Raw genomic sequence first — 44390 nt, forward strand, 5'->3', positions numbered from 1 at the left:
GTGAATGAGGGTGATGAGATCCGCCTTGCCATCCGGCAGGAAATCTCCTCCATCGCGGGGCCGATCAACAGTCAATCGACCGACCTCATTACCAACAAGCGCGAGATACAAACAACCGTTCGGGTGAAAGATGGTGAAATTGTCGTGTTGGGTGGCCTTATCCAGCAGAATGAAACCACGTCGGTCGACAAAGTACCGTTCCTTGGCGATATCCCGCTTCTTGGGCGTGCCTTCCGCTCAGACAGCAAAAGCACGCAAAAGACCAACCTGATGATCTTCCTGCGCCCCACCATCCTGCGCGGCAGTGAGGACATGAGCGCGGTAACCGCCCGTAAATATGACTATATCCGCGCCAAACAGGCGGGGGTGAAATCGCAGATGCCGATTGACGAACTGGTCCGCGACGTGATGGGGCGTGGCGCCCTGCCGGTTGAAGCAGCAACGGACGGAAGCCCGGATTAAGACCATGGCGGCTGACACAAACATGAGCGCACAAACATGAGCGAACGGGCAGACCCCATTTTGAAATACAGCTTCGCGCGCGAACATGGGTTTGCCCTGGTGGAAGCGCGCGCGGATGATGCCACGGTTATGATGCGCGATGGCGCGAATGCCCTCGTGCTTCGGGAAGTGCGCCGTGCTATTGGCCTGCCGCTTGTGGTGCAGCGCGAAAACGCCCGGGATTTTGATGCGCATCTCTCCAACCTCTATGCCGCGGATGGCATTGGCGCACATGTGGACACGGACGTGCCGGTTGAAAGCCTCGACAGCGCGCTTGAGGGCATGCCCAAGGCGGCCGACCTTCTCGCCAACGATGACGACGCACCGGTCATCAGGCTGATCAATGGCATGATGGCAGAGGCGGTGAAAACCAAGGCGTCGGACGTGCACCTTGAACCGTTCGAGAACAAGCTGTCGGTGCGCCTGCGCACGGACGGCGTGCTGGCTGAGGTAGCCAGCCTGTCCGCTCGGTTGGCGCCCTATATTGTGTCGCGTATCAAGGTCATGGCGCGGCTGGATATTGCCGAAAAACGTATCCCGCAGGATGGCCGCCTGTCACTGACCCTGGGGGACCGCACCTTTGATGTGCGGGTCTCCACGCTGCCGTCCCGGCATGGCGAACGGGTGGTGCTCAGACTTCTCGATACCTCACAGGCGCACCTCAGCCTCGAAGACCTGGGTATGCAGAAACGGGTGCATAACGGTATTCTTGATGCCCTTGCTGAACCCAACGGGATTATCCTTGTGACCGGCCCCACGGGCTCGGGCAAGACCACCACGCTTTACGCGGGGCTTTCGCTCCTTAATGACCAGTCGCGCAATATCATGACGGTCGAGGACCCGGTGGAATATGCGCTTGAGGGCGTCAGCCAGACACAGGTCAATGCCAAGGTGGGAATGACGTTTGCAAACGGCCTGCGTGCCATCTTGCGTCAGGACCCGGACGTGGTGATGGTGGGCGAAATCCGCGATATGGAAACGGCGGAGATGGCCATCCAGGCATCGCTGACAGGGCACCTTGTGCTTTCAACCGTGCACACCAACAGTGCGGTGGCAGCGGTCACCCGCCTGCGCGACATGGGAGTTGAGCCCTTCCTGCTGTCGTCCACGGTCAAGGCGATCCTTGCTCAGCGTCTTGTGCGCCGCTTGTGTCCATCCTGCAAGAAACCGGCGGAAGACGAAAAGCGCATCCGCAAACAACTGGATGTAAGGAAGGATGAGGGCGCCACCTTCTACGAGCCCGTCGGCTGTCCGGACTGTGCTGGCAAGGGCTACAAGGGTCGAATTGGCATCTATGAGCTGGTGAAGATTGATGACAAGCTGCGCCGCATGGTGCAGGAAGGCGCGCCGGAGCAGGACATGGAGGTCTATGCCTTCAAGGCAGCCAAAACACTGGCGCAAAGTGGCACGGATCTTGTGCTGCGTGGCCTGACCACAGCGGAAGAAGTGCTGCGGGTCTCCAAGGTGCAGGGAGCGGCTGATGCTGGCGTTTGAATACGAAGCGCTGGATGGTCGCGGCCGTACAAAAAGTGGCATCATTTCGGCTGAGAGCGAACGCGACGCGCGCGAACGCTTGAAAGCCAATGCGCTGTTTGCAACGGCGCTGTCGCCCGCGTCACAGAAAAAGGCACGCAGAAAAACCAGCTTTTTCAAGCGCGACGATGTGATTGCGCCAAAAGAATTGGCACTTGTCACCCGCCAGCTTGCCACCATGCTGGGGGCGGCAGCTACGGTCGAGGAAGCCTTGGGTGCCATCGCAGCACAGGCGGAAAAACCCGGCCCGCGCAGGGTGCTGACCCGTGTGCGCACCAGCGTGATGGAAGGCTTGCGCCTCAGTCAGGCGATGGCGGAGGAGCCAAAAAGTTTTGATCCGCTTTACCGGTCCATGGTGGCGGCGGGGGAAGCCTCGGGCGACCTTGCCCGTGTACTTGGCAGCGTGGCGGAACACCGCGAGAAATCGCAGGACACCAAAAATAAGGTCCAGTCGGCGCTCATTTACCCCATCGTGCTTGCTGTTGTGGCGGTCGCGGTGGTGACAGCGCTGATGATTTTTGTAGTCCCCAAGGTGGTGGGGCAATTCGAAAACTTCGGCTCTGAACTGCCGGTCCTGACCCGGATTGTGGTGGGCGTGTCTGACTTTCTGGTGGCATATGGTGTGTGGCTTTTTCTGGCGATGGGACTTGCGGCCTTCGGCTTTATTACCGCCATGCGCGCGCCCGCCTTTCGCTTCAGGGTGCATTCTGGCCTGTTGCGCCTGCCGGTCATTGGCAAGCTGATCCGCGCAGTGAATGCAGCACGGTTTGCCCGCGCGCTGGGCACGCTTGTGGAAGGCGGCAGCCCGGTGCTTGAGGGCCTGATGGCGGCGCGGGAGACGGTCAGGAATGATCGCATGCGGCAGGCACTTGATACCGCTATCGGTCAGATCCGCGAAGGCAAGGGCACCAGCGCGGCGCTGAGGCAGGCAAGCGAATTTCCCCCCATGCTGGGCTATATGGCTGCGGCGGGGGAGAAAAGCGGCCAGCTTGCCGCCATGCTGCACCGCGTGGCGGACTATCTGGACAGTGAATTTGACGGCTTCACCAAAACGGCGCTCAGCCTTCTGGAGCCGATGATCGTGATTTTGATGGGCGGGATTGTGGGGGCGATCGTGTTGTCGATCATGCTGCCGATCCTCAAGCTCAACAGCCTTGTACTCGGGTAATGGAGAATGACCATGATACGTTTGAAAAAGCTTCTGAAAACGCTCGCGCAGGAAAGCCGCCGCGATGAAGGCTTCTCGCTCATTGAGCTGATGGTTGTGATTGTGATCATCGGTCTTCTGACCACTGTTGTGGTGATCAACGTGCTGCCAAGCCAGGATCGCGCCATGCTGGAAAAAGCCCGTGCCGACGTCAAGCTTCTGGAACAGGCGGTTGAGATGTACCGTATGGATACCTTGAAGTACCCAAGCCTGGAGGAGGGCATCGAGGTGCTGGCCAACCCGCCCAAGGGCGCGAGGTTCCGCAAGGAAGGCTACATCAAAAGCCTGCCCATGGACCCCTGGGGCAACCCTTACCAGTATCTCTATCCCGGTGAGCACGGGGCCTTCGATGTCTATTCCTTCGGGGCCGATGGCCGCCTGGGCGGGGAAGACATGAACGCCGATATCGGCAACTGGAAAAGCGAATAAGAGGGCAGTAAGGACCCATGCGCGCGCTGAGGAAAGATGACGGTTTTTCGCTGGTGGAGATCATGGTGGTGATGGCCATCATGGGGCTCATGGCAAGTGCTGTTGTGCTTTCCATGCCGTCAGGCGATGACCGGCTTGAGCGCGCGCTGGATGGCACGCGGACCTATATGTCGGCGCTGTCGCGTACGTCCGTCAGTACCGGGCGGGTGCTGGGCCTCAGGTTCGATGAGCATGGGTATACACCGCTTGTGCTTGAGGCGGGCACATGGAAGCCCGACGGCGCGCTTGTGGGGCGTGGCAAGGCCTGGGCCGATACAACACTTGTCAGCGTGGAGCTTGACGGCGCCCGTATTGACACGGCGCAGAAAAAAGGTGAGGCGCTCAGGCCCCATATATGGTTCCTGCCCACGGGTGAAGTGGCGGCATTCAAGCTCTCGCTGATGGTGGACGACCGGCTGGGGACAGTGGTCAGCGTGGGCGGGCATGATTTCAAGGTGGTGGCCGATGAGAGCTAGCAGCCCCCTTATGGTCGAGGACGGCTTTTCACTGCTGGAACTGCTGGTCGCGGTGGCGGTGCTGTCGCTTGCGGCGGTGACCCTGCTGGAACATCAGGGCCAGGGTGCGCGCTTGACCGCCATGGTTCAGGAACAGGCACTCGCGGCCACCGTGGCGGAAAACCGGTTTGCGCTCCTGTCCACACAGGAAGATGCTCCCCGTGTGGGCAGCCGCAGCGGGGTTGAGGAACAACTGGGCGTGACCTACCACTGGCTTGAGCACGTGCGTGCCATACCGGGCAGCGAACTGATGTCGCTGGAGGTGACGGTGACGGCTGAGGGCGGTGACCAGCAACTCGCGCGCCTGACCGGGTTCCGGAGGGCGGCGCCATGACGCGCGGTGATGCAGGTTTTTCCCTTGTTGAGACCATGGTGGCGATGCTGATTTTCGCCTTTGTGTCCGCCTCCGGTGTGGCGCTTCTGGTCAGCTTCAATGCGGGCGAGCGTGCGATGGCGGTCGCAGATGATTTCATGGCGGATATCCAGACCACCAAAAGCCTGATGCGCAGCGATCTGGCGCACGCCTTGCCGCGCACCACGCGGGATGCAGCGGGTGGTGTGCTGCCGGTTTTCACCGGTGGTATGCCGGCAGCGCGGCTTGTGGCTGGCGCGGGTGATATCAGCGAACCGTTTCTCCGCTTTGTGCGGGGCGGCCATCTGGCTGCACTGGTTAGTGAAAACGCGCCTGCGGTGCAGCGTGTTGAATATATTTTTGAGGGTGGCAGCCTCATCCGGCGCAGCTTTGCCCGGCCTGACGTAACGCCGGACACACCGGCGACACACCAGGTTTTGCTCTCGGATGTCGATAAAATCCGGGTACGATTCCGCATGGGCGATGTGTGGGTACTGGACTGGCAAGGCAAAGCTGGCGAGCGCGGCAGCATGCCAAAGTTGGTTGAGCTTGAGTGTGACATCACGGGGCGCGGCACGCTTCGGATGCTACTGCCTGTGGGCGCACAGATATGACACACATCCCGCACAGATTTTTGCACAGGTTTGCGGATGACCGCGGCGCAGCGCTCGTGACCATCTTGTTGCTGGTGGCCATCATGAGCGTGGGAGCAGCGCTTGCTTTTGAGCGGATCGGCTTTTCCGTCAAGCGCGCCACGGCGGTAAAAACCCATGACCAGGCAAGGCTTTATGCCCTTGGCGGGGAGGCCATGGCGCTTGCCGCGGCGGAAGAACTGTATAAAGCCAACGCAAAACTCGTGGCGCTTACCGGCGCGGGGGAAGGGCAGCGCGTTTCCTATCAGCTGGACGGGGGTGCAATCAACGGTTTGCTGTCGGATGCTACGAACTGCTTCAATATCAATAGCCTGGTGGTGCCGCAACACAACGTCTATATCGCTGATCAGGCTGCCATGCAGCGCTTCGCCCACCTTGCACACGCCCTTGGCCTGTCTGATTTTGAAGGTGAAAAGCTTGCCGCGGGCCTCGCCGACTGGCTTGATAGTGACAGCAGGTCCCTGCCTTCTGGCGCGGAAGATTATGATTATGCGGCGCTTTCGCCGCCCTACCGCGCGGCCAACACCTTGATGGTGGATATCAGCGAGTTACGCCTTGTGCGCGGCTTCACCCCTGAAATCCGGAGCCTTCTTGAGCCGCAACTTTGTGTGCGCCATAAGGCGGAGCCAGTGAAGCTGAACGCCAACACGCTCAAGGTTGTTGACGCGCCGCTACTAGTGGCGCTTGTGGGCAAGGGGCTGGATCTTGAAGCGGCGCAGCGTGCCCTCGCTGAGCGGCCGGCAGGAGGTTATGCCGATAACGCGGCTTTCTGGCGTCACAGGGTTTTCGCCGGCCTGACGCTTGAGCAGGCCGTTCGGTCGCGGGTGACGGTCAAACCGCAGGCGTTTGATGCAAAAATTTCTGTTACATATCATGATGCGACGGTGGAGCTTGTGTCCACACTCGCGCTGGGCGATGACGGCAGGGCCGAGGTCATCGCGCGAAGGTTTGGGGCAATCTATTGAACGACTATCTTGTTATAATTCTTGATGAAACCGGAGGATTTGCCACCGGCGCCGGGTTGATTAACAAGGCCGGGCAGTGGCAAAAGGCTGTCCCGGTCAGCGATATCAGTTCTGTGGGGGTAGAGCAGGCTATTGCTGTCCTTTCGGGGGCTGGGGTGGCGGTATGGCGGGAAAGCCTGCCCAAGTTGCCGCAAGCCAAGCTGCAAAAAATTATACCGGGCATGATGGAAGACCGTCTGGCCGACGGGTCGGGCAATATGCATTTTGCGGTGTGGCCCTTGGGCGAGAAGAATGAGCAGTTGGTTGCCGCCGTGGCACAAGACGTGATGGACCGGGCGCTAGCCACCATGCGCAGGCTGGGCGTTGAACCCACCAGCGTGGTGCCGGACTTTATGCTGCTGGCCACAGGCGAGAGTGCGCAGGTGTTAACCGGGCCCGAAGGTCTTTGTCAGGTTCGCCTACCGGACGGCACAGGCTTTACCGCGGAAGAAAGCCTCGCCGAGACGATGCTGGTGGAGGCCGCGGCGCAACCATCTGGCACAAGCTGGCATCATATGCTTGGCGCGGCGGTTGAAAGCTCCTTTAACCTGCAGCAAGGCCGCTATGCTGGCCGCACGGATATCACTGCATGGCTATTGTGGTTTCGCCGCGCGGGGCTGCTTGCAGTCGCCGCCCTCCTGTTGTGGGTGGCGATGGTCAGCCTTGAGACCTCCCGCCTTCAGGATGAGGCAGATGCTACATATGCGGAAGCAGAGGCATTGTTCCGTGCAAGCTTCCCGGATGTGAAGCGCATCGCCAACCTGCGCGCGCAGGCGCGGCAGGAAGTGATGAAACTGCGTCAGCAAAGCGGCGGCGAGTTTCTGAAGCTGTCGAATCTGCTGTTTGAACAAACAAGTGCGCAGGAGGGCAGTTTGCTTGAGGGCCTACGTTTTGACAATGCGCGCGGCGAGCTTGCCGCGACCATCTCCTTCACATCCTTCGCGGACGGTGAAGCGTTCAAGAAAAGCCTGACACAAAATGGCGTCATGGTGCTTGAGGGCGGCAGCCGACAGGAAGGCGCCCGCGTGGTGACGGACCTGACCTTAAGGAGCCCATCATGAAGGATTACTGGAATGGCCTGACAGCGCGCGAGCGGGGCTTGTTGATATCGCTTGGATGCCTGATCCTTATTGTGACGTTGTGGCTGGGAGTTGTGCGCCCGCTTGAGGCTGCACGAGCCAGTGCGGCGCGAGAGCACGTTGCGGCGCGAGAACTGTACGAGACAGTGGCTGGAGCGGCTGCGGAAGCCCGCGCGCTCCATGCTGCAGGTCGCGACGCCAGGGCGAAAGCCAGCGATCAGCCGCTCCGCGTTGTTATAGCTGTCAGTGCACGTGGTGCTGGCGTTTCCATCAGCCGCATCCAGCCCGGCGAGGATGGTACCCTGACCTTATGGGCGGATGACGTGGGTTCCGCACCATTTTATCGTTGGCTGACAAGTCTGGCGGAAGACCAGCAGATAACACCGGTGAAAGTCTCGCTGCAGAAGGCAGGGAATGGGCCTCGCCTGAGGGCACAGGTCCAGTTTGAGGAGGCGCGCTGATGCTTTCTCGGGCTCATCTTCTTGGCCTGTTCGTTGTGGCCTTTCTTGTTATCTTCATTGCGACGATGCCAGCCCGGCTTGCGGTTCGCTGGATGGAGCTAGGCTCCGCTGTGACATACAGCGGCGTGGAAGGCAGTTTGTTCAACCCACGGCTGTCGGGTGTTTCTTACCGGAAGATGCCCATTGGTGATGTGGGGGTCGAGCCCGCACTTTCGGCGTTTGTCCTTGGCTCTTTCCACGGCAAGGTTACCATGCGCGGCAATGTCAGCGGACAGTTTGAGGTTGTTGAATATTCCGATACCGAAATTATTATCAAGGACGCACACCTTGCAGTGCCGGTGGATTTCACCACAAAAGGCTGGCCGCTGTCTGGCGCTGTGTCTCTCAACAGCTCGTCCATCGCACTTGACAGCAGGGCCGGATGCAGCGAGGGCAGCTTCACCTTGCGGACAGATATGTTCGCGCCCGCGCTTAAGGCTTTTGGGGGGGATGATATCATCCTCGCGGGGGATGGCCGTTGCGAAGGTGGGCAACTTGAGGCCACGCTCGTCGGCGAAAACAGGAGGCTCGCGGTTACGGTGAACACGGCATGGCGCAAGGGCGAGAACCTTGTGGCGGATATTACACTGGCCCCCAAAGGCGCCGCGCCGCCAAGCGAAGCCGTGCAAATGATGCTTGATTTTGCTGGTCTACGCCGTGAGGGTAAGGCTTGGTACGGGCAGCTTTCGCTGCCGGTCGATCTGTAAGATAAGGGACTTGGGCGGTGAAGAATTTTCTGTTGATGGCGGCGATGTTAGCGCTGGTGGCCTGTGCTGGTAGCAACCAGGGGCCTGACGCACGCGCCAGGCAAGCGGGAAGCATGCCGCGGCTTGGTTCTGATGAAGTGTTATCGCGCTTTAGCGCGTTGCCGGCACAAACGCTGGCTAAAGGGGAATGCGGCCTTTTCCTGTGGCTCAAGCGCGATGACGCGCCATTGGTGTTTTTCCAGCGCTCTGGCAGCCTTGCGGCAGAGATGATCGTGGACGGGTCGTTGCGCGCCCTCACCCGTGACGGGGCGGAGCGCCCGATCGGCATGTCCTTTTTTGAGAAGCAGAATTTTGTTGACGATGACCTGCGGGTGAACCTGCGCATTCAGGTGGAGGCAGACCGCTCGCTGCAGAAAGGCCTGAAGGTGCCAGCGGGCATGGTCTCGATCGATACTGCTGAAGGTTGGTCAGCGGCACTCCCCGTCGCAGGTGCCATCGGCTGTAAATAGGCCTTTTGCCAAATGTTCTTGATGGATGCAACTTTGCTTGCCCCCGTGAGGGGGAGGGGCTAAAGGGGATCATTGAGCATTTGAGCGGAGCCCGCGGCCATGAACGAGCTTGTGCCTGATCCAGTGACCGATGTGGTCGACCTGCCAACCATTGCGTTTATTGGCGGGGGTAATATGGCGTCTGCCATTATCGGGGGCCTTGTGGCGCAGGACTTTGCCGCCGGTGATATCATCGTTGCCAATCCGGGCCTTGGGCGGCGCCTGCATCTTGCTGAAAAATTTGGTGTACGCACGACCGATAGCATCGCCGAGGCCGTTGCGTCCGCCCCCGTTGTGGTGCTGGCAGTGAAGCCTGACGTGCTGGGGTCTGTGCTGGCGGATATCGCGGCCGGCGGGCGCATCAAGGGGCGACTTTTCATCTCCATCGTTGCTGGCAAGCCGGTGAAGGTGATGGAAAAGGCGTTGGGGGCGGAGGCCGCAATTATCCGCACCATGCCGAACACGCCTGTGCTTGTGGGCGCCGGCGCGACCGGTATTTATGCCAACAGGAACGTAAGCGAAGACCAGCTTAATACTGCGATCGCGCTGATGTCGGCGGTGGGTATTTGTGTGCCGCTTGATGATGAAACGCATCTTGATACGGTGACCGCGCTTTCAGGCACCGGCCCGGCTTATTTTTTCCTGCTGATGGAGGAAATGATCAAAGCCGGGAAGCTGCTGGGCCTAGACCACGATACCGCGCGGGCGCTGACCTTGCAGACCGCGCTTGGCGCGGCAGAGCTTGCCGCGTCGTCGGATGAAAGCCCCGCCGCGCTGCGCGGGCGCGTCACCTCCCCAAGCGGTACGACGGAACAGGCGGTTGGCAGCTTGACATCAAGCGGCTTCGGCCCGTTGATTGAGCAGGCGATCCGCAAGGCCAGACGCCGCGCGGCGGAGCTTGCTGGCTCCTGATACCCGCTTGGTCTTTAGTGGAAATCCCGGCTTTTGGGCACAAGGCCCTTCACGTTGCGTGGGTGCCCGGCTGGCCTATAGGTGGGCAGGCGGGTATCCCCTGCGGTGGGGCGCAGGGCTTCATCAGCCGCTGTGACGGGAAGTTTGAGTTTATCGTCCGACAGGCGCAATAGTTCCACCGAACGGTCAGCCACATCGCCCGCCACGATATGGGTCACGCCGTCCTGCCGCTGCAATCGCCCGCGCACAAAAGCCAGGCGGCTGCCCATGACGGCGGCGCGCACACCCTCAAATACCTTCTTCCAGACGATGATGTTGGCAACGCCGGTTTCATCCTCAAGCGTCATGAATATCACGCCCTTGGCGCTACCCGGACGCTGGCGCACCAGCACAAGGCCCGCGATGGCCAGCTTCTGCCCATCTTTCATATTATGGAGGTCAAAGGCCCGCACTGCACCTTCACTTTCAAAAAGCGGGCGCAGGAAAGAAAGTGGGTGGGCTTTGAGGGACAGCCGCAGGGTCTGATAGTCGTTCACTACATGCTCCGCGAGGGGCATTTCAGGCAGGCTCACGCGCGGGTCCGCACCGCGTTCATTTGTTTCCGCGTGGGTGAAAAGCGGCAGGTTTGGCGTGTTGCCAAGCGCGCGAATCTGCCAAAGGGCGGCGCGCCGGTCCAGTGCGCAGGAACGGAAGGCGTCAGCTTCCGCCAGCTTTTCAAGTTGCGCTACCGGCAGGCGCGTGCGGGCATGCAGGTCCTCCACATCCAGATAGGGCCGCAGGCGGGCGGCCTCGATTGCTTTCGCGCAGTCCTCGCGGACCCCTTTTATCTGCCGAATGCCAAGGCGCATGGCGTAACCCCATTTGTTATCCGGCGCGGGCTCAAGCGTGCTGTCCCAGTCGCTTTTGTTGATGTCCACCTCACGTATCTCAACGCCGTGTTCGCGCGCATCGCGCACAATCTGAGCCGGGGCATAAAAGCCCATGGGCTGGGAGTTCAGCAGCGCACAGGCAAACACATGGGGATAATGGCACTTCAGCCATGAAGACGCGTAGGCCAGCATGGCAAAGGCGGCAGCGTGGCTTTCGGGGAAACCATAGTCGGAGAAGCCTTTGATCTGGTTGAAGCAGCGCTCCACATATTCGGGCGCATACCCTTTCGCCAGCATGCCGGTTGTGAACTTCTCGGTGAAGCGCGTGATGGTACCCTGATTGCGGAAGGACGCCATGGCGCGGCGGAACTGGTCAGCCTCTACTGGCGTAAAACCCGCCGCAATGATGGCAACCTTCATCGCCTGCTCCTGAAAGAGCGGTACGCCGTATGTTTTTTTGAGGATGTCCTCAAGCTCATCCGGCTTGCCCTTGCCAGCGGCGGGGCGGGGGTAGTCAATAGGCTCGAGTTTTTGTCGTCGCCTAAGATAAGGATGCACCATATTGCCCTGAATGGGGCCGGGGCGCACGATGGCAACCTGCACCACAAGGTCATAAAACACGTTGGGTTTGAGGCGCGGTAGCATGCTCATCTGCGCGCGGCTTTCGATCTGGAAGACACCGATGGTGTCCGCTCTGTGGGTCATCTCATAGGTCGCGCGGTCATCCTTCGGGATGTCATGCAGGGTGAGCGCCACACCGTGGTGGGTATGGAGAAGCTCAAAGGACTTTTTCAGGCACGTCAGCATGCCAAGCGACAGCACATCCACCTTGAGGATATTCAGCGCATCAAGGTCGTCCTTGTTCCATTCAATCACTGTGCGGTTTTCCATTGCCGCGTTCTGGATCGGCACAATTTCATGCAAGGGGCTTTCCGTCAGCACAAAGCCGCCCACATGCTGCGACAGGTGGCGCGGGAAACCGACAAGCTCATGCGCGATCTCCAGCGTTTGCCTGAGCCGGATATCTTCAGGGTTGAAGCCTGCCTCTGCCACGCGCTCATTGCTGATCTCGCGGCCATAGGACCCCCACACGGTACCCGAAAGCGCGGTGATGGTGTCTTCCGACAGGCCCATCACCTTGCCCACGTCACGCACGGCGCTGCGCATGCGGTAGGTGATGGTGGTGGCTGCGAGCCCGGCGCGGTGGCGCCCGTAACGCTTGTAGATATACTGGATCACTTCCTCGCGGCGTTCATGCTCAAAGTCCACATCGATGTCTGGTGGCTCTTCCCGCGCGTCGGAGACAAAACGCTCGAACAGCAGATCGATTTCCAGAGGGTCCACATCGGTGATGTGAAGCGCATAACAGATCAGCGAATTGGCGGCTGAGCCCCGGCCTTGGCACAGGATGTCGTTTGCGCGGGCATAGTGAACAATATCATGCACGGTCAGGAAATAGGGCGCGTAGTTTTTCTCGCCCACAAGGGCCAGTTCGCGCTCAAGCGTTGCGGCTTCGCGTGCGGGCACGCCCTCTGGGAAGCGGCTATCAAGCCCGGCGCGGGCAAGATTTGCGAGATGCGCCTGCGGGTCTATGCCGTCGGGCGTTTGTTCGCGCGGGTAATTGTAGCGCAGCTCATCGAGCGAGAAGGTGCAGCTGTCCGCGAGTTCAAGCGTATGCTCGGCCGCATGCTCAAAGCCTTCGAACAGACGCAGTATCTCCGTGGGCGGCTTGAGGAAACGTTCTGCATTCTGCGCCGCGAGATACCCGGCGCGGTCAATGTTTGTATGTTCGCGCACGCAGGCCAGCACATCGGCCATCACCCGGCGCGCGGGCGCATGATAAAGCACATCATTGGTGGCCAGGAGCTTCGCGCCCGTGTGCCGGGCGATATGGTCGAGCCAGTGGATGCGCTGCCGATCCTGCCCCTGATAGCGGTGGGTAGCCGTGAGATAGATGGTTTTGCCAAGTGTGTCCTGCAGGTGCGGGATGAAAGTGGTTAGATCACCGGAGACGGCCTCAGGCAGCAGCGCGAACTGTATGCCATCAGTAAAGGCCGCTACATCTTCAAGCCATAGCTGGCAGTGGCCCTTGGCGGCGCGGCGGTTGCCGGTGGTGAGAAGCGTGGTCAGCCGGGCATAGGCCGCGCGGTCCGTGGGGTAGACGAGCAGGGAAATGCCGTCCGGCCTTGCGTCGGCGTCTACCTCCCGCATCTCCCCTGCCATCAGGTCCAGCCGCACGGCGGGGATGAATTTGAGGCTGTGTTCCTTCGCCGCCGCATGGCCGCGCACGATGCCTGCAAGCGTGTTGCGGTCAGTGATCGCCATGGCCTTGATGCCGTGCATTTTAGCGTAGATCACCAGCTCATCGGCGTGGGAAGCGCCGCGAAGGAAGCTGAAATTGCTGCTGACCTGAAGTTCCGCGTACATGGCTGTCCCTCAGGCAAAAAAGCCGTGCAGGAACCAGTCCGGCAGTTCGCTTTCACCCGGGCGTACGCCGGGCACCGGATAAAGCCCGCGCCGGAACAGCCAGAAGCGGCTGCCGCCTGTCACCTCCACCCGGTAATAGTCGCGCGAGCGGTCGTCCGCGCTGGTCCACCATTCGTTGGCGATACGCTCCGGCCCTTCGGCGCGCACCACCCGGTGTTCAACCCGGCGCCAGCGAAAACTGCGCGGTGCGCCTTCCGGTACGGCGGACAGAACATCCACCGGTTCCGGGCGCGGCAGCAGACGCAAGGGGCGCGGTGCGGTGGTGGTGGGGCAGTTGTCCCAGCCAAGCCCCCTCGCGCCCAAAGTCCGGCTGCCTTGGGTGGTGACCGTCTGCGCACGTTCCGGCAGGTGGCTGGCGTTATGCCTGAGGCGCAGCACCGCGCCGGGGCCAAGCCGCGCCGCCAACCGGTCCATCAGAAGCGCGGTGGAATGCGCTTCCTCCTGCCGTAGGTCGCCCACCTGCGCGGGCATCAGGCGTTCGCTCTCGAGCGCCGATAGGGTGAGGAGGTCGAAGCCGAACCCGGCATCAAGGCCCGAGAGCTTCTCATTGAACAGGCGCAGCATATGTGCCTTGTCCCGGCTCGGGCGGGTGAGGCCGACGAGCAGGCTTTGCACCGTGCCGTCCACCCGGTAGGCATCCAGCCGCAGGCGCCGTGCGCCGCGCTCGCCTTCCGCCAGCACGAGGCACAGGTCATCCACGAGGGACGCGAGCGCATGATCTACCTGCTCAAGGTGCTGGGCGGGTTCCATGAAGGCTTGTTTGACTTGCCATTCGGGCAGTGGGGTGAGCGGGCTGATGGGTTCATCGCGCCGCCCGAGGGTCTGGTCCAGCCGCTCCAGCAGTTCCGTCACTGCCTTTGCCGGATTGCCGCGAAAGCGTCGGGCGAGTGCAGCGCGGGGCAATTCGGTGATGCTGCCGATGGTCTTGAGGCCAAGGCGGTTCAGCATGAGGGAGGTGGCGTCATCGAGCCTCAGCGCCCGCATGGGTAGGGGGGTGATGGCATCAAGGCTGGTGCCCTTATTCACAATGCTGCCCGCCTTGTAGCGCGCCAGCGCCCAGGCAGCGCCCACGGTTTCAGCCATGGCGGCGCAGGCGGTGATACCCGCGCGGGCAAGGCGGTTCTTGATATCCGCGAGCATGGCTTGTTCGCCGCCGAACAGATGCGGGCAGCCGGTGACATCCATCAGGATACCGTCGCGGCCATCAAGCGCCACAAGGGGGCTATAACGCACCAGATAGCGCGCGAGCGCTTCAAGTGCGTTGGCATCCGCTGCCGGGTTGGCGGTGTCGGTGATGATTGCGGGATGGATGGCGCGGGCTTCGGCAAGTGTCATGCCTGCGGTAAGGCCAAGCGCACGGGCCGCTGGCCCCACGGCATAGAGGCGCTGGGTCTGCTGTGCGGTTTCCGTGAGCGCGAAGACAGTCTCAGCCTGCAGCGTGTTGTTGCTCGCGCGGCTGTAGCGGTCGATCGGCCATTGGGGCAGCCACAGGGAAACTATCCGGCGCATGGGTCCACTCCAGAACATGATCATGGGGGCGCTGGCCGCCCCGGTGTTTGACAAGATTTGCGTGCGCGCGGCTTTCCCCCGGGGCATGGACGGCAAAAGGTGGTGGTTCGCTTGTGTGCGCCCGCAGCGCCACCCGGCTGTAGGACGCGCTTGAGGGGGCCTTCTCATTACGCAAAATGAGGATGCAGCGCGTCATGCGCTCCCGCGTGGTGAGCGACAGGCGGCGGCTTTCCGTGAGGTCAATGCCTTCCACTTCCCCCACCACGGCGGCAAGCTTCTGTGACTTCAGCCCTTCCTCGACCGCCCAAAGGGCATCGAGCCGGCTCCCGGCCCGCACGATGACAAGCCGGGCGGGGTCAATGCCGAAACGCTTGAGGCCGGGGCCATAGGGCAGGCCATGTTCCTGCACCATGCGCGGGCTGGTGACCCACAATATGGTGCCGTCGCTGGCCCCGAGGCCCGCCAGCGCAAAGGCCATGGCGGGGGTGAAATCATCGGGCTTTTCCGCCCATACTTCATGCGCCCAGCCAGCGGGGAAATCGGGGCGTTCGGTCGTAACTTCCTGATGTTTCTCTTTTTTATCTACTTCAGGCAGGGCGTAAGCGTCTGGCCGGGCCTCGAGTTTGCTCACCGTCTGGCGGAGCGTTTGCAGCAGTGCCGCTTTTGGATTGTTGCTTCCGTGCGTTTTTGCCGCCTTTTGGGCGATTGGCAGATTATCGTTTTGCGCCAGATTGTGCACGGTTTTGCCTCAGATACTGTCGTGACTCGGGATGTATTTTGTTCTCTATTTGTTCTCACAATTGGAGCAAAGAGTCAAGACGAGTGGAACAGAAGGCACGACAACTTCACCAAGCCTTGATCATAATCTGCTTGACCCCGGACCATGGTCAAACCTTATAGTGGCGGCCATGAACCGCGTGAAATATATGCTGGGCCTTGCGCTGATTGTTGTTGCCTTCCTTGGGCAAGGCATTGCCGCGTCTGCCGATCAGGCCGGGTGCTGCGCCCCTGAAATGCGCGCAGCCATGCAGGAAGCCATGATCGCGGGCATGGACATGCCGTGCCACAGCGATATCATGGATGACGCGAGCGACGTGAAGGCGGACAACTGCTGCAAGGACATGGCAAGCGGCCCTGTGATGGCCGACCTTGGGAGTATTGAAGCCCTCACCACTTTCACGGAAAACCAGCCGCGCAGCTTTGAGGCTGTCACCGCTGAAGGCCGCACGCCGGACTATATCCCCCCACCACCCAACGCCTGACCTTCTGTTCGCGCAGGTCACACATGTGCCTGCTTGGTTCAAGACGGTTAGGTGATACAAAATGAAATTCATGCAAGGCCTCGCAACCGGGGCAATTCTCACCATTGTTGGTGTTGGTGCGCTTTATATGAGCGGCGCGCTTGATGGTGTGCTGACGGATAATGGCGCGGCTTCCGAGCGCGCGGATACCGCCACGTCGGAGAAAGAAATCCTCTACTGGGTCGCGCCAATGGACCCGAGCTACCGGCGCGATGGCCCCGGCAAATCCCCCATGGGGATGGACCTTATTCCGGTTTACAAGGGCGAGGAACAAAGCGGTTATGACGGTGTGGAAATTGACCCCCGTCTTGCCGCCAGCATTGGGGTGAAAACCGCGCCTGTCATGCGCGAAACCCTGACCCCCGAGATTTCGACCATTGGCCAGTTCACCTATGACGAGCGGCGTATGGAACATGTGCATGTGCGCGCCGCCGGTTGGGTGGAGAAACTGTATGTGCGTGCGGTGGGCGAACCGGTCAGTGAAGGCCAGCCGCTCTTTGACGTCTATGCGCCCGAACTTCTGGCGGCACAGGCGGATTATATACAGGCGATGGAAACCGGGCAGAAACAGTATCTTGAAGGCGCGGTCGAACGCCTGCGCGGCCTTGGCCTGACGGACGGAGATATCAGCGCGCTCAAGGGCCGCACGTCGCTCAAGCCGCTGCTGACGATCCGTGCGCCGCGCGCCGGTGTGATCCACCAGATGAATATTGGCGACGGCGACCGCATCAATGTGGGTGTGCCAGCCATGAGCATCACGGAGCTTGACCCCATGTGGCTGATCGCCAACGTGTTCGAGGCTGATACGCCGCTTGTAAAAAAAGGTGCTGAGGTCACCATCACCCCAATGGGCGACGGCGAGAGCGTGAGCGCCAAGATTGATTATATCTACCCCACACTTGATACCATGACCCGCACCAGCCGGGTGCGTATTGTTGTCGCGAACCCTGATGAGGCGTTCCTGAACGGTATGTATGCACGCGTCAATATTGCCCGTGCGCCGATTGAAGATGCGCTGACGGTGCCCACCAGTGCCGTTATCCGGCTGGGCCACGGTGCCCATGTGCTGGTGGCGGAGAGCGAGGGTCGTTTCCGCCCCACCGAGGTTGCGCTGGGCGCGGAAGTGGGCGGGCGTACCGTGATCACGGACGGTGTGCAGGAGGGCGAGGCGGTTGTGGTGCGCGGCCAGTTCATGATCGATTCCGAGACCAGCTTCCAGGGTGCCAAAATGCGCATGCTGGGCGAAGATGAGGCCGCGGGCGACATGGATATGTCTATGGATATGGGCGACGCCGATACCGACACGGTGGAAGGCACCGTGAACGCGGTGGACATGGAAGCCCGCAAGCTGAACATCAGCCATGGGCCGATGGAAAACTTCGGCATGATGGGCATGACGATGGACTTCCCGGTGAGTGAGGACGTGGTGCTTACGGGTGGCCTTGAAGGCGCGCGTATCCGCTTCACTGTCAGCCGCGACGGCATGCGCTTCACTATCACCTCCGTTGAGGTGCTGGAGAATGGGGAATGATTGCCGGGCTTATTCGCTGGTCGCTTGGCAACCGGTTTCTGGTGCTGGCGTTTGCGGCGCTTTTGACCGGGCTTGGTTTTGTCGCGGTCAAGAACACACCGCTTGATGCCATCCCTGACCTCTCTGACGTGCAGGTGATTGTGAAAACATCTTACCCCGGCCAAGCGCCACGGGTGGTGGAGGATCAGGTCACTTATCCGTTGACCACAGCCCTGATGGCGGTGCCGATGGCAACCACGGTGCGCGGCTATTCCTTTTTTGGCGACAGTTACGTTTATGTGCTGTTCGAAGAAGGTACGGACCTTTACTGGGCACGCTCAAGGGTGCTGGAATACCTCAATCAGGTATCAGCCAGCCTGCCATCCGGCGTGCAGCCCTCGCTTGGGCCGGATGCCACGGGCATTGGCTGGGTGTACCAGTATGCACTGGTGGACCGCACGGGCGCGCACGACACCGCCGACCTCACAAGCCTGCAAAACTGGTTTTTGAAGTTTGAGTTGCAGTCGGTGCCTGGTGTCGCGGAAGTGGCGACAATTGGCGGCATGGTGCGGCAGTATCAGGTGACCTTGGACCCCGACCAGATGCGCGCTTATGGCCTCACGCTCGCAAGCGTCCGGCAAGCCATCATGGCGGGTAACGCCGAAGTTGGTGGTTCGGTGATTGAGATGGCGGAAGCGGAATATATGATCCGCGCGCGTGGTTATGTGAAAAGCCTTGGTGACCTTGAGGCCATCCCTGTCGGGCGGCTTTCAAACGGTACACCGCTGATGCTTCGGGACATCGCCACTATCGCCTTCGGGCCTGAGATGCGCCGCGGCGTGGGCGAGTTGAACGGCGAAGGCGAAGTGGTGGGCGGTGTCATCATCATGCGCATGGGTGAAAATGCGCTCGGCACCATTGAGCGGGTGAAAGAGAAACTCACGGCGCTCAAGGCCGGCCTGCCGGAAGGGGTTGAGATTGTCGAGACCTATGACCGCTCCGGCCTCATCCTGCGCGCGACCGATAACCTCAAGGAAAAGCTGACCGAGGAATTTATCGTCGTGGCACTGGCGTGTGCCCTGTTCCTGCTGCACATCCGCTCGGCCTTTATCATTATCCTCACGCTTCCCTTGGGGGTTCTGGCGGCATTCCTTGTCATGCGCACGCAGGGCATCAATGCGGATATCATGTCGCTCGGTGGTATCGCCATTGCCATTGGCGCGATGGTGGACGCGGCCATTGTGATGGTGGAAGCCCTGCACCGCAGGCTTGAGGAAGAAGCCATCACCAAGGAAAACCGTTGGCAGATCGTGACCGACGTGTGCACCGAAGTGGGGCCTGCGCTTTTCTTCTCCCTCCTCATCATCACCGTCAGCTTTGTACCAGTGTTCGCGCTTGAAGCGCAGGAAGGGCGTATGTTTGCCCCGCTTGCCTTCACCAAAACATATGCAATGGCGGGCGCGGCGATCCTGTCCGTCACGCTTGTGCCAGTGCTGATGGGTTACCTCATTCGTGGCCGTATGCGGCCGGAGACAGCGAACCCCATCAACCGCCTCATGCTGGCGCTTTACCGCCCGGTATTGCGCCTCTCGTTACGCTTCCCGAAAACCATCCTGATGTTGGCGCTTGCGGCAGCGGTGTCTGGCGTTGTGCCGCTGTCTAAACTCGGTAGCGAGTTCATGCCGGACCTGAATGAAGGTGACCTGCTGTTCATGCCGTCTGCTTTCCCGGGTGTGTCTGTTGGCAAGGCGCGGGAGATATTGCAGCAGACCAACAAGATGATCATGACCGTGCCGGAAGTGAAAACCGTGCACGGTAAGGTGGGGCGTGCGGGTTCAGCCACCGACCCTGCGCCGCTCACGATGATTGAAACCGTGGTGCAACTGAAGCCGCAGGCCGAGTGGCGCGAGGGTGTGACCTTGGCTGACATCAAGGCTGAGCTGAACGCAACCGTGCAGATGCCGGGGCTGACGAACCTGTGGGTGATGCCGATCAAGAATCGCATCGATATGCTGGCGACGGGTATCAAAACACCGATCGGCATCAAGATCGCGGGTGCGGACCTTGAGGTCATTGGCAAAATCGGCGGCGAACTTGAAGCCCTGCTGACACCGCTTGAAGGCACGGCATCAGTTTACGCGGAACGGGTGGTGGGTGGCCGTTACCTTGACCTAGACGTGAAGCGGGAAGAGGCCGCGCGTTACGGCATGTCGGTCGCGGACGTGCAGGATGTGGTGCGTTTTGGCATCGGTGGTGCCAACATCGGCACCAGCACCGAAGGGCTGGAGCGTTACCCCATCAACATGCGTTTCCCGCAATCCGACCGTATGACGCCAGCGGTGCTTGAACGGCTGCCGGTGGTGACCAAGTCCGGCGCGCATGTGCCCTTGGGCGCGCTGGCTACAATCCGCGTCGAAGACGGCCCCGGCATGATCAGGAGCGAAAACGCCCGTCCCGGCGGCTGGGTCTATATCGATATCACCGACCCCGATGTGGGCGGCTATGTGAAACGCGCCAAAGCGGTGGTGGACGAGGGGCTTGATCTGCCCACGGGCTATACGTTGCACTGGTCCGGCCAGTATGAGTTTATCGAACGCGCGACCGAACGCCTGCAGGTGATTGTGCCAATCACCTTGGCGGTCATAGCCCTGCTGCTCTTCATGGTGTTCCGCCATCTGGGCGATGTGGCCATTGTGATGCTGTCGCTGCCCTTGGCACTGACCGGCAGTTTCTGGTTCCTGCACCTGATGGGCTTCAACCTGTCTGTTGCTGTGGTGGTGGGGCTGATTGCGCTTGCCGGTGTGGCGGTCGAGACGGCTGTGGTGATGCTCGTGTTCCTGCATGGTAGTGAGAAACACTATAAGGCCAAGTATGGTGACGAGTATGACATCAAGGCCATGGTGATGGACGGCGCGCTCTTGCGCCTGCGCCCCATCCTCATGACGGTGATTACCGTGATTGCGGGCCTTGTGCCTATCATGCGTGGTGAAGGCACCGGGTCAGAAGTCATGCAGCGTATCGCGGCTCCCATGGTAGGCGGCATGGTGACAGCGACCCTCCTGTCGCTCATCGCTATCCCGGTGATCTTTTACCTGTGGCGGCAGGCGCGAGCTAGAAAATAACCTCTTGACCCTGTAGTTACCTACAAGGTGTAGGATGAATGCGAATCAGGCCAATGACCGGATGTTTTCCGGCCCGAGGCGACAGATGAGGAGCATAACCATGAAAGCCATGACAATTGGCAAACTGAGTAAAGCCACTGGCGTGGGCACCGAGACCATTCGCTATTATGAGCGTAATGGTTTCCTGCCCGCGCCGGAGCGGTTGCCGTCTGGTTACCGCGTCTACAGCAGCGACGCAGCCAAGCGGCTGAAGTTCATAAAGGAGGCGCAGGCGCTTGGCTTCACGCTCAGCGAGATCAGCGAACTGTTTGCGTTGACCGACGACCCCGGGGCCGACTGTGCAGACGTAAACGCCCGCGCTGCCGCCAAGCTGACGGAAATTGATGAGAAGATCGAGCGCTTGACCAGAATGCGCGAGAGCCTGGACCGCCTGTCGCGCTACTGCCCGGCGGATGAACACCCGATCACCGAATGCAGCATCATCAACCACCTGTATGGCAAGGCTGGGTTCGACGCATGAGTACCCACGACCATAGCTCAAGCTGTTGCCACAATCCCGAATCCCAGGCCCGTCATCACAACAATGAAGTGGCCGAAAGTTGTTGCCCGCCTAAGGAGAAGGTCGACTGGCTTTTGTGGGGCAGTGCGGTCCTTGTTGCCATCGGCTTCGGGCTGGCGCTTCTGCCGACGGAGCTTCCCGGCTTTCTGAATACCTATGCGGAAGGCGTATATGACCTTGCCTCCCGCATGTGGTGGGGTGTGCTCATCGGCCTTGTGATGGTTGGTTTTCTCTCCAAAGTGCCGCGCGAATTTGTGCTGTCGGTCATGGGGCAGGGGGGTACGTTCACCGGCCTCGTACGCGCGGTCTTGGCAGGCGTTCTGCTGGACCTTTGTAACCACGGTATCCTGATGGTGGGCGCGAAGCTTTATGAGCGGGGCGCGTCCTATGGCCAGGTCGTCGCTTTCCTTGTGGCAAGCCCCTGGAACAGCTTTTCCCTTACCCTCGTGCTGGTGGCGCTCATTGGCCTCAAGTGGACGATTGCTTTCATCGCCTTCTCCATGGTGATCGCGCTTATCGCAGGCGTCGTGTTTGATATGCTGGAACGCAAGGGCGTTATTGTAGGTAACCCGAACAAGGCCGACCTGCCGGAGGGTTTCCACTTCTGGACGGAAGCAAAGGCTGGCCTCAAGTCCGTGCGTTGGGACGGTGCTTTCTTTGCTGATGTGGCAAAGAAAGGTGTGAGCGAAAGCCGCATGGTGCTGCGCTGGATCCTGTTTGGTATCGTGCTCGCGGTTGTGGTGCGTGCCTTCATGACCGGGGACATGTTCAGCGACTATTTTGGCCCCACCTTCCTCGGCCTGCTGGCGACCATTGGTGCCGCCACGATCATCGAGGTATGTTCGGAAGGTTCAACGCCTTTGGCGGCTGACCTTATCACCCGCGCGAATGCGCCGGGCAACAGCTTCGCCTTCCTGATGACAGGGGTGGCGACCGACTATACCGAGATCATGGTACTGAAGTCTGCCACCGGGCGTTGGCTTAATGCGCTGCTGCTACCGGTCATCACCGTGCCACAGGTGTTGGTGGTTGCCTATTTCCTGAATATGGGAGCCTGACGGGAGATTATCGCTTATCGGCAGGCAACTGCCGTTTGGCGGTTGCCAGAAGGCCGATATATTCATCAAAGTTCTTCTTCTCCACCAGCAGGCAATATTGCTGTGTGGTTGCTTCCATCTTCACCCGTTCTTCATTTTGCTCAGACAGGGCAGCGGCAAATTCGAACGCATAAACGTCGTGCGCTAGGTCTGCCAGATACTGCCGTGTCTGGTCATCCGTCATGCCAATAAACTTGGCCCATTCAGGTTCTTCATATTGGGCGCTGATGATCTCGATCAGGTTCATGATGCTCAGCTTGCTGATGGGCACCATATCCACATTCAGGTCATTGCGTTTGCAATAGGTGTAATAGGCACGAAATTTGGCGGCGGCGAGTACATAGTGATACAAGGGGTGGTTGGTCAGCCGGATGCGCGTCCACTGGTCAAGCGTGAATACTCTCAGCTTGGCGAAGTCTTTTGGTTCCGGCTGGAAAAGATCATGCGGCACATCATAGTGGGGAAGCACGTCCAGCGAGAGGCTGTCCTGTTTCTCCACCTCCTGCCTTTCCGCCTCTTGGGCTGAAATGACAGTTGTTGCCATGAAACCTATAAGTATAGACGTTAAAACTTGTCTGATAGTCCGCATGCTGCCCGCCGCTTCGTGAATGCCGAGTGTAGTTTGGCGGTTTTCAAAAAGCGTTCAAGGATTAATATAACAACACACCCAGTTAAACAGGCGAGCAAATGATAACGGAACTAATGGCAGCGCTGATGCTTTTGGCCAGCGAAACAGAAAGCAAGTGCGACCCGATTGAAAAGGAAATCGTCGGCAAATCGCTTGAAGGCCAGTTGATGCCAGGCCAAACCGTGCACGTACTGCCCATCGCTTGTTTTGAACCGCGCCGGATGGATTTTGTCATTTTTACTGACGATGAAAGCCAAAACCTTGTGATCAAACAAGTATGGGGTATGCCGGGGGATAGCTTTCATGTCGACGACCGTGGTGGCCTCTATGTGAACGGGGAACACGCGCTGACGTCGTTTGACAGGCCCTATATGGTCAATCGCTTTTTCAAAAAGAAACTGAAGAAATACGAGGGCACACTCGACGGTTATCTCGTGCTTGGCCACCCCGGCAGCCTGGACAGCGGACGCATCGGCCCCATTGACAAAGACGTCATGCTGGGGGTCGTGCTGCGCGGCGAGGGCCGGGCGCGGGAATAAGCTAGAGCGCTCCCGTCAGCTGTTTCCTGTAACGTCTGCTAACGGGCAGGACCAGGCCGTCTGAAAGTTTCAACGCCGCGTCACCATCGCCCTTTGGTGTTACTTCCGCCACATGCTGTGTGGCGATAACATAGGACCGGTGGATGCGAACTGCGCGCACGCCGGCGTCGCTCAATGTTTTCTCAAGTGCCGCCAGAGTGAGGCGTACCAGATGGGTTTCGCCGCCTGTTACCGATATTTCGACATAGTTACCGGCAGCCTTGGCGAAGCGGAAGGCTTCCGGGTTTAAAAGGATGGTCTGACTGCCGCTTTTCAGAGCCAGCCGTTTTGGCGTGTTGCTGTCCGCCGGTTTGAGTTTGGCCAGCGCAATATGGCTCAAGGCCACGACCATGCCGAAGGTGACAAGGTCCTTGCGGTATTCATAGGCGCTTTCGCGGATGACATCCTCGAAAAAAATGTAAGGCCCTTCGAAATAAAGCCAGAAAAACACCTTCCTGATGGCGACCATGCCAGCAATATGCGCGGCTGAGAACAGGGCGCTGAAGGCAAAATACAGCGGCAGGTGCGTCTTCCAGTTATCTACTGTGACTGGCATGTGCCGGACGGCCAGCAGTAAAAAAGGGTACAGCGACAATAGCGCTACCGCGCTTGAGGTCTCATACAGCCAGGGCAGGCGGGTGTCGATTGCCACGCCCGCGCGCTCGGCATCGACAACAGCGGTGATGGCGTTCACAACGGCGATCGCGGCCGTGATAATAACCAGCAGAAGGAAATATAGCCGCTCTTCACGTGCCGGCATAATGGTGTTGATGATTGTCTTGGCTCTCGTCATGGCGCCACTATACTCAGGCCGATGAAATGCCGGAATAAAAAAGTCCCGACACTTGTCCCGGCTTTGCCGCCGCTTGTGTCATTTCTGCTGCCACTTGCCCCTGATGTGGGGCGGATAGGCTACCGCTTGTCACACCCAGCCGCCGCCGGTGTCATGGGGGCTCGTCGTTTGGGCCTTGTGTCGCTAGGTCTTTGGAAACACCCGAGAGACGTAGCGAGGAAATAACAATGAACACATCATTCACATCACGCAGGTACGACCTTGACTGGTTGCGTGTGATCGCCTTCGGCCTGCTAATTTTTTATCATGTAGGTATGTATTACGTGACATGGGGCTGGCACGTCAAAAGCCCATATGAAAGCACATTTCTTGAGCCCTTCATGATGCTGCTCAATCCCTGGCGATTGCCCCTTCTTTTTGTGATCTCGGGCATTGCAGTGCGGTATGCGGCAGACAAGGTGGCGGCGGGAGGATTTGCCTGGTCAAGGTTCAAGCGGTTGATGATTCCACTTCTTTTCGGCTCCTTTTTCATTGTGCCGCCGCAAACCTATTTTGAGCTGTTGCATGGCGGAGTGATCGAACCGGGGTACTGGAGTTTTTACAAACTGTATGTCGATTTTGGCCGGCACTGGGAGGTGGCTACCCCGACCTATAACCATCTGTGGTATGTGATGTATGTGCTGATCTACACCATGCTTGCCATTCCACTTCTGGCTGTCATGCGGCGGGTGAGGATGCCGACCTCTATCAGCCGCGTACTGGCATCTCCCCTCATTGTCGTGTTGCCAGTACTGCCGTTCATTTTCTACCGCTTTACGGTGGACATGCAGTACCCGGAAACCCATGACTTCATGAATGACCCTGGCGGGCATATTCGCTATGGCAGTTGGTTTCTCCTCGGTCTTCTATGTGCGAAAAGTGGGCATTTCTGGGCTGGTATCGGCAAACACTGGAAGCTGGCCTTGGGTGCGGCTGTTCTCACCGGGGGCGTACTGACGCCGGTTTGGCTTAACTGGGATGCCCTTGTGGTTGATAGTGCACAGATGCAAATCGCACGGGCGGCACGCGTGGCTTACATGTGGTGGGTGATAGCGGCACTTTTTGGGGTGGCGGAAAAATACCTCAACCGGCCAAGCCCTGCGCTTAGCTATTTAACCGAAGCGGTGTTCCCATATTATATTTTGCATCAGACAGTGATCATCCTGATTGGTGTCGCGCTGGCGCCCTATTTGATTGGCGCTGTGCCGGAATTCTTGATGGTGATGTTGGGAACAGCGGGTTGTTGCGCAGTTCTGCACGAATATGCCATCCGTCGCGTGGCCATCTTACGCCCGCTCTTCGGGTTGAAATCTGACAGGGCCGGCGCGGTATCACTTGCTAATAAAACGGCATAACGAAGCATGAAATACCAAATGCGAGCTATCACCGTAGCTCGCATTTTCTTTTCCTAAGCCCTGTCTGAACGAAAGTTTGGCGGCTCGTTCAGGTTGCGTTCAGCTATTTTACCTTAGTCGAGAGCCATTGCACGATTTGGGGGTGCTATGGCTAAGCATTCCGGATCTCCCGTTCGCTGAAAGCAGGAAGGAGGTGCGGATGCACATATTATCTGCGGTGCGGGGCCTGATTTTCGGCCTCAAACCAAAGGAAAACGCCACGCTCCCCGTATCAATCGGACCTATTGTTGCTTGGGAGCTAAGCATGTCTTTTTCTAATAGTTTTCGCCATCTGCCCGCCTTTTGCCTTCTCGCCTTCACCGGCTCCATGATTCCGCCGCTTGCATCGCAGGCGTTCGCGGACGACAAAACGATTGATACCGACCAGACCACAACAGTGACGACAAGCAGTTTTCTTGGCAGCACAGGGAAGCTGACGATTACTGCGGATGGTTCCATTACGGTGGCCAACGGGGCGGCTCTCACGCTCGACGGGAATCACACCTTGCTTATGCAGGGGGAACTCGTTGCCAACAGCGACCTTTCAGGCATCGGGCTGAAGGTCGATACGGGGGATGACCTGCGCCTGACAGCCGGGATTGATATCGAAGGCACCATTAATGTGCCGGGGCCAAGCCCATCCGGCACAGCCTCAGAAAATGTTGGCTTTGGCCTGTTTGGCACCGGCGTTTTTGCAGGTGATATCAACCTATCAGAAGACAGCGTTATCACTGTTGGCGGTGGCGGCTCCAAAGGGATTTATATCGGCAGCAACCTAGAGGGCGACCTGAATTTCGATGGCGGGATCACCATGAGCGGCGCGGGAAGCATTGGCCTGCATATCGCAGGTGACGTGACAGGCGATGTCACGGTTGATGGCGCTATTTTGTCGCGGTTCAGGGACGGCATCGGTGTTTTGCAAAGCGGTGCGATTGACGGGGCCTTTGTGCATCAGGGAGGCATCAATGTCGGCGTGGCGCAGACGACGGATGCCGATGGTGATATTGTTGCCGCCAAACCCGCGAAAGCCGGCCTTCATCTGACCAACGATATTTCCGGCGGGGTGCTGTTTGGCGGTGTTGGTGTCAACGACAACCCGGATGACGATGAAGATGTACCGACGTCTGCCATTACATCGTTTGGCGGCGCACCGGCATTATTGATTGAAAACCTCAAGGAAGACGGCAGTGATCTTGTTATCGGTCAGGTTGACGGCCTGGATTATGCCGTTGTGCAGAAAGGCTCCATGGCGGTTACGGGGTCATCTGCAGGGCTGGACGCTTGGGGCATCAAGATACTTGGTGGTGAAGGCGATGCCTGGACACGCCTTTCCGGTGGCCTCCACATTGATAAAGGGCGGGTGGATGTTGCCACGCTGGACGCTGACGCAATTGGCATTGAACTGGGTGCGCGCACAGAAGCGCGGACCATCCTGAACCGGGGAACATTGGAGGCGACCTCAAGCCTGACGCAGGAAACCGCCACAGACGGTACCGTGACCTATAGCGAAGGCGGTAATGCGACGGCTGTGCTGATCGACGCAGAATCCGCGGTCACGAAATTCCGCAATGCCGGGACTATCTATACCTCCGCTGCGGGTGCGGGCAAAGACAGCTTTGGGCTGGTTGACCTGTCCGGCACAGTTAACAATATCTCGAACGCAGGCACATGGATTGCTGCGCGCGGCACCAATAACACTACGGGTGATGCGGTCGCGATTGATGTTCGTGCAAACACCAGCGGTGTCAAACTACTCAACGAGGGCACAATTACCGGCGATGTCTGGCTGGGTGCTGGCAGCGATACCGTCACGCTGGCTGACGGCGAACTGGCGGGTGATATAGTCTTCGGCGCAGGCAATGACCGATTGATTATTGAGAGCGATGCAATCTTTTCCGGTGGTGTGAGCCATCAGGGGACACTTGACCTCGCGCTTTCTGGTGCGGACCTGATACTGGGGGTCAATGACCAATTCAACGTAACCACGGCTAATCTGTCCGGCGACGCCACCCTCTATTTTTCGATTGACCCGGTTCAGGGCAAGGCAGGCATTTTTAACGCCACTGGCTCTGTGGTGATAGGCGAGGATGTCGCCATCACACCCGTGTTCCAGACCTTTGTGACCGAGGAAGAAAGCTACGAACTATTAAATGCAGGCTCTCTCACGCTGGGCGGTGGGCTGGATACACCGATCCTTGACAACAAGTCGTTCATGATCGATGCCTCGCTCGCTTTGAACGAGGCCGGAGACCAGATTGTCCTGACGGTGCGCCCCAAAACCGCAGACGAACTCTCACTTGCGGGCAACAAAGCAACGATCTACGAGGGCCTGTTTGACGGTATTGACCCAACCGACGACCTGGGAAGCGCGCTCGCAACTCTCGAAAGTAAAGAGGAAGTGGCAACAGCGATGGAAATGCTGTTGCCGGATACAACAAACGCGATGTTCCAGATGACCTATAGCGGCGTGAGGCAGCTTGAGGCAACGCTGGGTGACCGGTTGATCGAGACAACGGCACGACGGCGGTTGTCGGGCGGTTTCTGGGCCCGGGAGGTTGTTGGTTTTGGTTCTTCCGATATTGCTGATTCGGCGTCCGGCACTGATTATCTCGGGGCGGGTATCATGATCGGTTTTGACAAGAACCTGTCTGAGAATGTGCTGTGGGGGATCAGCACGGGCTTCATGCTTCAGGGCTCTGACCGGCCAGGTGAAAACGGCGACGATGTCTCCCTGTTCACGCCTTACGTCTCAAGCTACATGATCGCCAGTAATGGCGCCGCCTTCATCAGTGGTTCGGCTTCCTTCTGGTACAACAGCGTTACCCGCAGCCGGGGGCTGAACATCGGGGCGCTCAGCAAGTCGATCGAGAGCACGTCAAACGGCTGGACGGGTGCCGCGGATGCTCACGTCGGCTATGACCTGAAGCTCGGTGGGCTGCATATCCGCCCCAAAGTGGGTGTGAGCTACACCCGCGCGAAAGAAGGTGGTTATACCGAAGAAGGTGGTGATGGTGCCGCCCTCGTTATCGAAGGCCGTACCTTTGACCGGTTCGACGGTGTCGGCAGTGTCGCTATTGGCCACGATTTTCGTTGGAAAGGCGAGGCTGAGAACGCCGTCTACATTCGCCCCGAAGTGTTTGCAGGCTACCGCAAACGCCTTGGCGGTACGCAGCGCTTCATCACAAGCGCCCGTTTCACGGGTGGCACGGAGTTCTTTGAGCTGACAAACGACGCGATCGCCGACACCAGCTATGAGATGGGGGCGAACCTGAATATCTTCAGCGGGTTTGGTGCCGCAAGTCTCAGATATACCTATGAAAAGCGGGAAGATTGGCACGCGCACTTTGGCGGCTTCAATTTCAAGATGGAATTCTAAGGGGGAATAAGAAAAGCGGTGTGGTCAGATTTGGCCACACCGCCGTCTAATGGATGAAATCATGTGCTTCAGGCCGCTAGGTTTGCAAAGCGAAGAACGAGCGTCTCAATTCTGGCGCTTTTGACGGTGACAATCTGACGGATTTTGTTGAGGAGAACGCTGGCGCTCTGGTCGTCAAGGTCGGAACAATCAAGTTCGATCCACTGGAAGCCTTCTTCCGTGCGCCGTGCCGCGAGAGTATCGCAGGTCAGGCCGCGAATGGTGAAAAGCTCCAATACACGCGACAAGGTATTGGGATCAAGTTCCGCCATAACGGAAAATCGGGTTCGGGTATTTCCTCTCAAAACCATGGTTAGGTCTCCATCTGTGAACGGCTACAATAGCAGCCTGGTTGCAGTCTGGAGAAATTAGACCGCGGACGTTGGGAAAGGGTTCCTAAGATCGCGGTGGTATAGTAACATATGAGAAAATTTCTCATTTTAAGTTGGTAAAATGAAAAAATGGCCGAAAAACTTGATGATCTGGATGCGCGCATCCTGAATTTGATGCAAGAGGATGCAAGGATTCCTCTCGTTGACCTGGCGGAAAAAGTGGCTTCCAGCCGGTCGGCTGTCTGGCGCCGTATTCAAAAGCTTGAAGAGGCCGGGGTAATCAAAAAACACACCATTTTGCTGGATGCAGAAAAAGCAGGCCTTGGCGTGCTGGTGTTTGCCCAGGTAAAAATGCAGGCGCATAGCAGGGACAATTTGCCGAATTTTATTGAGAAAGTGCGGAATTTCCCTGAGGTGATAGAGTGTCATACATTGATGGGGGATATTGACTTCATCCTGAAGGTGCGGGTGGCGAACATTCAGGCCTATGAGGAATTTTTCTGGAATCAGCTTTCGCAAATTGACGGCGTGCGGGAAATCAATTCGTCGATAGCGCTGACTGCCGTTAAGGACACCACGCGGTTGAATATCAGCCCGCAGGCCTGATGCTCAGGATTTTCTATCCGCCGACAAGACTAACTCACTGACCAGACTGGCCCACTGACTAGACGGGGCTGAAGACGCGGCGCACATAATCCCGGTACATCAGAAGCAGCTCGGGCAATAATTCCTTCTGCCTGAGCGTTTTGGAGAGGATGATACCGCCTTCGATGAAGGTGAGCGCGAGGTCCGCCATGGCCCGCAGGTTTACCTCCGGGTTGGGGTATACTTCGGCGATGCGTTCAAGCCGGCGCAGGAAAAATGCCCGCCATGTCAGCACGCTGTCTTCGTTCAGGCGCCGAATTTCATCATTAAACAGCTGATGCTGGTAGCAGTAGGAGGCTACAAGGCAGCCCGGGTGGGTCTCCGGCAGATCAGCTAACATGTCTGCCAGCATTTTAAGCAAAATCAGCGTGCTGTGCAGGGGGTCGTCGCTCAGGGCATCCGCGCGGGCTTCAAGGTCGGCAAAAATCTCGTCTTCCCGTTCCATGTACCGAACAAACATATGTTTCGCGAGTTCGGACTTGTCCTTGAAGTGATAAAAGAAACCACTTTTGGTAATGCCTGCCGCTGAGATCAGTTCATCAAGCGAGGTTGCTGCAAAGCCTTTTTGCAATACCGCTTCTTCTGCAAGGTCGAGAATGCGGGTGCGCGTGAGTTCGCCTTTGCTGATCCGGTCTTCCATTTTCGTACCTTTGGTACAGTTTTTCGTTGAAAACTGAGGGGTTTCACCCGTTTCGTTGTCTTCGAATGTGGCTAACCCATTGAAGCAGCGAGTAAAATTAAAAAATCCAACTACTGGACCATGAGTTCACTAGATGCACATGAGCCGTCGCCTCAATATGCCCCCGGTGCCATCGATTGCATGATGGCGATAAAGAGCGCCGATGTAAATGGCGTAGCGTTGTATGAAGTTGGAAGGAGTGGCTCGATGCTGGGGCTGTTTGACTGGATATTTATTGGCATGTTTGCTGGCTTTTGCGTGTTGGATTTTCTGTTGCCCGCACGCCGTTTCCCCTACGTGCGCGGTTGGCGTATCACGGGGGTCGTGAGCCTTGTGGTTTATTATCTGCTCGCGGGCTACACCCCTATCTTGTGGGACACCTGGCTTGGCGAATATACCCTATTTGATGCATCCGGCCTTTCTTACTGGATTACCATACCAGTTGGCTTCCTTGTCCTGCAGTTTGGTATCTATGTCTGGCACCGTACCATGCACTCGGTCGAGCCACTGTGGCGCGCCATGCACCAGATGCACCACGCGGCCGAACGTGTGGACATCTATGGTGCCTTCTATTTTCACCCGTTTGACATGATTGGCTGGACTTTCCTCGGTAGCGTGATGCTGGTTGGTGTGTTTGGCCTTGATGGCGGTGCGGCGGCGATCGTGAACACTGTGGCGGCTTTTTGCGGCATGTTTCAGCATAGTAACATTAAAACACCGCATTGGCTGGGCTATGTCGTCACTCGGCCGGAAAGTCATTCCGTGCATCATCAACGCGGCCACCACGCCAACAATTATGGCGATATCCCGCTCTTTGACATTCTCTTTGGTACCTTCGTGAATCCGAAGTCATGGCAGAACGATGCGGGTTTCTTCGCTGGAAGTTCACTCAGGATTTCTAAGCTTTTGTTCTGGCGCAAGGTCGCCTGAGCAATAGGAAGGGCCCGCCTTTCTGGCGGGGGGCGGGCCCTTTATTTCTTCTCAACCTCAAGGGCCGATCATGAAAAATATGCTCCATAAAAATTATCCTCGATTGTTGGGCCTGCTGTTGCTCCTTTGGGTTCCTGCCGTGGCCCAGGCGTCGGATCAGGTCAAATACGCCAGCCTGCCGTCGGGGGTGACACTTGAATATTTTGAACAAGGATCGCGCGCCGCGCCTGCAACGATCTTTATTCACGGGTACCCGGATTCATGGCGTTCCTATCAAGAGGTACTGGCCTTCCTGCCGGATGACGTTCACGCCGTTGCGGTTTCGCTGCGGGGGTTTGGCGGATCGTCAAAACCTGTCGGCGGTTATACATTGGCGCAGCAAGCCGCCGATGTCATCGCCCTGATGGATATACTTGAGATCGCGCATGCGTCAGTTGTGGGACATTCCATGGGGTCGCTTGTGGCCAGCGTAATGGGCGCGGCCTATGCCGACCGCGTTGATGGGCTTGTGTTGATCGGCACCTTCGCCACCCTTGTGGGGAAAGCCGACATTGAAGAATTTTGGCGAGAGGCGGTCTCAGTCCTTGATGATCCGGTTGATCCGGAATTCGTGCGGGCCTTTCAGGAAAGTACCGTGGTGCGTCCCATGTCAAGTGCTGTGATGGATGTCATTGTTTCTGAAAGCCTGAAGGCGCCGGCCCGGGTGTGGGTTTCAATGATGGGCGCGTTTATCGATAAGGATTTTGCTCCCACGCTAAAAAGCGTCAAGGCGCCAATCCTTTTTATGTGGGGCAGCAACGACGGTTTGGCTTCTCAGGCGGAACGAGAGTTTCTGGTTCGTATAGCGGCGCAGCCTGATGTTCTGAATATTGCAGGGGCAGGGCACAGCCCACAGTGGGAAGACCCGGCCTTTGTTGCCGCACAAATTCATGCGTTTGTACGCGCAAAAACCAATGGTTGATGTGGGGAGTTATGCATGCGACTTCCGCATATCAATGTGCTGGGTGGGTGCTGCGGCACCGACCATCGGCATGTTGAAAAAATTCCCAGGGTTTGCGCCCCACTTGCCCTCGGGAAGACATAATAACGGCGTGTAGACTATCGTTTCGTTCCCACGAATAGAGCACCCTTGTGAGACCAGTTCCCCGGTCTCATGTCGGCCGGTGGCACCATGCCATCGGCCATTTTTTTAAAAATGCACCTTCAGGATAGCATTGATGGCAATCTGGTCTGTGTTGAATGCGGGGCTATCCTTGATGCCGAACTGATTCTTCCAGATATCAATTTCGGTTCCGAAATAAACTTTACCAGGCCTGCCTATGTGTTGCCCAAGGTCCCATTTGATCTGGGGCACAAAATGCACAAGTGTTTCCTGGGGCCCCCAACCAACGACATAGTCAAGAAAGCCATCGATCACAAATGTCTCACCGCCAACTTCAAAAGGGCGGGACCATGAAAGCGTCAATTGCATGTCGTCAAAACCGGCTCCCAGCCCGGTGTCTTTGCGGGCATAAAGGTTGGTTTTCAAAAAGCGGAAGCCCGGCACGTTGAGGTCAACCCCCGCGCCGAGAAGCAACGCCTCAACCCCGTTTCGCCCACGCTCCCACGTTGTGGAGATCAGAACATCCTTGACCAAAGCGCCTTTGGGCAGTTCAACGAGCCCAAGCCCTTTCAGGCTCAGGCGTGGCGAAAACTCCCCATACCAGCTGTGCGCGGCACCAGGGTTGGAGTGATAGTCAAGATAGTCAAAAAAGCCAAAGACATCTCCCCACGACCAGACACTTGCATGCTCCAGCGTCACGGTGGAGATATTCTCGCCCGGCACCTCAAAGCCTGTACCGGTAAGCAGGCTCACGCTGTGTTCCATGAACTTGAGTGGGCTGTCTGCCGCCGCATGGGCGCTCGTCATCAGACACAGGGCAGAAGACGCTATCAGGGCTTTAACCGGGTTCACATGTGATCCTCTCTTTACTTTAAAACGAGGCGGCCTGTACGCCAAAAGCGAGGATGCCGAGACGGCAGTGTCGCAAACCCGCGTTAATAGAGCGTTAGCGGCGGCATCTCCGCGCAGAGCCAACTTCACCTTGTCGCGCGCGAGGGCATGCAGTATAGCGAGGGAAAGGATGGTGCTTATCGGCTGCTGAGCCGAAAGCTAAGAGGGAACACGGTAAGCATGAATGCGAAAGCCGTGGCTGTGCCCGCAACTGTATCCGGGGACACCCGCCTGCATATCCACTGGACAGTGTGAACGCACTGTTTGGGAAGGAGCAGGCAGCGGTGATTGATCCGGAAGCCAGGAAACCTGCCGCCTTGTCGCCTTTCTGTCGGTCGGGACAACCGCGCAGAGACGGGTCCCCGTATTGGCGACAATCCCGGTACCGGACCGGAGGTTGCCGCGCATTTGCGTCAACCTTCAGTTCGATATCTCCTGATAGGCACTTTATGGTGCTGTGACGAGGAAGGATTGCTTGTGCCGATGTGGCGAAGGTTTTTGATTTTTTTGGGCGTGGTAGCCGGTGGCTTCGGGCCGAACGCATACGCGGATGAACCCAGCGTGATGTCGCTGGATTTTTGTGCTGATCAATATGTGCTGGCATTCGCAAAGCCCGAAAATATTGTTGCGGTATCGGATGAGGCAGCCGACATCAACTCGTTCTTTGCCGCGCGTGCGGCGGGATTGCCGGTGACCAGAGGCGCGCTTGAGGATGTGCTGCTCAGGAAGCCCGACCTTGTTGTGCGCACATGGCGTGGCAGCATGGCGGGCGACGCCATGGCCAAGCGGCTTGATATCCACACCTACCGGCCGCCCTATGCAATGACGCCGGAAGATAACCTGCGCAACCTTGTGTTGGTGGCAGAAGCACTTGGCGGGGCAAGTGACGCCAGAGCGATGGTTGATGACTATCACACACGGTGGGAAGCGCTTAAAAAGCAGCCTGCCAGCAAACTGAAGGCGGTCTATATGACGCCGAGCGGTTTTACAGCAGGGCAAGGCACTTTTGTGGATGATATTATCCAGCTTGCCGGTTTTGACACGGTTGCCACGGCAGCCGATGTGCATGGTTGGGTACCGCTGCCGCTTGAGAAGATGGTGATGGACCCGCCCGGCGTTGTCATTGGCAGTTTTTTTAACGAAGGCACCGTGCATATTTCACACTGGAGCGGTGGCCGACACGGCGCCTACCGCAATATGATCAAGGAATTGCCAACCATTATGGTGCCAAGTAGATATTTGTCCTGCAGCGGGGCCTTTTTTGTCGACGCGGCGGAATTTATCCGCGCCGAGGCGGAAAAACTAGGCCTTTTCCACGACGCGGAGAGGGCACGATGATGACAGGGTTTTACAAGCACCCATGGGCGCTCAATGTCGGTTTGCTGGGGCTCATTCTGGTTGCGGCGCTATTGTCCGCGAAGTTTGGTCAGGTTGACCTCAGCACCGCGCAGGTGATTGACGGTATGTTTGGCCCCGGTGATACGGCCCAAAGCATTATCGTGCGGGAGCTAAGGCTGCCGCGTATCATCCTTGCGATCATGGCTGGGGCGTCGCTCGGCTACACAGGGGCGGCGCTTCAGGGGCTGCTGCGCAACCCGCTTGCCGACCCGGGCGTGATTGGTGTGTCTGCAACTGCCAGCCTTGGGGCAGTGATCGCCATCTATATGGGCCTCACTGCCATCGCGCCGCTTGCACTGCCGATCACGGCCATGCTTGGCGCGCTTGTCGCCACCATCATTTTGATGGTGCTGGCGTCGCGTGATGCCAGTGTGCTGACGCTTATCCTTGCGGGTATTGGCATTTCAAGCCTTGCAACGGCGGCGATGTCGCTGGTGATGAACTTCACCCCCAACGCCATAACCGTGCAGGAAATGGTCATGTGGATGCTGGGCTCGCTTGAAAACCGCACCTTTGATGACCTGATGCTGGCCGGGCCGTTTATTGTGTTGGGCTGGCTGCTGATGATCGGCGTGGGGCAGGGGCTAAATGCGCTCAGTCTGGGCGAGGAAGCTGCCAGTACGCTTGGGGTGGATCTTAAAAACCTGCGCTGGCGGGTGATCCTTGGGACCGCATTTTCCGTTGGGGCCACCGTTTCCATTTGTGGTGCGGTTGGATTTGTCGGGCTTGTGGTGCCACATATCGTACGTGCCTTTGTCGGCTTCGAACCACGGCGAATTTTGCTGCCCAGCGCGTTGTGCGGGGCCGCGGTGATGGTTTTTGCGGATATCCTGACCCGGTTGCCCGTCGGGCATGGCCAGCTTAGACTTGGCGTGGTGATGGCGATCATCGGTGCACCGGTGTTCCTTCTGATTGTCTTCAAAACGCGGGAGAGCATGCGATGAGCGATCCGGTGAACGACGGCCTGTCGGTCAAAAGCCTGAGCGTGTTGCTTGGCGGTAACGATATTCTGCGCAAGGTCTCGTTTGATTTGAAGCCTGGCGAGGTCGTGGGGCTTATCGGCCCTAACGGCGCTGGTAAAAGCACCGCGCTGAAGGCCATTCTGGATATTGTGCAGGCAAACCAAGGCATCATCAGCATTGACGGCAATAACATCAAGGGGTTAGGCCCCAAGGAACGCGCGAAGCGGCTGGCGTATGTGCCGCAGGGCGCGCCCGTGCACTGGCCGCTGACGGTGGAACGTATTGTGGGCCTTGGCCGCACGCCGCATCTCAACCCATGGCAGGAGCTTGGTGACGCTGACCAACAGATCATCCAGGACGTGATGCAGGTCACGGATTGCTGGTCCATGCGCGACCGCATTGTCACCACCTTGTCAGGTGGGGAACGGTCCCGCGTGTTGCTGGCGCGCGCCATGGCTGTAGGTGCACCCTACTTGCTGGCGGATGAGCCAACGGCGTCGCTTGACCCCTTGCACCAGCTTCAGGTGATGGAGATCATGCGCAAGGTCGCGGCGGCAGGCGTGGGGGTTTTGATTGTGATGCATGATCTCAGTTTTGCGCTGCGCTATTGCGACAGGCTTGTGCTGTTAACCGGCGGTGCCGTGCTGGCAAGCGGTACGCCCGATGAGGTGTTGACCGACGCCAACCTTGAGGCGGCGTTTGAAGTCAAGGTTTCCCGCTGGGACGAGGATGGTGAGCAATTCCTAGCACCCCACCGGGTCAAGGCGCTTTCATGACGGCAAGGGCGCTCATGCTGCAGGGTACCGGGTCTGACGTGGGCAAGTCTGTGCTCGTCGCGGGGCTTGCGCGGGCGTTTGTGAACCGGGGTTTGCGTGTCCTGCCGTTCAAGCCGCAGAACATGTCCAACAACGCAGCTGTCGCGGAAGATGGCGGGGAAATCGGCCGTGCGCAATGGCTTCAGGCGTGTGCGGCGCGTGTGCAGCCCAGTGTGCATATGAATCCGGTTCTCCTGAAGCCCGAAAGTGACACTGGCGCCCAGATTATCGTGCACGGTCAGCCATATGGCCGCGCCGAGGCGCATGTGTACCAGCAGCACAAACAGGAGCTTCTTTGCAAGGTGACGGACAGTTTTGATCTGTTGAGGGCAGACGCCGACCTTGTGCTTGTGGAAGGCGCGGGCAGCCCGGCGGAGGTGAATCTGCGCGCGACAGACATCGCCAATATGGGCTTTGCCCTGCCGACCAATACACCTGTGGCGCTGGTGGGTGACATTAACCGGGGCGGTGTTATCGCGGCGGTCGCGGGGACATACCATTTGTTGCCTACTGAAGAACGGGCGTTGATCAAGGGCGTGATCATCAACCAGTTCCGCGGCGATGTGCGGCTGTTCGGTGGTGGGATTGACGCCATCACGCGGGAAACCGGCTGGCCGGTCTTCGGTGTCGTGCCGTTTCTGCGGGAGGTGCGTAATCTACCGGCGGAAGATGCGGTGGTGCTTGAGCGCGAGAAAGCCGCAAAGGCATGCAAACTGCGTGTTGTGATGCCGCTGTTGCCGCGCATCGCCAATTTTGACGACCTCGACCCCCTGGCGGTGGAGGACGACGTTGAATTGATTGTGGTGCCGCCAGGCAAGCCCTTGCCGCGTGACGCAGACCTCATCGTCCTGCCGGGCAGCAAGGCGACAATCGCCGACCTGCGCTTCCTCAAGGCTGAGGGCTGGCATCATGACATTCATGCCCATGTGCGCGCTGGCGGCTATGTGCTGGGCCTGTGCGGCGGATATCAGATGCTGGGTGCGAGGGTCAGCGATCCTGATTGCACTGAAGGCAAGGGCGGCGAGGAAGACGGGCTCCATCTCCTGAATGTCGAAACCGCCCTTTGGCCACGCAAAGCTGTGAAGAACGTAACGGCCGAAGCGCTGGGGCATCAGCTTAAGGGTTATGAAATTCACGCGGGCCGTACCGATGGGAAGGCCCGGCCCTTCATGACCGTTGACGGCAAGGTTGTTGGTGTGCAGTCACCCAATGGCCGGGTCATGGGCACATATGTACACGGTCTTTTCACCAGCGGTGCGTTCCGGAGAGCCTTTCTCGAGCACATGGGAGCCGTCGGTAGCGATGCAGAATTTAGCCTGCAGGTTGACGAAGCGCTTGACGCGCTGGCCAATGCACTGGAAAAGCACCTTGATCTTGATGCCGTCTATGCGGCAAGCATTTAATGGTGCAGCAACCGAGGCAGTCCCATGGAAAACCTTCTGCTAATTTTTGATGCTGTTGGCATCTTTGTCTTTGCTATTTCAGGTGCGCTTGCTGCCGTCAGAAGCGGCATGGATCTGTTCGGCATTATGGCGTTGTCGCTAATGCCCGCCATCGGTGGCGGTACCTTGCGCGACCTCGTGCTTGACCAGCCTGTTTTCTGGGTCGAGGGCACCACGCCGATCTATATCGCTTTTGCGGCGGCTGGCCTTACCTTCTTTTTCTCGCGGCATCTGGCGGGCAAGCGCCTTACATGGCTGACATGGGCTGATGCCATCGGCCTTGCACTGTTTTGTGTGGTGGGGGCAGAGAAAGCACTGGATGTGACCGGCAGCATGCTGATCGCCACCATGATGGGCGTGGTAACGGGCGCGGCGGGCGGTATTATCCGTGATATCATCTGCAATGAAATTCCGCTCGTAATGAAAAAGGGCGAGATATATGCGACGGCGACATTCCTTGGTGCTGGTTCGTTCTGCCTCTTGATCCACTTCGATGTGCCGGGGCCCATGGCGCTTTGGCTTGCGATGGGAGCAGCCTTTCTCGCGCGTGCCGGGGGTATCCTCAAAGGCTGGACCCTGCCGGAAGCATTGCACTAACATTCGCCATATTGCCTGTTTCCACATCAGGTGCATGGCTGCATAATGCCCGTATCTCGAGGGGGCAATTAAGGATGATTTGACTATGGATTTTTTCTCGGAAGACGCGCCATCAATGGATGTGATCGTTGCTTATGGAATTGAGATCGGCCTGACGCTGCTGGGCGCGTTTGCGGTTCTCCTGGTCGGGCTCTGGCTTGCCGGTTTTGTGGAGCGCCGGCTGGACAAGCTGTTCGCGCGCAGCGAAAAGATCGACACGACAGTTGCGAACTTCCTTTCAAGCATTGGGAAATATGCTGTTTTTGTATTCACCGGCATTACCCTTCTTGGTCAGTTCGGTGTTGAGACGACAAGCCTCGTTGCAGTTCTTGGTGCCGCAGGTCTAGCCATCGGCCTTGCACTGCAGGGCACGCTTTCGAACCTGGCGGCTGGTGTGATGCTGCTTATCTTCCGTCCATTTCGGATTGGCCAGTTCGTGGAAGTTGGCGGCCAGTCAGGGACCGTGAAGGCGATCTCGCTATTCATGACCAAGATGGACACGCCCGATAATGTGCGTATCACCATCCCGAATAATTCGGTATGGGGCAGCGCCATTCGCAACTTCAATTATCATGATACGCGTCGGCTTGATCAGCTGTACGGCATCAGCTACAGCGACAATATCGACAAGGCGTTGGACATCATCAAAAAAGTGCTGAGCGAAGACGAACGCTGTTTTACCGAGCCGGAACCTCTGGTGGCAGTTAAAGGCCTTGGCGACAGCTCCGTCGATATTGTGGTGCGGGTCTGGTGTAACGCGGGCGACTATTGGGCGCTGAACTGGCATCTCCTGAAAACGATCAAGGAACAGTTCGACGCGAACGATATTTCCATCCCGTTTCCATGCAGGACAATTTATCGCGGCGACGAATAAAGCCTTTTCCCGTAAATGAGTTTCGACTGATAAGGGACGAGGGCATTTGCCCTCGTTTTTTATTGCATATGCATCTTCATATTGACCCGCGCGACAAGGCGCTGTCTTATGACGCCCGCATCCTGCGCGCATGGCTGGTGCCGCAGGGAAAAAGACAACAACAATCCTGGAGGGGGATACATGCTTAAGTCACTTCTCAAATCATCTGTCGCGGTGACAGCGCTGCTGCTTGCGGCCTGTGGCGACAATGCGTCTGATCAAAATGCAGATGCCAAAAAAACCGAAATGACCGCAGAAGCGGCAGCGCCTGAACTTGGCGCCTGGGGTGTGGACCTAACCGCCCAGAAGACCGACGTAAAGCCGGGCGACAACTTCTTTGAATATATGAACGGTCACTGGCTTGATACGTTCGAGCTGCCTGCCGACCGCACCAACTATGGTGCCTTTACTGTATTGTCTGAACGGTCCCGCGACCGTGTAAAAACGATCATTGACGAGGTGTCGGGCGGTGATTACCCGCAAGGCTCCGTCGAGCAGAAGATCGGCGATTATTACGCAAGCTATATGGACGTTGCGGCCGTTAATGCCAGGGGTATCGATCCGCTGCGCCCGACGCTTGACGCGATTGCCGGCATTGAGAATGTCGATGACCTGACGAAAGCCTTCGGCCGTGAAGGGCTGGACGGCAGCGCGTCGCCCGTCACCGGCGGGCTTGGTATCGACCGCGAAAACCCGGATCGTTACATCCTGAACATCGGCCTTGGCGGCATGGGCCTGCCAGACCGCGATTATTACCTTGAGGATAATGAGCGCTTTAGCGCGATCCGCGAGGCATACAAAGCGCACATCGCCGAGATGCTGGGCTTTGCGGGTGTGGAAGACGCGGCGGCAAAGGCGGAAGCCATTCTGGCGCTTGAAACCAACCTGGCTGAAAAGCAGTGGCCACGCGCCGAGCGTCGTGACCGCGACAAGAATTTCAACCCAACCACCATGGATGAGTTGAAGGCAAACTACACGGGCTTTGACTGGGAGGCCTATTTCAGCGCCGGTGGTGTTGAAGGTGTGGAGAAGTTTAATGTTTCCGGGCCTGAGCCGCTCAAGGACGCGATTACGCTGGTGAATGAAATTCCGGTTGCTGACTGGAAGGCGTATCTGACCTACCATACCATCTCCAACCACGCCGCCGTGCTGTCTGAGGACATTGAACAGGCAAACTTCAACTTCTACGGCAAGACCCTGCGTGGCCAGCCTGAACAGCAGGATCGCTGGAAGCGTGGTGTGGCTCGTGTTAGTGCGCTGGACGCGCTTGGTGAGGCTATCGGTCAGGTTTATGTGAAACGTCATTTCCCGCCTGAGGCGAAGGAAGAAATGGTCAAGCTGGTTGCTAACCTGCGTGCGGCGCTTGGCCAGCGTATCGACAGCCTTGAATGGATGAGCGAAGAAACCAAGGTCGAAGCGCACAAGAAGCTTGCGTCGTTCAATCCGAAAATTGGTTATCCGAACAAGTGGAAAGACCTTTCCGCGATCAAGATCAAGGAAGGTGACCTGTTCGCCAACGCCAAAAGCATCAACGACTATAACTATGAGGACACGATCGATCGCCTGACCCGCCAGACGGACAAGGACGAGTGGTTCATGACCCCTCAAACCATCAATGCCTACTACAACCCGCAATTCAACGAGATCGTCTTCCCGGCCGCCATCCTGCAGCCACCGTTTTTCGACCTCGCGGCCGATCCTGCTGTCAACTATGGCGGCATCGGTGCGGTTATTGGCCATGAAATGGGCCACGGCTTTGATGATCAGGGCTCCAAGTCTGATGCTGACGGTATCCAGCGCAACTGGTGGACGGACGCAGACCGCGAAGCGTTCGAGACCCGCACAAAGGCCCTGGGTGACCAGTACAATGGGTATGAAGCGGTGCCGGGCCATCACGTAGATGGCACCTTCACCATGGGTGAAAATATTGGTGACCTCGGTGGCCTTGCCATGGCTTACCACGCTTACAAGCTGTCGCTGGGCGGTAAGGAAGCGCCGGTGATTGACGGCCTGACCGGCGACCAGCGTTTCTTCATGGCGTGGGCGCAGGTCTGGAAACGCAAATACCGCGAGGAAGAGCTGATCAGCCGTCTCAAGTCCGATCCGCATTCGCCTGCTGAGTTCCGGGTGAACGGTATCGTGCGCAACATGGACGAATGGTACGAGGCTTTTGATGTGAAGCCGGGTGATGCACTTTACCTGCCACCCGAGGAGCGTGTGCACATCTGGTAAGTTTTGCCACAGACCAAGTGATGAAGGGCCGGGTTTTCCGGCCCTTTTTCTTGCCCGTTTTGCCGCACAGGGGCCTCGGTTGGTCGAAACGGGCTGGTAGGGGCCGCGCGGGTCCGTCAGGTACAACCATGAGGTCATTATGAGGAGGGGGAGAAATAACCGTGGGAAAATTATCTCAGGCGGTGGCAGTTGCCGTTTTGATGGCGGCGTCTATGCCCAGCCACGCGCAGACAGAAGACCATATCGTTCCAAAGCAGGTTAGCGATGATTTCTATGTGCTGTACCCCGGCCTGGGACAAGGGTCCAATGTGGGCGTGCTCAAATATGATGGCGGACTTCTGGTCGTCGATGCCATGATGGAAAGGGCATCGCAAGAACTGAAGTCAGCGATTGCGGAGATATCCCCAAAGACCGTTACGCATGTCATTAACACCCATGGACATATGGACCATACGGGCGGCAACAAGATGTTTGAGGAGGTCGGCGCCACGGTGGTGCAATATGCACCGAGCCCAGACAATGACAACAGGGGACTGGAACTGCTTTCCACCCTCACGGACGCCGGACTTCAGCTCGAGGTTCACCCCGTAAAATCACACACCGCAAGTGACCTGCTGATCTACCTGCCGGAGCAAAACGTGCTTTTTACCGGTGATGCGTTCATGACCAATTGGCATCCTACATTTTATGGCGGGGGTGCCGCGGGGCAGATCGATATGATTGATACCGCGTTGGGGATCACCGACAAGGATACGATTATCGTGCCCGGACACGGCATGATCACCGACCGCGAAGCGCTCATCAGATACCGTGAGGCGTTTGGGGATTGGATGAAGAGGCTGGGGCAACTTGTGTCGGCCGGTGTGGAAGGCGACAGCCTGCTGGATGACGACGGCCTGCGCGAAATCGCCCTGCGTTTCCGCCAGGAAACGCCTGCTGACCCGTTGCCGGAGGGTTCATACCGCCGGTTTGTCGAGCGGTCTGTCTCCACCGAATTTATGCCTGTTGACGACAGTGTATTGCCCGGTATCGCGGGTTACAGCGGCAGTTATACCTATGAAGATGGCGTGAAGCTGGAGATCGTCCTGAAAGGCGACACTTTGCTGGTGTATGAAGGCGGGGAATATTCTGGCCGCATTGTGCCGCTGTCGCCCACGCATTTTCATTTTCCGGGGCGGCTTGAAGGCCAGGGGTATCTGACGTTTGACCTGAACGGTGCCGGGAAAGTTCAGGGCGCCACATATGTCGGGGCAGAAAAAAGCCTCCCGGCCAGGCGCGAAGGCGACTAGGTCGTAGACTCATAATTTTTCAACCAGATACAGACTGAAGCCAGTTTTACAGCGGCGAGGAAATTCTCCGGGTTTTTGTCATAGCGCGTTGCAATGCCCCGATAGTGCTTGAGCTTATTGAAGAAACGCTCGACGAGATTACGGTGTCGGTACAGCCATTTACTGAAGGTAAAGGACTGCTTGCGGTTGGCTTTTGGCGGAATATTGGCCCAAGCTCTGCGCGCTGTGGTGAAGGCACGAAGCGCGTCGGTATCATAGGCTTTGTCAGCGAGCAAGATCGCTTCCTCCTTGATGTCCTCAATCAGATCAAGGGCCGGTTTGCTGTCGTGGGTCTGTCCAGCAGTCAGCGAAAGCCTGATCGGCAGACCATCCGCATCGACGAGGGCGTGGATTTTGGTGGTCAGTCCACCCCGGGAACGGCCCATGCAGCCATCGTCCTGATCCCCCTTTTTGCCGTGGCCCCTTGTTGATGCACACGGACACAGCTGCTGTCGATCATAATGATGTCACCGTCATGGGCTTTGCTCACCGCCTCGAACAGTCGGTCCCACACCCCGGCCTTGCGCCAGCGGACAAACCGGTTGTAGCAGGTGGTGTAGGGACCATATCTTTCGGGAATGTCTGCCCACGGCGTTCCCGCCCGAAAGCGCCACAAGATGCCGTTGATCACCCGGCGGTCATCCACCCTAGGCACCCCGCGCGGCTTGTTCGGCAGCAAAGGCTCTATGATCGACCATTCATAATCTGTCAGTTCATACCGGCGGCGGCGCATCAAAACCTCCTCAATGATTTGAGAAGCGTTGAATCATATCTTCGCCTGTTTGGGAATCCCTTTTATGAGTTT

At 58.1% G+C, this 44390-nt stretch carries 41 protein-coding genes, 1 pseudogene and 1 riboswitch (1 of these 43 only partly in view); of the genes and pseudogenes, 33 read left to right on the forward strand and 9 right to left on the reverse strand.

The window, feature by feature from the left end; translation table 11 throughout:
- The 13 genes from gspD to proC form a co-directional block, all read left to right on the forward strand.
- Nucleotides 1-462 carry the end of a type II secretion system secretin GspD gene (gene gspD / locus OEU85_RS02615; protein WP_262689879.1) on the forward strand. Its footprint begins 1521 nt before the window's first position, so 462 of the gene's 1983 nt are visible here — the last part of the coding sequence; the start codon falls outside the window, past its left edge; it ends in the stop codon at nucleotides 460-462.
- Between the two features lie 36 nt (nucleotides 463-498).
- A complete protein-coding gene (gene gspE, locus OEU85_RS02620; RefSeq protein WP_262689880.1) occupies nucleotides 499-1995 on the forward strand; it encodes a type II secretion system ATPase GspE in 1497 nt (498 codons plus the stop codon).
- The gene (gene gspF / locus OEU85_RS02625) at nucleotides 1982-3202 is read left to right on the forward strand and encodes a type II secretion system inner membrane protein GspF (RefSeq protein ID WP_262689881.1); all 1221 of its coding nucleotides are present in this window, start codon (nucleotides 1982-1984) and stop codon (nucleotides 3200-3202) included. The genes gspE and gspF overlap by 14 nt, the downstream gene beginning before the upstream one ends.
- Nucleotides 3203-3214: 12 nt before the next feature.
- Nucleotides 3215-3670 (forward strand): type II secretion system major pseudopilin GspG, encoded by a 456-nt coding sequence (gene gspG / locus OEU85_RS02630; RefSeq protein ID WP_262689882.1) that lies wholly within the window; start codon nucleotides 3215-3217, stop codon nucleotides 3668-3670.
- Between the two features lie 17 nt (nucleotides 3671-3687).
- Complete coding sequence (locus OEU85_RS02635; protein WP_262689883.1) at nucleotides 3688-4185, forward strand: prepilin-type N-terminal cleavage/methylation domain-containing protein; 498 nt, start codon at nucleotides 3688-3690, stop codon at nucleotides 4183-4185.
- Nucleotides 4175-4558: a type II secretion system minor pseudopilin GspI gene (gene gspI / locus OEU85_RS02640; RefSeq protein WP_262689884.1), complete on the forward strand. Its 384-nt coding sequence runs from the start codon at nucleotides 4175-4177 to the stop codon at nucleotides 4556-4558. Before OEU85_RS02635 ends, gspI begins: the two co-directional genes overlap by 11 nt.
- Nucleotides 4555-5190, forward strand: coding sequence for a type II secretion system minor pseudopilin GspJ (gspJ, locus tag OEU85_RS02645; protein WP_262689885.1), 636 nt, complete (start codon nucleotides 4555-4557; stop codon nucleotides 5188-5190). The genes gspI and gspJ overlap by 4 nt, the downstream gene beginning before the upstream one ends.
- Nucleotides 5187-6194, forward strand: coding sequence for a type II secretion system minor pseudopilin GspK (gene gspK, locus OEU85_RS02650; protein WP_262689886.1), 1008 nt, complete (start codon nucleotides 5187-5189; stop codon nucleotides 6192-6194). Before gspJ ends, gspK begins: the two co-directional genes overlap by 4 nt.
- Complete coding sequence (gene gspL / locus OEU85_RS02655) at nucleotides 6191-7294, forward strand: type II secretion system protein GspL (protein ID WP_262689887.1); 1104 nt, start codon at nucleotides 6191-6193, stop codon at nucleotides 7292-7294. Before gspK ends, gspL begins: the two co-directional genes overlap by 4 nt.
- Nucleotides 7291-7773, forward strand: a complete 483-nt coding sequence (locus OEU85_RS02660; RefSeq protein ID WP_262689889.1) for a type II secretion system protein M — start codon at nucleotides 7291-7293, stop codon at nucleotides 7771-7773. The genes gspL and OEU85_RS02660 overlap by 4 nt, the downstream gene beginning before the upstream one ends.
- Nucleotides 7773-8519: a type II secretion system protein N gene (gspN, locus tag OEU85_RS02665; RefSeq protein ID WP_262689890.1), complete on the forward strand. Its 747-nt coding sequence runs from the start codon at nucleotides 7773-7775 to the stop codon at nucleotides 8517-8519. The genes OEU85_RS02660 and gspN overlap by 1 nt, the downstream gene beginning before the upstream one ends.
- 17 nt (nucleotides 8520-8536) lie before the next feature.
- Nucleotides 8537-9028: a hypothetical protein gene (locus OEU85_RS02670; protein ID WP_262689891.1), complete on the forward strand. Its 492-nt coding sequence runs from the start codon at nucleotides 8537-8539 to the stop codon at nucleotides 9026-9028.
- 99 nt (nucleotides 9029-9127) lie between these two features.
- Nucleotides 9128-9979, forward strand: a complete 852-nt coding sequence (gene proC, locus OEU85_RS02675) for a pyrroline-5-carboxylate reductase (RefSeq protein ID WP_262689892.1) — start codon at nucleotides 9128-9130, stop codon at nucleotides 9977-9979.
- 14 nt (nucleotides 9980-9993) lie between these two features.
- On the opposite strand, the gene OEU85_RS02680 is transcribed toward proC, so the two are convergent.
- From OEU85_RS02680 to OEU85_RS02690, 3 genes are read right to left on the reverse strand one after another with little or no spacing between them, the layout of a single operon-like run.
- On the reverse strand, nucleotides 9994-13275 hold the full coding sequence (locus OEU85_RS02680; protein ID WP_262689893.1) for an error-prone DNA polymerase: 3282 nt from the start codon (nucleotides 13273-13275) through the stop codon (nucleotides 9994-9996).
- 9 nt (nucleotides 13276-13284) lie between these two features.
- A complete protein-coding gene (locus OEU85_RS02685) occupies nucleotides 13285-14844 on the reverse strand; it encodes a Y-family DNA polymerase (protein ID WP_262689894.1) in 1560 nt (519 codons plus the stop codon).
- A complete protein-coding gene (locus OEU85_RS02690; RefSeq protein ID WP_262689895.1) occupies nucleotides 14762-15583 on the reverse strand; it encodes an ImuA family protein in 822 nt (273 codons plus the stop codon). The genes OEU85_RS02685 and OEU85_RS02690 overlap by 83 nt, the downstream gene beginning before the upstream one ends.
- Before the next feature lie 169 nt (nucleotides 15584-15752).
- Between OEU85_RS02690 and OEU85_RS02695 the strand changes: the two genes are divergently transcribed.
- From OEU85_RS02695 to OEU85_RS02715, 5 genes are all read left to right on the forward strand, one after another.
- A complete protein-coding gene (locus OEU85_RS02695; protein ID WP_262689896.1) occupies nucleotides 15753-16106 on the forward strand; it encodes a hypothetical protein in 354 nt (117 codons plus the stop codon).
- Between the two features lie 61 nt (nucleotides 16107-16167).
- Nucleotides 16168-17676 carry an efflux RND transporter periplasmic adaptor subunit gene (locus OEU85_RS02700; RefSeq protein ID WP_262689897.1) on the forward strand — a complete coding sequence of 503 codons (1509 nt, stop codon included), beginning with the start codon at nucleotides 16168-16170 and terminating at the stop codon, nucleotides 17674-17676.
- The gene (locus tag OEU85_RS02705) at nucleotides 17673-20777 is read left to right on the forward strand and encodes an efflux RND transporter permease subunit (protein WP_262689898.1); all 3105 of its coding nucleotides are present in this window, start codon (nucleotides 17673-17675) and stop codon (nucleotides 20775-20777) included. The genes OEU85_RS02700 and OEU85_RS02705 overlap by 4 nt, the downstream gene beginning before the upstream one ends.
- Nucleotides 20778-20877: 100 nt before the next feature.
- Nucleotides 20878-21297: a heavy metal-responsive transcriptional regulator gene (locus OEU85_RS02710; protein WP_262689899.1), complete on the forward strand. Its 420-nt coding sequence runs from the start codon at nucleotides 20878-20880 to the stop codon at nucleotides 21295-21297.
- Entirely contained in the window at nucleotides 21294-22394 is a 1101-nt protein-coding gene (locus tag OEU85_RS02715; RefSeq protein WP_262689900.1) for a permease, read from the forward strand. Before OEU85_RS02710 ends, OEU85_RS02715 begins: the two co-directional genes overlap by 4 nt.
- Nucleotides 22395-22401: 7 nt before the next feature.
- Here the strand turns inward: OEU85_RS02715 and OEU85_RS02720 are convergent, their stop codons facing one another.
- Nucleotides 22402-22932: a hypothetical protein gene (locus tag OEU85_RS02720; RefSeq protein WP_262689901.1), complete on the reverse strand. Its 531-nt coding sequence runs from the start codon at nucleotides 22930-22932 to the stop codon at nucleotides 22402-22404.
- Between the two features lie 188 nt (nucleotides 22933-23120).
- Here OEU85_RS02720 and OEU85_RS02725 point away from each other — a divergent pair, with 188 nt between their 5' ends.
- Nucleotides 23121-23600 carry a S26 family signal peptidase gene (locus OEU85_RS02725; protein WP_262689902.1) on the forward strand — a complete coding sequence of 160 codons (480 nt, stop codon included), beginning with the start codon at nucleotides 23121-23123 and terminating at the stop codon, nucleotides 23598-23600.
- A gap of 1 nt (nucleotide 23601) precedes the next feature.
- Here OEU85_RS02725 and OEU85_RS02730 read toward each other — a convergent pair whose 3' ends face one another.
- Complete coding sequence (locus tag OEU85_RS02730) at nucleotides 23602-24432, reverse strand: LytR/AlgR family response regulator transcription factor (protein WP_262689903.1); 831 nt, start codon at nucleotides 24430-24432, stop codon at nucleotides 23602-23604.
- Between the two features lie 227 nt (nucleotides 24433-24659).
- Here OEU85_RS02730 and OEU85_RS02735 point away from each other — a divergent pair, with 227 nt between their 5' ends.
- Nucleotides 24660-25826 (forward strand): acyltransferase family protein, encoded by a 1167-nt coding sequence (locus tag OEU85_RS02735; RefSeq protein ID WP_262689904.1) that lies wholly within the window; start codon nucleotides 24660-24662, stop codon nucleotides 25824-25826.
- A gap of 304 nt (nucleotides 25827-26130) precedes the next feature.
- Nucleotides 26131-29241 carry an autotransporter family protein gene (locus tag OEU85_RS02740; RefSeq protein WP_262689905.1) on the forward strand — a complete coding sequence of 1037 codons (3111 nt, stop codon included), beginning with the start codon at nucleotides 26131-26133 and terminating at the stop codon, nucleotides 29239-29241.
- Nucleotides 29242-29309: 68 nt separating this feature from the next.
- Here OEU85_RS02740 and OEU85_RS02745 read toward each other — a convergent pair whose 3' ends face one another.
- A complete protein-coding gene (locus OEU85_RS02745) occupies nucleotides 29310-29591 on the reverse strand; it encodes a hypothetical protein (RefSeq protein WP_262689906.1) in 282 nt (93 codons plus the stop codon).
- Between the two features lie 150 nt (nucleotides 29592-29741).
- Here OEU85_RS02745 and OEU85_RS02750 point away from each other — a divergent pair, with 150 nt between their 5' ends.
- Nucleotides 29742-30218: an Lrp/AsnC family transcriptional regulator gene (locus OEU85_RS02750; protein WP_262689907.1), complete on the forward strand. Its 477-nt coding sequence runs from the start codon at nucleotides 29742-29744 to the stop codon at nucleotides 30216-30218.
- Nucleotides 30219-30276: 58 nt separating this feature from the next.
- Here OEU85_RS02750 and OEU85_RS02755 read toward each other — a convergent pair whose 3' ends face one another.
- On the reverse strand, nucleotides 30277-30897 hold the full coding sequence (locus tag OEU85_RS02755) for a TetR/AcrR family transcriptional regulator (protein WP_262689908.1): 621 nt from the start codon (nucleotides 30895-30897) through the stop codon (nucleotides 30277-30279).
- 246 nt (nucleotides 30898-31143) lie between these two features.
- Here OEU85_RS02755 and OEU85_RS02760 point away from each other — a divergent pair, with 246 nt between their 5' ends.
- From OEU85_RS02760 to OEU85_RS18595, 3 genes and pseudogenes are all read left to right on the forward strand, one after another.
- Nucleotides 31144-31866 carry a sterol desaturase family protein gene (locus OEU85_RS02760; RefSeq protein ID WP_262689909.1) on the forward strand — a complete coding sequence of 241 codons (723 nt, stop codon included), beginning with the start codon at nucleotides 31144-31146 and terminating at the stop codon, nucleotides 31864-31866.
- 70 nt (nucleotides 31867-31936) lie between these two features.
- Complete coding sequence (locus tag OEU85_RS02765) at nucleotides 31937-32827, forward strand: alpha/beta fold hydrolase (RefSeq protein WP_262689910.1); 891 nt, start codon at nucleotides 31937-31939, stop codon at nucleotides 32825-32827.
- A 9-nt stretch (nucleotides 32828-32836) separates the two neighbouring features.
- Nucleotides 32837-32950, forward strand: a pseudogene (locus OEU85_RS18595) (homocysteine S-methyltransferase family protein); the annotation flags it as partial.
- Between the two features lie 105 nt (nucleotides 32951-33055).
- Here OEU85_RS18595 and OEU85_RS02770 read toward each other — a convergent pair.
- Entirely contained in the window at nucleotides 33056-33820 is a 765-nt protein-coding gene (locus OEU85_RS02770) for an outer membrane protein OmpK (protein WP_262689911.1), read from the reverse strand.
- Nucleotides 33821-33973: 153 nt separating this feature from the next.
- Nucleotides 33974-34190: riboswitch (cobalamin riboswitch) on the forward strand.
- Nucleotides 34191-34357: 167 nt separating this feature from the next.
- Between OEU85_RS02770 and OEU85_RS02775 the strand changes: the two genes are divergently transcribed.
- The 8 genes from OEU85_RS02775 to OEU85_RS02810 all read left to right on the forward strand — a co-directional run bounded on the left by OEU85_RS02775 (nucleotide 34358) and on the right by OEU85_RS02810 (nucleotide 43546).
- Nucleotides 34358-35197 carry an ABC transporter substrate-binding protein gene (locus OEU85_RS02775; RefSeq protein ID WP_262689912.1) on the forward strand — a complete coding sequence of 280 codons (840 nt, stop codon included), beginning with the start codon at nucleotides 34358-34360 and terminating at the stop codon, nucleotides 35195-35197.
- Nucleotides 35194-36201 carry a FecCD family ABC transporter permease gene (locus OEU85_RS02780; protein ID WP_262689913.1) on the forward strand — a complete coding sequence of 336 codons (1008 nt, stop codon included), beginning with the start codon at nucleotides 35194-35196 and terminating at the stop codon, nucleotides 36199-36201. The genes OEU85_RS02775 and OEU85_RS02780 overlap by 4 nt, the downstream gene beginning before the upstream one ends.
- Nucleotides 36198-36995: an ABC transporter ATP-binding protein gene (locus OEU85_RS02785; protein WP_262689914.1), complete on the forward strand. Its 798-nt coding sequence runs from the start codon at nucleotides 36198-36200 to the stop codon at nucleotides 36993-36995. The genes OEU85_RS02780 and OEU85_RS02785 overlap by 4 nt, the downstream gene beginning before the upstream one ends.
- Nucleotides 36992-38437: a cobyric acid synthase gene (locus OEU85_RS02790; RefSeq protein WP_262689915.1), complete on the forward strand. Its 1446-nt coding sequence runs from the start codon at nucleotides 36992-36994 to the stop codon at nucleotides 38435-38437. Before OEU85_RS02785 ends, OEU85_RS02790 begins: the two co-directional genes overlap by 4 nt.
- 24 nt (nucleotides 38438-38461) lie before the next feature.
- Nucleotides 38462-39073, forward strand: a complete 612-nt coding sequence (locus tag OEU85_RS02795) for a trimeric intracellular cation channel family protein (RefSeq protein WP_262689916.1) — start codon at nucleotides 38462-38464, stop codon at nucleotides 39071-39073.
- Between the two features lie 85 nt (nucleotides 39074-39158).
- Nucleotides 39159-39986 (forward strand): mechanosensitive ion channel family protein, encoded by an 828-nt coding sequence (locus OEU85_RS02800; RefSeq protein ID WP_262689917.1) that lies wholly within the window; start codon nucleotides 39159-39161, stop codon nucleotides 39984-39986.
- Nucleotides 39987-40166: 180 nt separating this feature from the next.
- Nucleotides 40167-42257 carry a M13 family metallopeptidase gene (locus OEU85_RS02805; RefSeq protein ID WP_262689918.1) on the forward strand — a complete coding sequence of 697 codons (2091 nt, stop codon included), beginning with the start codon at nucleotides 40167-40169 and terminating at the stop codon, nucleotides 42255-42257.
- 161 nt (nucleotides 42258-42418) lie between these two features.
- The gene (locus OEU85_RS02810) at nucleotides 42419-43546 is read left to right on the forward strand and encodes an MBL fold metallo-hydrolase (RefSeq protein ID WP_262689919.1); all 1128 of its coding nucleotides are present in this window, start codon (nucleotides 42419-42421) and stop codon (nucleotides 43544-43546) included.
- Here OEU85_RS02810 and OEU85_RS02815 read toward each other — a convergent pair.
- A protein-coding gene (locus OEU85_RS02815; RefSeq protein ID WP_262689381.1) for an IS5 family transposase occupies nucleotides 43543-44318 on the reverse strand; the annotation gives its coding sequence in 2 pieces (ribosomal slippage) (nucleotides 43543-44003 and nucleotides 44003-44318; 777 coding nt in all). The genes OEU85_RS02810 and OEU85_RS02815 overlap by 4 nt on opposite strands.
- Nucleotides 44319-44390 lie beyond the last annotated feature (72 nt).

Source organism: Kordiimonas aestuarii, assembly GCF_025574465.1.
Lineage (GTDB): Bacteria > Pseudomonadota > Alphaproteobacteria > Sphingomonadales > Kordiimonadaceae > Kordiimonas > Kordiimonas aestuarii.

What these genes read in the sequence shown, in the direction of transcription:
- gspE (WP_262689880.1), top strand. Translation starts at nt 499, where the DNA reads ATGAGCGAACGGGCAGACCCCATTTTGAAATACAGCTTCGCGCGCGAA.
- gspF (WP_262689881.1), top strand. Translation starts at nt 1,982, where the DNA reads ATGCTGGCGTTTGAATACGAAGCGCTGGATGGTCGCGGCCGTACAAAA.
- gspG (WP_262689882.1), top strand. Translation starts at nt 3,215, where the DNA reads ATGATACGTTTGAAAAAGCTTCTGAAAACGCTCGCGCAGGAAAGCCGC.
- OEU85_RS02635 (WP_262689883.1), top strand. Translation starts at nt 3,688, where the DNA reads ATGCGCGCGCTGAGGAAAGATGACGGTTTTTCGCTGGTGGAGATCATG.
- gspI (WP_262689884.1), top strand. Translation starts at nt 4,175, where the DNA reads ATGAGAGCTAGCAGCCCCCTTATGGTCGAGGACGGCTTTTCACTGCTG.
- gspJ (WP_262689885.1), top strand. Translation starts at nt 4,555, where the DNA reads ATGACGCGCGGTGATGCAGGTTTTTCCCTTGTTGAGACCATGGTGGCG.
- gspK (WP_262689886.1), top strand. Translation starts at nt 5,187, where the DNA reads ATGACACACATCCCGCACAGATTTTTGCACAGGTTTGCGGATGACCGC.
- OEU85_RS02660 (WP_262689889.1), top strand. Translation starts at nt 7,291, where the DNA reads ATGAAGGATTACTGGAATGGCCTGACAGCGCGCGAGCGGGGCTTGTTG.
- gspN (WP_262689890.1), top strand. Translation starts at nt 7,773, where the DNA reads ATGCTTTCTCGGGCTCATCTTCTTGGCCTGTTCGTTGTGGCCTTTCTT.
- proC (WP_262689892.1), top strand. Translation starts at nt 9,128, where the DNA reads ATGAACGAGCTTGTGCCTGATCCAGTGACCGATGTGGTCGACCTGCCA.
- OEU85_RS02680 (WP_262689893.1), bottom strand. Translation starts at nt 13,275, where the DNA reads ATGTACGCGGAACTTCAGGTCAGCAGCAATTTCAGCTTCCTTCGCGGC.
- OEU85_RS02685 (WP_262689894.1), bottom strand. Translation starts at nt 14,844, where the DNA reads ATGCGCCGGATAGTTTCCCTGTGGCTGCCCCAATGGCCGATCGACCGC.
- OEU85_RS02695 (WP_262689896.1), top strand. Translation starts at nt 15,753, where the DNA reads ATGAACCGCGTGAAATATATGCTGGGCCTTGCGCTGATTGTTGTTGCC.
- OEU85_RS02700 (WP_262689897.1), top strand. Translation starts at nt 16,168, where the DNA reads ATGAAATTCATGCAAGGCCTCGCAACCGGGGCAATTCTCACCATTGTT.
- OEU85_RS02705 (WP_262689898.1), top strand. Translation starts at nt 17,673, where the DNA reads ATGATTGCCGGGCTTATTCGCTGGTCGCTTGGCAACCGGTTTCTGGTG.
- OEU85_RS02710 (WP_262689899.1), top strand. Translation starts at nt 20,878, where the DNA reads ATGAAAGCCATGACAATTGGCAAACTGAGTAAAGCCACTGGCGTGGGC.
- OEU85_RS02715 (WP_262689900.1), top strand. Translation starts at nt 21,294, where the DNA reads ATGAGTACCCACGACCATAGCTCAAGCTGTTGCCACAATCCCGAATCC.
- OEU85_RS02725 (WP_262689902.1), top strand. Translation starts at nt 23,121, where the DNA reads ATGATAACGGAACTAATGGCAGCGCTGATGCTTTTGGCCAGCGAAACA.
- OEU85_RS02730 (WP_262689903.1), bottom strand. Translation starts at nt 24,432, where the DNA reads ATGACGAGAGCCAAGACAATCATCAACACCATTATGCCGGCACGTGAA.
- OEU85_RS02735 (WP_262689904.1), top strand. Translation starts at nt 24,660, where the DNA reads ATGAACACATCATTCACATCACGCAGGTACGACCTTGACTGGTTGCGT.
- OEU85_RS02740 (WP_262689905.1), top strand. Translation starts at nt 26,131, where the DNA reads ATGTCTTTTTCTAATAGTTTTCGCCATCTGCCCGCCTTTTGCCTTCTC.
- OEU85_RS02745 (WP_262689906.1), bottom strand. Translation starts at nt 29,591, where the DNA reads ATGGTTTTGAGAGGAAATACCCGAACCCGATTTTCCGTTATGGCGGAA.
- OEU85_RS02750 (WP_262689907.1), top strand. Translation starts at nt 29,742, where the DNA reads ATGGCCGAAAAACTTGATGATCTGGATGCGCGCATCCTGAATTTGATG.
- OEU85_RS02755 (WP_262689908.1), bottom strand. Translation starts at nt 30,897, where the DNA reads ATGGAAGACCGGATCAGCAAAGGCGAACTCACGCGCACCCGCATTCTC.
- OEU85_RS02760 (WP_262689909.1), top strand. Translation starts at nt 31,144, where the DNA reads ATGCTGGGGCTGTTTGACTGGATATTTATTGGCATGTTTGCTGGCTTT.
- OEU85_RS02765 (WP_262689910.1), top strand. Translation starts at nt 31,937, where the DNA reads ATGAAAAATATGCTCCATAAAAATTATCCTCGATTGTTGGGCCTGCTG.
- OEU85_RS02780 (WP_262689913.1), top strand. Translation starts at nt 35,194, where the DNA reads ATGATGACAGGGTTTTACAAGCACCCATGGGCGCTCAATGTCGGTTTG.
- OEU85_RS02785 (WP_262689914.1), top strand. Translation starts at nt 36,198, where the DNA reads ATGAGCGATCCGGTGAACGACGGCCTGTCGGTCAAAAGCCTGAGCGTG.
- OEU85_RS02790 (WP_262689915.1), top strand. Translation starts at nt 36,992, where the DNA reads ATGACGGCAAGGGCGCTCATGCTGCAGGGTACCGGGTCTGACGTGGGC.
- OEU85_RS02795 (WP_262689916.1), top strand. Translation starts at nt 38,462, where the DNA reads ATGGAAAACCTTCTGCTAATTTTTGATGCTGTTGGCATCTTTGTCTTT.
- OEU85_RS02800 (WP_262689917.1), top strand. Translation starts at nt 39,159, where the DNA reads ATGGATTTTTTCTCGGAAGACGCGCCATCAATGGATGTGATCGTTGCT.
- OEU85_RS02805 (WP_262689918.1), top strand. Translation starts at nt 40,167, where the DNA reads ATGCTTAAGTCACTTCTCAAATCATCTGTCGCGGTGACAGCGCTGCTG.